Genomic DNA, 55103 nt, shown 5'->3' with positions numbered 1-55103 from the left:
ACCTACCCGTTCGTGACGTCCTCGAACCCGACCTCCGGCGGCGCCGCTGTCGGTTCGGGTATCGGTCCGAACAAGATCGACACGGTGCTCGGCATCCTCAAGTGCTACACCACCCGTGTCGGCTCCGGCCCGTTCCCGACCGAGCTGTTCGACAACTTCGGTGAGTTCCTGGCCAAGCAGGGCGGCGAGGTGGGCGTCACCACCGGCCGCGCCCGGCGCTGCGGCTGGTTCGACGCGGTGATCAGCCGCTACGCCACCCGCGTCAACGGCGTCACCGACTACTTCCTCACCAAGCTCGACGTGCTGTCGGGTCTGGACACGGTGCCGATCTGCGTCGCCTACGAGATCGACGGCAAGCGGGTCGAGCAGATGCCGACCACGCAGACCGAGTTCCACCACGCCAAGCCGATCTTCGAGGAGATGCCGGGCTGGTGGGAGGACATCTCGCACGCGCGCACCTTCGAGGAGCTGCCGGCCAACGCGCAGGCGTATGTGCTTCGGCTGGAAGAGCTTTCGGGCGCGCGGATCTCCTGCATCGGCGTCGGTCCCGGCCGCGATCAGACGATCGTGCGCCACGACGTGATCGCCTGATCCTGCGTCGCGAACAGCCCCTCCCCGTTATCGGGTGAGGGGCTGTTTTCGTCGGGCATCACCGCTGATCAGCGCGACACGCGCGAGTGATGTCGACTCGCTATCGATTTGACAGCATCCGCTCGGCAAACGCTATCGTCGCTGCGCGGTACGCGGGGACGTGCCGTTTTCCTTCGGTGTTGTGAGTGGGTGTTCGGCGTGATCCGTCGGTCCGATGATGTGAACTACTCGACGGCGCGGCGGATCGCCCGCCCGGTCGTCGGGGTGCTGCCGATGGCGCTGGCCGTGGCCTGCGCCGGGATCGCGGTCGCGGTGCCGCAGCCGGGCGTCACCGAGCCGCCCGTGCAGCCCGGCGTCACCAGCCCCGCGCCCGGCGACGACCGCTCGGAGCTGACCAACCCAGGCGGCGGCGACAGCCTCGACCATCTGGCGCCCGGGCGCGAGTCGCGGCCGGTGCCCGAATACGCCACGCCCGCGCCGCCGATCGTCATCGAGGAACTGCATCTGCCCGAAGCGGTCGAGCCGGTGGCCCCGATCGCCCCGCCGCCGCGCACCCTGCGCATCGGCGACTTCACCAGCCCCGTGCCCGACGAGGTGCCCGACGACCTGCTCGGTGGCGTCAACACCACCGCCGCCGATGTCGAGGCCGCCATCGCCACCCAGGGCCGCTCGGTCGGTATCAACCCGAGCCGTTCGGACAAGATCGCCGCGGCCACCGTCGGCGGCGCGCTGGCAGGCGCGACGGTCGTCGGCGTGCCCGGCGCGGTGGTCGGCGCGGTCGGCGGCGGCCTGATCGGCGCCGGTATCGGTGCCGGTGTCGGCTGGGTCGTCGGCGGCAGCACCCCGGTCCTGGTCGGTCCCGGCGCCGCGATCGGTGCCGCCGCGGGTGCGGCCGTCGGCGCGACTATCGTCGGCGTCCCGGCCGCGACCGTCGGTGCGGTGGGCGGTGGTGTCATCGGCAGTGTCGTCGGCGCGACCACCTTCCCCGGCACCGACCCCGGCGCCCCGGCCAGTCCCGCCGACCCACTGGAACAGCTGGTCGACGACCAGCTGAAAAACCTCCCCTGCGACGCGATCCCGCACCTCCCGCCGCTGCCGGTGGTCCCGCTCCCCGAGCTCCCGCTCCCACAGGTCGTCTTGCCGCAGGTCACCCTGCCCCAGCTCCCCGACTGCCCCTGCAAAGACTGACCCCCGCCCGATACGGCATCCCAGCGAGCTGACCCGCTGCCCATGCGCGCCTGCCGGTCGACGCCGGCCTCGGCGTGGCAGTCGGCGGCGTGCCTGGCGCGGTGGGCGGTGCGGTCGGCGGAGGCCTGACAATCACCGGTGGGAGCCGGGCGGGGGAGTACCGTCGGATCTGGTCCGGACGGAGGTGGCTGATGTCGGTGCGTGGTGCGGTGGCGCTGACGCTGCTGGCTGTCGGCGTGGCGGGATGCGCGCCGTCGGCCGACGCGCCACCCACGCCGTCGCCCAGTGACTCACCGGTGAGCAAGGTATTACCGCCAGCACAGACATTGACGCCGTCCCAGCAGCGCAACGAGCGCATCCGCGGCATGCTCTACACGGCGGGCTGCACCAGCAATGCCTGCGTGCAGACCTACTTCGCCTGCATGGACGGCTACCTCGACGGCGAGCCATGCCAGTTCTTCCGCGACCATCCACCACCACCCTGAGGCGCCATCGCCTGAGGGTCGGCGTCAGCGGCGGTATTACCTTGCGCGGGTGAGGAATTCGCCGACGGCGGGGGCGAGGATGGGGATCTTCGGGTCGTGGCTTACGCCGGGCAGTTCGGCGAACTCCGCGTCGGGCAGCACCTCGACCGCGGCTTTGGCGCCCTTGGTGAGCAGGGGGGCGGTGTGCTCGCCGGCCAGGACCAGCACCGGCACCTTCACGCCGGCCCAATCCTCGGCTTGGAGCTGCTGGCCGCGCATGTACGGCCGCATGACCGCCCAGTCGTGCGCGGTCGAATTCGAGGTGGCCGCCAGCTTCTTCCAGTACGGCGTCACCCGCATGACCCCGACCATCAGCCATGGCATGCCCATCACCTTGGTCATGTAGTAGCGCACTGTCTTGTTGCGCTTGCCCGCGGCGATCATCGGATGCAGTTTGTCGGCCAGATCCTTCGGCGGTACGTGGTCTTTCGGGTCGACGACGAACGGCGGCTCGAACGCCACCACACTGCTGACCCCGGGCACGGCCTGCGCGGCCAGCAGTGCCAGCGCCGCGCCGGAGGACCAGCCGAACAGCGCCGCCTGCCCGCCCGCGGCCTCGACGAGCGCCGCGATATCGGCGATCTCGTTGGCCACGTCGTACACCCCGGGCGAGTCGGCGCTGTCGCCGCGCCCGCGCCGGTCGTAGTTCAGCACGGTCAGGTCGTAGTCGTCGGCCAGTGCCTGCGCGAGCGCGACCATCGACGGGAACTCACGGTGACTGAACGCCCCGCCGATCAGGATCACCGTCCCGGCCGTGCCTGCGCCGACCCGGTCGTAGGCGATCGTCGTGCCATCGGCCGACGTCACTGTCTGCATGCTGGTTCCTCTCGATTCCGATGTGCGACCAGAGGGTACGCGATTCGGCTGTGCCCAGACGCGGAGCGGACTGGCGTAATCGTGCAAATCGTCGGCCGCGAATCGTTTTTCCGACTGGCGGACGGCCGATTGCACGATTACGCCGGTTCAGAACAGCGTCGGCTCCCCGAACCCCGGCGTCCGCTCGATGTCGAGCAGGCGCGCCTTCGTGCCGATCCCGCCCGGCGCGGAGAACCCGTGCAGGGTGTGGTCGGCGGCGAGGACGCGATGGCACGGGATGATCAGCGGAATCGGGTTTCGGCCCAGCGCCTGACCGACCGCCTGGGCCGAGCCTGGGGCGCCGAGGCGAGTGGCGACTTCGCCGTAGCTGAGGGTGGAGCCCGGGTCGATATCCCTGGTCACCGCGTACACCGCGCGATGGAATTCCGGTAGCCCGCGCAGGTCGACATCGATCCAGCGCAGCGGATCCACCGCACCCTCGAGGTGCGCCCTGACCCCCGCGATCGCCTCGGTGATCACGGCTCCCGGATGACTCTCCGCTACCGGCGCGCCGCCGAACGGCCGGGTGATCCGCGCCAGCGTCTCCTCCTCGCTGGCCTCGGGCAACTGGAACCGGACGACGCTCTCGCCGCGCCAGGCGATCGCGCACAGCCCGATCGCGGTGTCGAACAGGGCCGCGACGACTGTGTCCGTCCTGGTCGATTCGGTACCGGAACTCATAGACACAGTGTGCGCCGCCCGGGTGACACGTTCCGCCGGACCCCGCGATCAGGCAGCCAGTGGCTTGCGAACAGTGCCAGTTTTCGGCAACTGGACTGGTTCGTCGGGTTCGGGGGTGTGCGCCCGGATGGCGTCCAGATCACGCAGCGCCCGCTGCTCGTCGTACGTGCTGAATGCCCGGTCATGGGGCAGATATTGGAACGGCCAGAACGGCAGTTCGCCGCGCTTGGGGGAGAAGTGGTAGGCGGCGAATGCGACGGACAGGGCGACGGCGAGGGCGAGGAAAGTGGTCATGTTTCCAACAATCCGCCAACTGGCCTTGCCTGGAAATATCCACTTACGGAATACTGGACTTCATGGCGACAAGAGTGATCGGCGCGGCGGGCCTGGCCCGCGATCTCGGCCGGTGGCGTGACCCGGAGGCCGACGACGCCCCCGAGCGCCGCCCGCACCGCCCGGCCTACCTGGCTCTGGCCGAGGCGATCCGGCTGCTGATCCACGACGGCCGCGCGCCGCTCGGGGTCGCCCTGCCGAGTGAGCGCGATCTGGCCGGCACGCTCGGCGTCAGCCGCACCACCATCACCTCCACCTACTCGCTGCTGCGCGAGCACGGCTATCTGATCAGCCGCCAGGGTTCCCGCAGCACCGTCGCCCTGCCGCCCGCCATTCAGCACGACGGCGCCAAGCCCGCGCGCGGGATCATGGCGCTGATGGCGCAACCGGAACTGCCGACCATCGACATGACCTACGCCGCCATGTCTGCGCCACCGGAACTCCACGACGCCTATACCGCTGCCCTGCAAGGGATTCCGGCCTACCTCGGCACCCACGGCATGGACCCGGTCGGAGTGCTGGCCCTGCGCGAGGCGCTGGCCCGCCGCTACACCGCGCGTGGCCTGCCCACCGAACCCGATCAGATCCTCGTCACCCTCGGCGCCCAGCACGGCCTGCGCCTGCTGCTCAATGTGCTCACCTCGCCCGCGGCCCGCGTGCTGATCGAGCATCCGACCTACCCGAACGCGATCGAGGCGATCCGTGATGTCGGCGCCCGCCCGATCCCGGTGCCGTTGCGGCCCGAATTACCGCACGCCGGTTGGGATCTCGACGGTATCCGCAGCACCGCCCGGCAGACCGCGGCGACGCTGGCCTACCTGGTCCCCGACTTCAACAACCCCACCGGCCTGCTGCTCGACGAGGCCGGTCGCGCCGAACTGGCCGCCATCGCCCGCGACACCAGGATGACCATCGTCATCGACGAGTCGATGGGCGAACTGAACCTCTCCGGCGCGCCGATGCCGCCGCCGGTGGCCGCGTTCGCCAAGGGTTCGGAGATCATCACCATCGGCTCGGCGTCGAAGTCGTTCTGGGGTGGTCTGCGGGTCGGCTGGATCCGCACCAACCAGGCACTGATCACCAAGCTTCTCGGTATCCGCGCCACCGTCGACCTGGGCACGCCGGTGATGGATCAGCTGGCCACCGTCGACCTGCTGGAGAACGCCGACCCCATCCTCGATCGCCGCCGCGAACAGCTGCGCGCGCAACGCGCCGCCCTGCTCGACGCGGTCGCCGAAGACCTGCCCGGCTGGCACATCATGCCCGGTGCGGGCGGGATGTCGCTGTGGGCGCAGCTGCCGAGCCCGGTCTCCACGGCGCTGGCCGCCACCGCGCCCAATCATGGCGTATTGCTCGCCGCCGGACCACGTTTCGGCGTGCAGGGCGCCTTCGAGCGATTCCTGCGCCTGCCGTTCACCCACCCCGAACCGGACCTGCGGCTGGCGGTGAAATCGATCGCATCGGCCTACGCGGCGCTCACTCCGCGCGCTGCGGATCCGCTGCAACCGTTGACCTGCTACTGAGCGGTCAGCCGAACCCGCACGAGACGGGCGTGTTCGGCCGCACGGTCTCGTAGCCCGCGCCGAACATGAACAGCGTCGAGATCACCACGGCGACAGTGGTCAGCGGCACCGCGACGGCGCCGCGGCTGGACGGATGGCGGAACAGCAACATCAGCAGACACACCAGCGCGATGGTCGTGCCGAGCAGCAGACCGGTGGCCAGGCCGTTGAGCACGCTGACCGCGACCGGGACCGGCGCGTCACTGCGGCACCGGGATTCGACGAGCTGGGCCTGGCGATCGTCGAGCGCACCGGCCATGGCGAACGCGAGCAGCGCCGAGCCGAAGGCGGTGACCGCGATGAATGCGGCGAGCACCTTCGGTGGCCGATGGCCGGTGCGGACCCGAATCCTGTCGTCGATAGCGGTCAGACTACCGACGACAGGACGGGAAATCAGTCAGCCCAGACCGTTTCGATCGGTGTCGCCACGGTGGGCGGCGGGGTCGGGACGGCGCCGGGGGTGCGCGAGAAGCGCGGTGCGGGCGCGTGCTGGACCACGCCGTCGATCTCCACCAGGCCGGTGCGGGCCGCGATGTGCGGGTTCTCGGTGGCCTCGGTGAAGGTCAGCACCGGGGTGGTGCAGGCATCGGTGCCGTCGAAGATCTCGGCCCACTCGTCGCGGGTCTTGGTCTTGAACTTGTCGGTGAACAGCTTGCGCAGCTGCTCCTGCCCGTTCGGATCGATCTGCATCGGCAGACCCTCCGGGTCGATCTCCAGCCCGGCCAGCAGCTCGGCGTAGAACTGCGGCTCGATCGCGCCGACCGCCATGTACTTGCCGTCGGAGGTCTCGTAGGTGTCGTAGAAGGCCATGCCGGTGTCGAGCAGGTTGGTGCCGCGCTCGTCGGACCACAGGCCGACCCCGCGCATGCCCCAGATCATGTGCGACAGGGCGAGCGCCCCATCGACCATCGCGGCGTCGATCACCTGGCCCTTGCCGGAACTCTGCCGCTCGACCAGCGCGGCGAGCACGCCGAACACCAGGAACATCGAGCCGCCACCGAAGTCGCCGACCATGTTCAGCGGCGGCACCGGGCGCTCGCCCTTGCGGCCGATGGCGTTGAGCACGCCGGTCAGCGAGATGTAGTTGATGTCGTGGCCTGCGCGGTCGGCGAGCGGGCCGTGCTGGCCCCAGCCGGTCATCCGGCCGTAGACCAGGCGCGGGTTGCGGGCCAGCGCGTCGTCGGGGCCCAGGCCCATGCGCTCGGTGACGCCGGGACGGAAGCCCTCCAGCAGCACGTCGGCCTTCTCGACCAGGTCGAGGATCTTGGCCACGTCGGCCGGGTCCTTCAGGTTCGCCTCGACGATGGTGCGCCCGCGCCACTGTGGACGTTCCACGAAGCCGGGCAGCTGGTTGGGGCGCTGCACGCGCACGACATCGGCGCCCAGGTCGGCCAGCAGTAGCGCGGCGTGCGGGCCGGGCCCGATGCCGGCCAACTCGATGACCTTGATGCCCGCGAGGGGCCCCTGCTTGGCGGTGGACTCGCTGCTCACGCGTTGACCTCAGTTCGTCGACGAACGGTATTGACGCTTCGACAATAGCGCTGGGATGGCGGCTCGGGTAGGCCATGGGTGAGAATTTCCTCAGGCGCCACTCGGCGCGGAAAACGGGAGGACCCGGTTGTGAGCGTGTGGGGTGAGGTCGTCGTCGGCCTCGTCATTCTCGTCGGCATCGTCGGCGTGATAGTACCGATTCTGCCGGGGGTGATCCTCATCTTCGCGGCAATCGCGGTGTGGGCGTTGCTGACCGGCGGCTCGGCGGCCTGGACGGTCTTCGCGATCGCCACGGTCGCGCTGGTGCTGTCCGGCGTCGTGAAATACACCTGGCCGGGCAGGCGGATGCGCGAGGCGGGGGTGTCCAACCGCGCGCTGCTGGCCGGCGCGGTGCTCGGCGTCGTCGGCTTCTTCGTCATCCCGGTCGTCGGCCTGTTCATCGGCTTCGTCCTCGGGGTGTACCTGGCCGAGCTGTACCGGCTCAAGACCAACCAACTGGCCTGGCCCGCGACCCTGCACGCGCTCAAAGGTGTCGGCCTGTCCATGCTGGTCGAACTGTTCGGCGCCTTGGTCGCCGCCGGTGTCTGGCTGACCGGCTCGATCCTGGCCTGAGCTACTTCTCGATGACCGGCAGCGGGCGGGTGCGCTCGTCCGCGCCGGGGAGTTGGCTGCGGGGGATCGGGACGGTCGGGTTTTCGCTGCGGGGGATCGGCATGGTGGGCATCGGGTCGGTGGCTGGGCGGTCGACGGCGGGCAGGCGGTAGAACTCGCGGGCGTTGTCCTCGAGCACCGCGTGCATATCGGCGCCGACGACGCGGCTGATCAGGTCGACGTCACGGTCCTCGAACGGGCGGCCCGCGCGGGTGCCGGGCAGATCGGTACCGAACATCAGCGCGCCCGGATTCACCGCGTGGATGCGGCGCAAGGTCTCGGCCACGTCCATGTCGACCCGGCCGAACCCGGTCGCCTTCACCCTGGCACCGCGATCCACCAGATCCAGCAGATACGGCAGGCCCTCCTCGGACATGCCGAGATGGTCGATCGAGAGCGCGGGCAGCTTGGAGATCACCGGCTGGAGCGAGGCCAGCATCTGCCCGTCGATATAGAGCTCCACATGCCAGCCGGCCAGCTCGTGCGCGCGCAGCGCCTGCCGGGTCATCTCGGTGATGTCGGCGGCGGCGCGCTTGAGATTGAAGCGGATAGCGCGCACGCCGGCCTGATCCAGCTCGAGGATCTCGTCGTCGCCGGCGTCCAGATCCAGCCGGGTCACCCCCACCCAGTCCGGCCCGAGCGCGGCCAGCGCCGCCTTGAGGTAAGACTGGTCGACGCCCTGGAAGGACGCGCTGACCACCGCACCACCGCGAACCTCGAAGCGCTGCATACGCTTTCGATAGTCCGCGATGGTGTAGGGGTCGGGTAGGTAGCCTTCGTTCTCGATCAGCGGGAAACGCGGATCGATGATGTGGACGTGCGCATCGAACACCTGTACAGAATGCCCTATTTCTGGAGCGCTGGCTGCCTAGACCTTGTTGGGCTCCGAGGCGCGCAGCATGTCCTCGCGCTCGACGACCTTCACGCGCTCGCGGCCCTCGGGCTCGCCCAGGGCGCGCTCGTGGGCGTCGAGGCGGTACCAGCCGGCCCAGGTGGTGAACGGGATGCCCTTGCTCTCCAGGAACTCGGTCACCGCGTCGAGCTCGGGCTTGGCCGCCGGGGTGAAGTCCTTGGCGTCGTCGAGCAGGCAGGCGATGGTCTCGTTGGCGTCGCCCTTGGTGTGGCCGATGAGGCCGACCGGGCCGCGCTTGATCCAGCCGGTGACGTAGGTGGCCGGCATGAACCGCGCCGAGCCCTCGGCGGCCTCGTCGACGATCACGCGACCGGCCTCGTTGGGCACGGTGCCGGCCTGATCGTCGAACGGCAACTGGGTGACGTTCTGCGACAGGTAGCCGACAGCGCGGTAGATCGCCTGCACGTCCCACTGCTTGAACTCGCCGGTGCCCTTGACATTGCCGGTGCCGTCGAGCTGGGTGCGCTCGGTCTTGAGACCGACGACCTGGCCGTCCTCGCCGATGATCTCGGCCGGGGACTCGAAGAAGTGCAGGAACAGCTTGTGCGGGCGGTCGCCCTGGTCGCGGATCGCCCACTGTTCGAGGGTGTTGGCGACCATGTCGACCTGCTTGGAGTTGCGGCGCGCGGCCTCGGAACCCTCGTCGTAGTCGATGTCCTCGGGATCGACGATGACCTCGATGGTCGGCGAGTGGTCGAGTTCGCGCAGCTCGAGCGGGGTGAACTTGGCCTGCGCGGGCCCGCGGCGACCGAAGACGTGCACCTCGACGGCCTTGTTGGCCTTGAGGCCCTTGTAGACGTTCGGCGGGATCTCGGTCGGCAGCAGCTCGTCACCGGTCTTGGCCAGCACGCGCGCCACATCGAGGGCGACATTGCCGACGCCGAGCACGGCGACCTTCTCGGCCTCCAGCGGCCACGAACGCGGCACGTCCGGGTGGCCGTCGTACCAGGACACGAAGTCGGCGGCACCGTAGGAGCCGTCGAGGTCGATGCCGGGGATCGGCAGCGCGCGGTCGGCGTTGGCGCCGGTGGAGAAGATCACCGCGTCGTAGAACTGACGCAGGTCGTCGAGGGTGATGTCGGTGCCGTAGTCGATATTGCCGAGCAGGCGGACCTGCTCTTTGTCGAGCACCTTGTGCAGGGCGGTGATGATGCCCTTGATGCGTGGGTGGTCGGGGGCGACGCCGTAGCGGATCAGGCCGAACGGCGCGGGCATGCGCTCGTAGAGGTCGATCGACACCTCGGCATCGGACTTCATCAACGCGTCGGCGGCGTAGATACCGGCCGGGCCGGCACCCACGATCGCGATGCGAAGTGGGCGAGTCGCTGCACTCTGTTCGGTCATTTCTACGTGCACCCTTTGGTCGAGAACTATTGACGGCGTCAAATTTAGCTTAGGCTAAGTTGGCGATCCGGCTGCTGGCAGCTGCCTGTACACCCCGGCAGCAGGCCGCATTCTCCGCGATTCTATCTGCGGTGCCGTGGCCACCCGGCGCGCGGTGTCGTTGCCCGCATCGGGTCTGTCAGGATTACAACATGGACGAGGAGCAAACAGGCGCGGAAGACCAGCCCGTGGTGGTGGATCAGACCGACAAGCGATCCATCGTCCCGTTCGTCGCGGCCGCGGTGATCGCGATCCTCGTGCTCACCGGCATCGTGCTGGGCGGGCTGCTTTCACCCGCTGAGAAAAATGTCACAGAGGCCGACCGGTTCGCGGCCGCCGTCACCAACTATATCGACGCGCGCTCACGCAGTGAGCTGCGTCCGCCGCCGGGTGTCGCCTGCCCCGGCTTCGACGAGCAGAAGTCCGGCCTCACCGAGCGGCTCGGCGGCCCGAAATCGGAAGTGACGATCGACAAGAAGGGTTTCGACAAGGCCACGGTGAACGGCGACCGGGCCAAGATCGACGCCACCGTGCGGATCGGCGACACATCGTCCACCAGCACCTGGAACCTGACCAGGGTGGATGGCGACTGGCTGGTCTGCGCGCCGTAGCACTGTTTGACACGGTGACCACTGCCGGGGCAATCTCAGATCGCAAGGTCATGAGTACCAGCGCCAAGCCCCGGCTCGCTGGTCGGCAACCCTCCTCCGCGGCGGGGTGCTCCGGGTGACGACCTGGCCGTGTGCCCGGACAACCGGCACGGCAAGAGCGGATTCACGCAGGAGGTTCGACATGACTTACGCCGGCGACATCACCCCTGAGAAGGCGTGGGAGATCCTGACCGAGCACCCCGACGCGGTGCTGGTCGACGTGCGCACCGAAGGTGAGTGGGCGCAGATCGGCATCCCCGACACCAGCTCCATCGAGCGCCCGGCCCACTTCATCGAATGGGTCGACGGCACCGGAACCCGCAATCCGACCTTCGGCGCGGAACTCGAGCAGGCCCTGGCCGGGCGGCCCGACGACGCGCCCGTGGTGTTCCTGTGTCGCTCCGGGCAGCGTTCCATCGGCGCGGCGACCGTGGCGACCGCGGCGGGCATCACCCCGTCCTACAACGTGCTGGATGGTTTCGAGGGCGGCCCCGACGCGTTCGGGCAGCGCGGCAGTGTCGGCTGGCGCGCGGTCGGCCTGCCGTGGCGTCAGGCATAAGGAGAAACGCATGATCACCGGTGGTTCGTTCGACAAGCCACTGCCCGAGGGCGTCGGCCCCGCCACCCTCGGTGTGCGCGGCGGCGTGCGCCGTTCCGGGTTCGAGGAGACCTCCGAGGCGCTGTATCTGACCTCGGGTTTCGTCTACGAGAGCGCCGAGGCCGCCGAGGCCGCGTTCACCGGCGAGGTCGAGCATTTCGTCTACTCCCGCTACGGCAACCCGACGGTGGCCATGTTCGAGGAGCGCATCCGCCTGCTCGACGGCGCCGAAGCGGCCTTCGCGACCGCGTCCGGCATGTCGGCGGTGTTCACCGCGCTGGGCGCGCTGCTGAAGGCAGGCGACCGGCTCGTCGCCGCGCGCAGCCTGTTCGGTTCCTGTTTCGTGGTGTGCAACGAGATCCTGCCGCGCTGGGGCATCGAGACCGTCTTCGTCGACGGTGACGACCTCGAGCAGTGGGAGCAGGCCCTCTCGGTGCCCACCCAAGCCGTGTTCTTCGAGACCCCGGCCAACCCGATGCAGACCCTCGTCGACGTCCGCAAAGTCGGCGAGCTCGCGCACGCCGCGGGCGCGAAGGTGGTGCTGGACAACGTCTTCGCCACCCCGCTGCTACAGCGCGGTTTCGAACTCGGCGCCGACGTGATCGTCTACTCCGGCACCAAGCACATCGACGGCCAGGGCCGCGTACTCGGCGGCGCCATCCTCGGCGCCAAGGACTACATCGACGGCCCGGTCAAGAACCTGATGCGCCACACCGGCCCCGCACTGAGCCCGTTCAACGCCTGGACCCTGCTCAAGGGCCTGGAGACCATGCCGCTGCGCGTGCGCCAGTCCACCGAATCGGCGCTGCGGGTAGCCCAGTTCCTGGAAACGAACAAGTCCGTGAACTGGGTGAAATACCCCTTCCTCGAATCACATCCGCAGCACGCCCTGGCCACCTCCCAGATGTCCGGCGGCGGCACCGTCGTCACCTTCGAACTCGCCGGCGACGACGGCAAGAAGCGCGCCTTCGAGGTCCTCAACCGCCTGCGCATCATCGACATCTCCAACAACCTCGGCGACGCCAAAACCCTGATCACTCACCCCGCCACCACCACCCACCGAGCCATGGGCCCGGAAGGCCGAGCCTCCATCGGCCTCTCCGACGGCGTGGTCCGCATCTCGATCGGCCTCGAAGACCTCGAAGACCTCCTCGCCGACCTCGACCACGCCCTCAGCTGATCACCGCTCCCGCGACGGCCCGGCCGTCAGCGGGAGGCGGAGCGGTGTGTTCACTCCCAAGGATTGACGATCGGGACTCCCGTGGCAGTGAAGTCCTTCACGTTCCGGGTAGCCACCGTCATTCCGTGCTCGCCTGCGGTCGCCGCGATGAGGGTGTCACGTTCGGGGCGGGGATCAGGCACGTGCATGTGTGCGGCCCGGCGTGCGACGGCCAAGTCGATGTCGAGAATTCGTCCGGCGAAGGTATCGAGCACGGTGTCCTCCAACCATGCCCGGAGACGCTTTCCCTGCTCGTCGTCGCGCCGTTCGACTCGTCCGATGCCGATATCGAGCTCCATGATCGTGACCACGCTCAGATAGAGCTCGGACGGACGGCGGGCCGAAGTCCACGCACGCACCGCGGGGTCCGCCGCCTTCGCCGACTTGCGCAACTCGCTCAGCACGTTCGTATCGAGGAGGTAGTTCACAGCGGGGGAACCCGCAGTTCCACCCCGAGCGGCGACGGATCGAAATCGACGTCGTCGTAATCGTCCATGCTCAGTCGAGCGACGATGTCTTGACTGTCCGCGCGTAGCCGCCGGTACTCCTCGATCGAGAGCAGTACGAAGGCTTCCTCGCCGCGGTCGGTGATCACCACCGGTCCCTGCAAGGCGGCGCGTTTGGCGGCGCTGACATCCCGGTTGAGCTCACGCGCACTCATGGTCGACATCGCAGCTCCTCTCCTGAGAGTAGGTACGTACCTACTGTACGCCTACCTGTGCTCGACAATCGACGGGTTCAGACGCCGGTGGCACCGTCGATGCGTTCGCGGAGGAGGTCGGCGTGGCCGCAGTGGCGGGCGTATTCGGCGATCATGTGTGTGTAGATCCAGCGCAGGCTGACCTGGCTGTCCAGGAACGGGCTGGTATCGGTGAGTTCGCGGGTGGCGCAGTTGCGGCGGGCGTGGGCGGTCTCCTCGTGCCACACGGTGTGCGCGTGCGCGTACGACGAGTGTTCGGATACCTCGAACCCGCCGTCGTGGCCGGTGGTGTCGGCGTCCGGGTCGTGGATCGCCGGGACCGGCTCGCCGACGAGCACTCGGCGGAACCAATTCCTTTCGACCTCAGCCATGTGCTGCACCAGCCCGAGCAGTGTCAACGGCGACGGCGGCACCGTCGCCGCCCGCAGCTGATCATCGTCCAGCCCTTGGCATTTGGCCGCCAGCGTCGCACGGTAGAAATCCAGCCAGGACTCCAGCGTCGTGCGCTCGTCGGCATCCAGCGGCGGCATCGGCCGTTCATCCATCGTCACAACCACCGATGGTGTCACCCCGGTCCGACAGGAATCCGCGGTCGGTTCGTTCGGACCCGGTCACGCGGGCTGTGCGGCCTCCAGTGTCGCGATCACCTCGTCCAGCTTGTTGATGACGAACAGTTCGGTGCCCGTGTCGGTGTCGATACGTAGGCGAGTGCGCAGGCCGCCGCTGAACAGCCCGCCGTCAGGCTCGTGCCGCCCCAGCGCACGCAGCTGTGCGAGTGGGGTTTCCCAGCGCTTGCCACCGGTGACCGCGTCGAGGTGATTCGGGACGAACAGCAGCCGGGTTTCGGTCAGGTGGAGCCGCCCACCCACCGCCCGATTCCCTTGCGTCCGATTGGCGAAGCTCCGCCACACCACGTTCTCCGACGCCCCCAGCCCAGGGCTACCGATCCACAATCCCATCAGCCATTCCTCGATTCGATCCCGACATCCGTCACCCTGAATCGCTTTCCGACCGGGCACCGTTAATAGTGCATCGGTCCGGCCGTCGATGTGCTGGTAGTCCGGCAGGTGCCTGGTCAGTTCGTCCCGACCGGGTCGTAGATGGCGAAAGCTGCGCCACCGTCGCCTGATCTCCCACGAAAAGAGCCCCGGGCCAACGGGTCCCGGGGCTCTTTTCGTGTGGTGGATCAGACCTTGTCGACCTCTCCGTTGGACAATGCCTTCTGCAGGGAGTTGAACACCGTCAAGCCCTGGCCGACCATTCCGTTGACCAGTTCGCCGACGCCGTCGGGGCCGTTGAGGACGGTGAGGTTGGCGTTGGCGAGGCCGGTGGAGGCTTGTTTGACGATTTCGGGGAGTTGTTCGATGAGGAGCTGGTCGAGGGCGATGCGGTTGTTGGAGGCGGCGGCTTCGGCTTGGATGCGGGTGCGGTCGGCTTCGGCCTCGGCGAGGATGCGGACGCGTTCGGCTTCGGCGAGCGCGGGTTTCACGACCTCGGCCTGGAGTTCCTGCTGACGCAGTTCGGCGTTCTTGCGGGCCTGCTCGGCCTGGGCGGTGAGGACTTCCTGGCGGGCGATCGCGTCGGCGAGCGGACCGGCCTGGGCCGCTTCGGCTTTCGCCTTGTCGATGTCGCGCTGGTACTGCGCCTTGAGGATCGAGGTCTCGCGTTCGTATTCGGCCTGGCGGCGCAGCGATTCCTGTTCGGCCTCGGCCGAGCGCTGGGCGGCCTGGGCCTGGGCGATCTGGGCGTCGCGCTGCACGGCCGCGTTGTGCGGGGCGGCGAGGGCGTTGATGTAGCCGAGGTCGCCGTCGTCGATGGACTGGATCTGGAAGGAATCGACCCACAGGCCGATATTGCTCATCTCCACCTTGGAGGCCAGCAGTACTTCGTCGGCCAGCTTCTGCCGCTCGCGGATGATCTCCTCGACGGTCATCGAGCCGACGATCGAGCGCAGGTGGCCGGAGAAGATGCGCCCGGTCAGCACCGACATCTCCTGCTCCTGCTCGGAGAGGAAACGCTGGGCGGCGTTGACGATGGACGGGGTGTCGTTGGCGACCTTGAACGCGATCACCGCGCGCACGTCGAGCTGGATGGCCTGCTTGGTGACACAGCGTTCGCGGATCTCGGATTCGAACATCGCCAGGGAGAGGTAGCGGACCTTGCGGAACAGCGGAATCACCCAGGTGCCACGCCCGATGACCACCTTGAACGGTGCGTTGTCCTTGGTCTTGGCGCCGCTGACCAGCATGGCCTCGTCGGGGTCGGGAACGTGATAGCCCAGCATGTGAGCCCCCTTCTCTCAGATCTCTTGCGGAGGTTGCGGTGTGAGTGGAATCCAGCGGACGACCTCGACGATGCGGCCCGGCTGGACCGACACGATCAGGACCGTGGCACCCGCCTCGATCGCCTCGTCAGCGCGTGCGAGGTAGAGCTCGGTGCCCCCGCGAATCGCGACGAGTACCTCGCCGAGTGCTCCCGCCGCACGGATCGGTGACGTGATGGTGCCCGTCATGCCGTGCACGGGGTCGGTCATACCGGCTGAACCTCCTTGTCTCGCACCGAATGCCGTCAGGGTACGACAGCTCGGCCAATTTGCGGTTACAGAATTCTTATTGACAGCATTCTGTCAAATATGACAACATGCTGTCATGTCCAGGAAAACAGTTCACGCGGCCGTGTACGACTCTCTCGCGGACTGGGAGGCCGGCGCCGCTCTGGCGAATATCGCCGACACCTCCTGGCATCGGGAGCCGGGCGTCTTCGAGGTGCGCACCGTCGGGCTCACCGCCGAGCCGATCACCACGATGGGCCGCTTCCGGGTGACCCCAGAGCTCGCGCTCGCCGACCTCGACCCCGCCGACAGTGCCATGCTGATCCTGCCCGGCGCCGACCTGTGGTCCGGGGAGGCGCTGATGCCGTTCGCCGAGACCGCGAAACGATTCGTGGAGGCGGGTGTTCCGGTCGCTGGAATCTGTGGCGCCACAACCGGTCTGGCCAGAGTGGGACTGCTCGATGATCGTGCGCACACGAGCAATGCTTCGGAAGCACTTGCCCTGCCCGGCTATTCGGGCGCGGCGCATTATGTAGATGCCCCCGCCGTCACCGACCGCGATGTGATCACCGCGAATGCCATGTCCCCCTTCGAATTCGCCCGCGAGATCTTCGCCCGCCTCGACCTGTTCGACCCGCCGGTTCTCGACGCCTGGTTCCAGCTGTTCGCGCACAAAGATGCCAGCGCCTACGCCGCGCTGACGGCCACCGAATGACCCCCGAACAGGAACTGCTCGACGGCGCCGCGCTCACCGTCTACCGGCTGAACGGCCAATTCCTCACCGTCGGTGACGGATTGGCCGCGCCCGCCGGGATCTCGGTGGCCTGGTGGCAGGTGATGGCGGCGGTGCAGGACCGGCCGCTGCCGGTCGCCGGGATCGCGCGCGCCATGGGCATCACCCGGCAGAGTGTGCAGCGAGTGGCGGATCTGCTGGTGGACAAGGGAATCTGCGAGTACCGGCCCAATCCCGCGCACAAGCGCGCCAAGCTCGTCGCCATCACCGAAACGGGCCTGGCCGCGATCGAGCGGATCGGCCCGCAGCACGCGGCCATGGCCGAGCGGCTCGCGGCGGTGCTCGGCCCGGCGGAGTTCGCCGCCACCGTCGCCACGCTCACCCGGCTCTCGGCGGCCCTTGACGTCATCATCGCGGGAGCGCCGGACTAGGTGCGGCCGGGTCGACCACGCCTGATGCGAATTTGCTATCGTCCAATTCGCGCAGCAGAACAGTCGTATTCGCCCGGGAAATCGCCGCCAACGGATCGGATCGAACATGTCGAGAGCAGTCGCAGCAGCAGGTGTGGTCCTCAGCGTTCTCGGTGCCGTGACGGCCGGGCAGGTCGGCGTGGCGGATGCCGCGGCCCCTGCGGTGCTCGGTGGCGGTTCCGGCATCCTCGTCAACGACGCGACCTGCACCCTCACCACGATCGGGCACGATTCGGCCGGCCGGCTGGTCGGGCTCACCGCCGCGCACTGCGGGCCGGAGGGGGCGAGCATCGTCGCCGAGCAGAATGCCGACGCGGGCACCGTCGGTACGATCGGCTACCGCAGCGAAGCCATGGACTATTCCGTGATCACCTTCGATCCGGACCTGGTGGTGCCGGTGAACCGGGTGGGCAACACGACCATCACCGGCGTCGGCGGCCCGGCGCAGTTCCCGGATATCGCCTGCAAGGAAGGCCGTACCACCGCGCAGACCTGCGGGTTGGCCTACGGTGACCCGTTGCAGTCCGAGATCGCCACCCTCACCCAGATCTGTGTGGTCGCCGGTGATTCCGGCGGTCCGGTGGTGGTCGGTTCGACGCTGGTCGGCATGGTCAACGGCTATGTCTACGTGCCCTGCCTCGGGCCGGAGGTCGGCATGAACATCACCACGATCCTCGCCGACATCGACGCGCGCGGTGACCTCGGCGCTGGCTTCCGGCCGATCTGACCCCGGACACCACGATGCCCTCGCCACCGTCGGCGAGGGCATCGCGGCTGAGCTCAGCTCTGCAGGGCGACCTCGATCTCGAGGGTGAGGGTGATCTTGTCGCCGATCACCGCGCCGCCGTCGGGCAGCGGCATGTCGATGTCGAGGCCGAACTCGCGGCGCGAGACCACGGTCTTGGCCTCGAAGCCGGCGACCGGGCCGTTGCCCATGCCCGGGTTGACGCCGAGGAACTCGACCTCGAGCGAGACCGGCTTGGTGTTGCCGCGCACGGTGAACTCGCCGTCGACGACGAAGTCGGAGCCCTCGCCGCGGAAGGCGGTGGACTTGAAGGTCATCACCGGGAAGTCCTCGACGTGGAAGAAGTCGGCGGTGCGCAGGTGACCGTCGCGCTGGGCGTTGTCGGTGGTCAGCGAGTCGACGCGGATCTCGGCCTGCGCGGAAGCGGTGCCGTCGGCGTTGATGACGAGCGAGCCGTCGAAATCGGTGAAACGGCCGCGGACCTTGCTCACCATCAGGTGGCGGACCGAGAAGCCCACGGTGGAGTGGCTCGGGTCGATGGCCCAGGTGCCCGCGGTCAGTCCGGTGGCGATGGCGTTGGTCATGAGTTGCTCCTTCGAGTGGGTTCTAGCGGGAGAAGTTGCCTGCGAGCAGGTCTTCGAACGGGGTGGTTTCGGCAAAGGGGTCGATGGTGCGGGTCCGGGATCGGTCGGCCAGGAGTTCGGTGAATTCCTCGGCGGCCCGGTCGATCCGGCGGTTCAGGCCGTCGCCCGCGCCCTCGCCCCAGTCGCTGGACGCGGCGTAGACGGCGGTCGGGACGACGACCGAGCGCAGGTAGGCGAACAGCGGCCGCAACGCGAATTCGAGTGCGAGCGAATGCCGTTCGGTGCCGCCGGTGGCGCCGATCAGCACCGGCATCCCGACCAGCGATTCCGGCTCGATGACGTCGAAGAACGTCTTGAACAGGCCGCTGTAGGAGGCGCTGAAGATCGGTGTCACCGCGATCAGGCCGTCGGCGCTGACGACCCGGTCGATGGTGGCGCGCAGGGCGGGCGAGGCGAAGCCGGTGACCAGGTTGTCGGCCAGGTCCCTGGCGTGCTCGCGCAGGTCGACGAAGTCGAGTTCGATCTCGAGGCCGCGCGCCGTCGCGGCGGCCAGGCGTTCGGCGAGCAACCGGGTCGAGGAGGGCTGGGACAGCCCGCCCGAGACGACCGCGATCCGGCGGGTCATGCGGCCACCTCCGTCGACTTGGCGGCGAGCAGCGAGACGTGCGTGGGGGCGTCCGGGATGTGGGCCGGGCGGCCCGCGGCGAACTCCTTGCGCAGCACCGGGATCACTTCCTCGCCGAGCAGGTCCAGCTGCTCGAGCACGGTCTTCAGCGGCAGACCGGCGTGGTCGACCAGGAACAGCTGGCGCTGGTAGTCGCCGAAGTGCTCGCGGAAGGTGAGCGTCTTCTCGATGACCTGTTCGGGGCTGCCGACGGTCAGCGGGGTCTGCTCGGTGAACTCCTCGAGCGAGGGGCCGTGGCCGTAGACGGGCGCGTTGTCGAAGTAGGGGCGGAACTCGCGGACCGCGTCCTGGGAGTTCTTGCGCAGGAACACCTGGCCGCCGAGGCCGACGATCGCCTGGTCGGCGCTGCCGTGGCCGTAGTGCTCGTAGCGGCGGCGGTAGAGCTCGATGAGCCGCTGGAAGTGGTCCTTGGGCCAGAAGATGTGGTTGGCGAAGAATCCGTCACCGTAATAGGCGGCCTGTTCGGCGATCTCCGGGCTGCGGATGGAACCGTGCCAGACGAACGGGGCGACGTCGTCGAGCGGGCGCGGGGTGGCGGTGAACGACTGCAACGGGGTGCGGAAGCGGCCCTGCCAGTCGACTACCTCTTCGCGCCACAGCTGGTGCAGCAGGGCGTAGTTCTCGATGGCGAGGGGGATGCCGTCGCGGATGTCCTTGCCGAACCACGGGTAGACCGGGCCGGTATTGCCGCGGCCGAGCATCAGGTCGACGCGGCCGTCGGCCAGGTGCTGCAGGGTCGCGAAGTCCTCGGCGATCTTGACCGGGTCGTTGGTGGTGATCAGCGTGGTCGAGGTCGACAGCTGGATGCGGTCGGTGCGGCCGGCGATGTAGCCGAGCATGGTGGTGGGCGAGGACGGGACGAAGGGCGGGTTGTGGTGCTCGCCCATCGCGAACACGTCGAGGCCCACCTCCTCGGCCTTCTGCGCGATGGTGACCATCGCCTTGATCCGCTCGCCCTCGGTGGGGGTACGGCCGGTGGTCGGATCGGTGGTCACGTCGCCGACGGTGAAGATTCCGAACTGCACTGGCCCTCCTCGACTCGCTTTGGTTGCCATGGCAACTATAACTAGTTGACGAGGAAACTTATTCCGATGAGAGCTAGATCACATCACTCGGCGAACGGCCTGCGGGTGCGGCCGACCAGGTCGGCCACCGAATCCACCACCATGGTCGGCCGGAAGGGGTAGGCCTCGAGCGAGGACTTGGTGGAGATTCCCGAGGTCACCAGCACGGTGCGCAGGCCGGCCTCGAGACCGGCGATCACATCGGTGTCCATCCGGTCGCCGATCATCACCGTGCTCTGCGAATGCGCGCCGATCCGGCGCAGCGCCGAACGCATCATCAGCGGATTGGGTTTGCCGACGTAATACGGCTCCTTGCCGGTGGCCCGGGTGATCAACGCGGCGACCGAACCCGTCGCGGGCAGTACGCCGTCGCGCGACGGACCGGTGGCGTCGGGATTGGTGGCGATGAACTTGGCGCCCCGATCGACCAGGCGGATGGCGGTGGTGATCGCCTCGAAGGAATAGGTGCGGGTCTCGCCGAGCACCACATAGTCCGGGTCGACGTCGGTGAGGACGTAACCGATCTCGTGCAGCGCGGTGGTCAGTCCGGACTCGCCGACCACATAGGCGGTGCCGTTGGGGCGCTGGTCGTCGAGGAAGGTCGCGGTGGCCAGCGCCGAGGTCCAGATCGCCTCCTCGGGGATGTCGAGGCCGGTCTGGCGCAACCGCGCCTGCAGATCGCGCGGGGTACGGATCGAGTTGTTGGTGAGTACCAGGAACGGGATCTCGTTCGCGCGCAGCTCGGCGAGGAACTCGTCGGCGCCGGGGATCAGCTGATCCTCGTGCACCAGCACACCGTCCATGTCGGTCAGATAGGACAGGATCTGCTCATCGTTGGTGGTCACCAGCTAATCATCCGTTAAATCGCGGGCGCGTGCGAGCCGCCGCTACCCGGGCGTCGGCTCCCGGCGTTCGTTAATGTCGAGGACGCAGGGGCGCGACGAAGCGAACGACAGGAGTGGCTGAGATGGTTGATCTCAAGCTCGGGTACAAGGCATCGGCCGAACAGTTCGGGCCGCGGGAACTGGTCGAGCTCGCCGTGGCCGCGGAGGCGCACGGACTCGACAGCGCGACCGTGAGCGATCACTTCCAGCCGTGGCGGCACAACGGTGGGCACGCGCCGTTCTCGCTGGCCTGGCTGGCCGCCGCGGGCGAGCGCACCGAACGCATCATGCTCGGCACCTCGGTGCTCACCCCCACTTTCCGCTACAACCCGGCGGTGATCGCGCAGGCCTTCGCCACCTTCGGCTGCCTGTACCCGGGCCGGGTCATGCTCGGTGTCGGCACCGGCGAGGCGCTCAACGAGATCGCCACCGGATACAAGGGTGAATGGCCTGATTTCAAGGAGCGATTCGCCCGGCTGCGCGAATCGGTGCAGCTCATGCGCGCGCTGTGGACCGGTGAGCGGACCGATTTCGACGGCGAGTACTACCACACGGTCGGTGCCTCCATCTACGACGTGCCCAAGGGCGGCATCCCCGTCTACATCGCCGCGGGCGGCCCGGTGGTCGCGCGCTACGCGGGCCGCGCGGGTGACGGTTTCATCTGCACCTCGGGCAAGGGCATGGACCTCTACACCGAGAAACTCATGCCCGCCGTCGCCGAGGGCGCGGCCAAGGCCGAGCGCGACTTGGCCGCCATCGACAAGATGATCGAGATCAAGATCTCCTACGACACCGATCCCGAACTGGCGCTACAGAACACGCGCTTCTGGGCGCCGCTGTCGCTGACCGCCGAGCAGAAGCACGACATCACTGACCCGATCGAAATGGAAGCCGCCGCCGACGCGCTGCCGATCGAACAGGTCGCCAAGCGCTGGATCGTGGCCAGCGACCCGGACGAGGCCGTCGCCCAGATCAAGCCCTACCTCGACGCCGGCCTGAACCACCTGGTCTTCCACGCCCCCGGCCACGACCAGCTCCGCTTCCTCGACCTGTTCCAGCGCGACCTGGCACCGCGCCTGCGCGCACTGGGCTGAGCCGAGGTGGGCGTGGTCGTAGACATTCGTAGACAATGGCGCCTACCATGGCGTCATGAAGTCGATCAGCGTCGGTGAGCTGCGCCAGAACCCTGCCGAGATGATCGCCGACGTGGAGTCCGGCGAGGTCTACGAACTCACCCGGCACAACAATCGGGTGGGCTATATCGTCCCGGCGGTCAGCTCCGCCCAGATCATCCGGCGAGCTGTCGCGGGCGGTGCGCGCACGCGCGGCATCGCCCGCCACCAGCTCCGCACCGCCGCGTCGATCGACGAGCTCCTCGACTCCGAGAAAGGCGAGTGGTGAGGGCCTACTATCTCGACAGCTCGGTCGCGGTCCGGATCATCCTGGGTCACTCCATCGATGCTGCCGAGTGGTTCGACGCGACCACGGCCGACCGGGACAGCCGGATCATCTCCTCGCGGTTGCTGCGCACCGAGCTCACCCGGGTGCTGCGCCGCGAGGGGCTGCCGGTCCTGGATCGTGGCCAGATCATCGACTACATCGACACCATCCCGGTCGATCACGCGGTACTGAACGAGGCCGAAGCGATCATCTCGCACATCAAGACCCTCGACGCCATTCATCTGGCGTCGGCCCTGCGCAGTGGCCTGGACGACCTCACCGTGGTCACCCATGACAAGACGATGGCCACCGTCGCGGGCGACCTCGGATTCGAGGTCTACGACCCGGTTCGCTGAACCGGCCCAACGCGGTCGAACACACACCGCCCGGCCGGATCGCCATCGATTAACTAAGCTCGCCAGCATGGTCGAACACGCGCCGTCCACTGTGTACATAGCCTCCCCGGAGGGTGACACCGGAAAATCCACCGTGGCGCTGGGCGCACTGCAGATGCTGTGCGCGACCACCGCCCGGGTCGGGGTGTTCCGCCCGATCACCCGCTCCTCGGCCGAGCCCGACTACATCCTGGAACTGCTGCTCGAGCACAGCACCGCCGATATCGGCTACGAACAGGCCGTCGGCGTCACCTACGAGGACGTGCACCGCGACCCCGACGCCGCGATCAGCGATATCGTCATGCGCTTCCACGATGTCGCCAAGGCGTGCGACGCGGTGGTGATCATCGGCAGCGACTACACCGATGTCGCCAGCCCCAGCGAACTGCGCTACAACGCCAGGATCGCGGTGAATCTGGGCGCGCCGGTACTGCTGGTGGTGCGCGGCGCCGAACGGACCCCGGCCGAGGTCAAGCACCTGGTCGAATTGTGTGCCGGCGAACTGCACGCCGAGCACGCGCAGCTGGTCGCGGTGGTCGCCAACCGGTGCGTGCCCGATGAGCTCGACGAGATCGCCACTGCCCTGGCCGATTTCGATGTTCCGTCCTGGACGCTGCCCGAGGTGCCGCTGCTGATGGCGCCGACCATGGGTGAGCTGTGCGGGGCGATCGACGGCGAAATCTACAGTGGCGACCCGGAATTGCTGCAACGCGAGGCACTGCGCATCATGGTCGGTGGCATGACCGCCGAGCACATTCTCGAGCGCCTGTCCGACGGCGTCGTGGTGATCGCGCCGGGTGATCGCTCCGATGTCCTGCTCAGTGTCGTGAACGCCCATGAGGCGGCGGGCTTTCCGTCGCTGGCCGGGGTGATCATGAACGGCGGCATCCGCCCGCACCCGGCCATCGCCCGGCTGATGGAGGGCCTGCACCCCAAGCTGCCGATCCTCACCACCGAACTCGGCACCTACGACACCGCCAGCGCGGTGCACCGCACCCGGGGCCGGATGTGGGCGGGCAGCCCGCTCAAGGTCGACACCGCGCTGGCCCTGATGGAACAGCGCGTCGACGCGGCCGCCCTGCTCGAGCGCATCCAGGTGCCCGCCTCGAATGTGGTGACCCCGCAGATGTTCGAGTACCGGCTGATCGAACGCGCCCGCGCCGACCGCAAGCGCATCGTGCTGCCCGAAGGCGACGACGACCGCATCCTGCGCGCGGCGGGCCGGGTGCTCCAGCGCAAGATCGCCGACCTCACCATCCTCGGCGACGAGACCGCCGTGCGGGCCCGCGCCGCCGAACTCGGCGTCGACATCGAGGCCGCGCAGGTGCTCGACCCGCGCACCTCCGGCTACCTCGACGAGTTCGCCGCCGAATACACCGAGTTACGCAAGCACAAGGGCATGACGCTGGAGCGAGCCCGCGAAACCATGGCCGACATCTCGTATTTCGGCACCATGATGGTCTACAAGGGGATCGCCGACGGCATGGTCTCCGGTGCCGCGCACACCACCGCGCACACCATCCGGCCCTCCTTCGAGATCATCAAGACGGTGCCTGGCGTCTCGACCGTGTCGAGCGTGTTCCTGATGTGCCTGGCCGATCGGGTGCTCGCCTACGGTGACTGCGCGGTGGTGCCGGACCCGAGTGCCGAGCAGCTGGCCGATATCGCGGTGTCCTCGGCCGAGACCGCGGCGCGCTTCGGGATCGAACCGCGGGTGGCGATGCTGTCGTACTCGACCGGCGCTTCGGGCACCGGCGCCGATGTCGACAAGGTGCGCACGGCCACCGAGTATGTGCGTGAGCGCGCGCCCGAGCTGCCGGTGGAGGGTCCGATCCAATACGACGCCGCGATCGAGCCCGCCGTCGCCAGCACCAAGCTGCCCAATTCCACGGTGGCGGGCAAGGCGACGGTATTCGTCTTCCCCGACCTCAATACCGGCAACAACACCTATAAAGCGGTGCAGCGCAGCGCGGGTGCGGTGGCGATCGGCCCCGTGTTGCAGGGTCTGCGCAAGCCGGTCAACGATCTCTCGCGCGGCGCGCTGGTCGCCGACATCGTCAACACGGTGGCCATCACCGCCATCCAGGCGCAGGGGGACCTGTGAGCGACCTCGTACTGGTTCTGAACTGCGGATCATCCTCGATCAAATATCAGCTGCTGCACGCGGATTCGGCCCAGGTGCGGGCCTCGGGGCTGGTCGAGAAGATCGGTGAGGCGCACGGTGGACGCGTCGTGCACGAGTGCGGCGAACAGAAACTCGTGCACGAGGGACCGATCCCGGACCACCGGGCCGGCCTGCGCCAGGCCTTCGAGATGTTCCGCGCGACCGGCATCGACCTGACCACCGCCGGCATCGGCGCGGTCGGCCATCGTGTCGTGCACGGCGGTGAGGTGTTCTGGCAACCCACCCTGATCACCGGCGAAGTCCTGCGCACCATCCGCGAACTCTCGGTCCTCGCGCCCCTGCACAACCCCGCCAATGCCATCGGCATCGAGTCGACCAGCGAACTGCTGCCCGGCATTCCGGAGGTCGCGGTCTTCGACACCGCGTTCTTCCACACCCTCCCCGAAGCGGCCCGGACCTACGCGATCGACGCGAAAATCGCTGCCGCGCACGGTGTCCGGCGCTACGGTTTCCACGGAACCTCACATGAGTACGTCTCGGAGAAGGCCGCCGAGTATCTCGGCCGCCCCACCTCGGAGCTGAACCAGATCATCTTCCACCTGGGCAACGGCGCCTCGGCCTCAGCGGTGCGCGGCGGCCTCGCCATCGACACCACCATGGGCATGACACCGCTGGAAGGGCTGGTCATGGGCACCCGCCCCGGCGACCTGGACCCCGGCATCATGCCTCACTTGATGAATGTCGCCGGGCTCGATCTGCCCGCCGTCGAACAACTCCTCAACCGTGACTCCGGGATCAAGGGCCTCTCCGGCGTCAACGACTTCCGCGAGTTGCAGCAGCTCATCGAAGGCGGCGACGCCCAAGCGAAGCTGGCCTTCGATGTCTACATCCACCAGCTCCGCCGCTACCTCGGCGCCTACCTGGTCGAACTCGGCACCGTCGACACCATCGTCTTCACCGCGGGGGTGGGCGAGAACAGCCCGGCCGTGCGCGCCGCCGCGCTGGCCGGCCTGACCGGCCTGGGCATCGATGTGGACAACGCGCGCAACGAGACTCGCGCGCCCGGGGTCCGGCGCATCTCCCCGGATTCCGCCCCGGTCGCGGTGCTGGTGGTGCCGACCAACGAGGAACTCGCCATCGCTCGCGCCGCCGACGAACTGGTCAACAGCTAGTCGAGCGGTCACTCACGGCGGTAAAATCGACGGGCGCATCGGGTCAGCGCGGCATCGAAACTCGGTGGGAGGGGCGATGATCGGCCGAGTGCTGGCGATTCTGGTAGGCGGCGGTCTGCTGGTGTTCGCGGTGACGCAGACCGTCGATCCGTTTCATCAGACGCGGGAATACCGGCATCAGGTGGCGTGCGAGAAGACGGTGGGGAGCTGCTTCGACGAAGAGACCGTCACCATCGTCGAGAAGGAAACGTCCTCATCGACGTCCACCCACATCAACAGTGACGGCACCACCAGCACGACCACGACGAATCACCTCACCATCCGCTGGCTGCGCGATGGGGAGAAGCAGTCGCACGACGTGAACGGCGAGCTGTTCGGGAAGGCCACCGAGGGCGGGCAGGCGACGCTGCGGCTCTGGCAGGGGCAGGTCGTCGGCATCGTCATCGACGGGGCATCCGACGCGTACAACCCGAGTCAGGCCGGGCGGCTGGGATGGTGGCTGTGGCTGGCGTTCGTGGGGCTCGGGTTGGTGCTGGCGGGGCTGTTCGAGCCGGTCGGCGGGTTCATGGGGGCTTTCCGGCTGGGCGCGTGGTCCTTCGCCGGAGCGCTCCCGCTCGGCGTGTTCGTGCCGAGCCTGCTCGCCAACGGGGTCCAACCGGATGTCGGATTCTTCGTGCTGGCGGGGGTCACCGTGCTGTTCACCGGGGCCGGGGTCGCGATGCTGGTCAACTCGCTGCGCGACTGAGTGATTCAGAACCAGGACTTCGGGCGCAGCGAATTGGCGAGGTCGACCAGGGCGTAGCGGTGGGCGCGGTTCGGGGCGTTGCGGGCCAGGGCGCGCAGGCCTGTCTCGGTGCCGTCGCGCAGGTCGCGTTCGTCGAAGGGGCGGCCGAAGAGCTTGGCGTCCTTGCGTTTCGGGGTGTTGCCCGCTCGCAGCCAGGCCAGGGCGGTGCCCTGTACCAGGGTGCGCATGAGGGTGGCGCGGTGCTCGCCCGCGGGGACGGACTGGGCGCGGGAGGCGGCCAGACGCAGCACCTGTTCGTCGAGGTCGGCGACCGGGGCGCTGGTGAGCAGCAGCAGGATGGCGGTGGTCTGGGCGGTGGTGAAGTGGCGCGACGCGGCGGGGACCTCGTCGAGGGCGTGCACCGCCTCGCCGACCTGGTCGGCCACGGCCAGCTGCCTGGCCAGGCCGAAGGCGGCGCTCACCACGGCGCGATCGGTGCGCCAGACGGTCGCGTAATAGCGTTCGGCGAAGGCCCGCCACTGCTCGGGCGCATCGGAATCCCAGTGTTGCAGAATCAGTTCCGCGGTGGCAGCCAGCGCCAGCTTGGGGGCGATCTCACCGGGCAGCACCCGCAGGACCGTCTCGAATGCGGCGAAGGCGGACTCGTAGTCGAGTTCGAGTAGCCCGGCCAAGCCTTTGAACCAGGCGGTGCGCCAATCGGATTCGCTGGGAGCGCGATCGAGCAGGTGCAGGACCGCCGCTGACTCGCCCAGTTCCAGGCGGGCGCGGGCCTCGGCGTAGAGGAGTTCGCCCGCCAGGGTTTCCGGTGCGTTGTCGGGGTCGGCCTCGGCGCGTTCACGGGCATCGTGCAGGGCCTCGAGTACGCGTTCGGGTTCGGGGTTGGCGGTGGCGGCCAGCAGCGGCGCGGACGGGTCGGACGGGTCGATCAGCGGAATCGGCAGGGCGGCGACCACATCGCTGGAGTCCAGCAGCGGGGAGCGTCCGGTGCCGTCGAGGTAGGCGTCGGTCTGGCTGATCAGTTCCTCGGTGCCGAAGCTGGTGCGCTGGGGACTGAAGACGGTGGACAGCTGGGGATGTTCGCCGCCGGTGTCGTAGGCGAGGATCTCGCGCAGTACCCCGGCCAGCTGGGCCGACATCGCGCGCGCCGACGGAAAACGCTGTGCCGGATCGAGTTCGGTGGCGGTGAGCAGGAAACGGTGGAAGAACTCGTAGCGGGCGAGCAGCGGCTCGTCGGCCGGATCGGGGATGCCGTCGAGGTAGCGGCCGTGCTCGCTGGGTAGATCGAGGGTGAGCGCGGCCAGCGTCCGGCCGACGGTGTAGATGTCGGAGGCGGGGGTGGGGCCGGTCTTGGCGATCTCGGGTGCCTGGAATCCCTTGGTGCCGTAGAGGTTTCCGTAGGCCTCGATGGTGGCGACCGCGCCGAGGTCGATGAGTTTGACCTGGTCCTCGGTGACCATCACATTGTCGGGCTTGAGGTCGTTGTAGGTCAGACCGATCGAATGCAGGTGCTCGAGGGCGGGCAGGATCTCCAGCACATACGCGATGGCCTCGGCCAGCGGCATCCGGATCTGGCCGGGCCGGGCATCGAGGATGTCACGCAGCGAATGCCCGCCGACGTACTCCATCACGATGTAGCCGATGCTCGACCCGTCCCCGGCCGTGTGCTCGACGAAGTTGTGGATCTTGACGATGCTCGGGTGCGCCACCTCGGCCAGGAACTGCCGCTCGGCCACCGCGACCGCCTGCGCCTCGGCGTCACCGGCGTGCAGCAGGCCCTTGAGCACCACCCAGCGGTCGCTCACATTGCGGTCGATCGCCAGATAGATCCAGCCGAGCCCGCCGTGCGCGATACAGCCCTGGATCTCGTACTGCCCGGCGACCATATCGCCCTCGTGCAGCGACGGCCGGAAATCGTATGCCGCGCCGCAGGTTTCGCATACGCCACTGGAATTCGCGGCCTTGGCCGGGGTGGAGCGGCCCACCGGGTTCGCGCAGCGCCAGCAGAACCGCCTGCCCTCCGAGACCACCGGATCGGCGAGCACGGCATCGCGGGGATCGGCGGGGGAGACGGTCGGGATCGGCACCAGGCCAGCACCGAGACGGCGGGTCGGGCGCGAACGCGCGGTGCGCACACTGCGTCCGGAGCGCGACGTGGCGACCGGCTCGGAAACCCAGGCTTGCGTGGCCGGACCGACCGGAGTGGCCTGGGTACCGGGCGGTTCCGGCCGGGCCGCCATCTCGGTGACCGCGTGCGCGGTGAGTTTCGGCAGCGGCTGGGTCTCGTCGTCGGCGGGTGAGTCGGCGGGCGGTTCGGCGGACTCCGGCGGCAGCGTCCAGCCGCCGGGCAGCGTGCCGGGGCGGGGACGCTCGGTCAGCTGTGTCGGCTCGCGGCGCGTCAGCTCGGTGGGGGTGTGCGCGGCCGGGTCGTCCTGCGTACTCATCGGCGATCAGTCCTGGTACGTGGGTGCGGGTGGGGTCGGCGGGTCACCGAGGGAGGCGAGCCAGCGGCGATGGATGCGCGTCCAGGTGCCGTCGTTGCGGATGCGTTCGAGGGTGGCGTTGACGAAACGCACCAGGTCGTCATCGCCCTTGGGGATGCCGATCCCGTACGGCTCGGCGCTGATACTGCCGCCGACCACCTCGGTGTAGGGATCCTGGGCGGCCAGGCCGGCCAGGATCGAATCGTCGGTGCTCACCGCGTCGACCTGGCGTTGCTGCAACACCACCAGGCAGTCGGCCCAGGTCGGCACGGTCAGGATGGTGGCGGCGGGCTGATCGCGGCGGATGTGGTCGAGCGAGGTGGTGCCGCGGGCCACGCAGACCCGTTTGCCCGCCAGGTCGGCCAGGCCGTTGATGCCGGAGTTCTTCACCGCCAGCACCCGCTGGTCGGCGCGCAGGTAGACCGTGGAGAAGGCCACGCGCTGACGCCGTTCGCAGGTGATGGTCATGGTCTTGGCGATCAGGTCGACGGTGTGGTCCTGGAGCGCGCGTTCGCGCTCTTCCGAAGCGAGACTGCGGTATTCGATCAGATCCGGGTCGCCGAGCAGATCGCGGGCGATCTCGCGGGCGATGTCGACGTCGAAGCCGACGATGCGGCCGGTCAACGGGTCGCGGAAGCTGAACAGGTTACTGCCCGAGTCGAGTCCGACGACCAGGCGACCGCGGGCGCGGATGGCCTCGATGGTCGGTCCGCTCGCGGTGCTCGGACGCAGACTGGCCGTCGGGTCGCCGCACTGTTCGCCACTGCGCGGCGGCACGGGAGTGTCGGTGCCGACGGGGATCGCCTTGGCGGGCAACGGCGGTTCGGAATAGACGCCGCGTTCGTCGGGCGCCGGGGTGCTGTCGGAGCAGCCGGTGAACAGCGCCATCGAGGCCAGCAGCAGCGCCGCGCCGACGCGCGCCCGCCTCACCGGTACTCCCGCAGCCGCGGCCACAGGCCGAGACCGACACCGGCGGCCGCGGCGATACCGAGCACGAGCGCGCCGGGACCGAGGAACGACAGCACATCGGTGGCCTGGGAGACCTTGGAGCGCAGGGTGTCGCGGGCCGCGGCGGAGGCTTCGGTCAGCGCGCGGTCGATGGCGTCGACCTGGGCGGTGGAATCGGCCGCACTGGGGCCGGTGGCGACAGCGGCCGCGCCGACGAAATCGCCGCGGGCCAGGGTGTCGTTCATCCTGGCGTGCGCCGACTGCCAGCGGGTCAGCGCGGCGCGCGCGGCGGCGACCTCGGCACGGGCGGGTGCGTCGTCGGGGTAGCCGTCGAGCAGTTCGGTGAGCCGGGCGGCGTTGACATCGAAGGTGCGGTCGTAGTCGCCGGTGGCGTCGCGGCGCACCAGCTTGACCATCTCCGCGGATCTGGCCTGCTGCACCAGGATTCGGCTCTCGGCCAGCCGCGCGGCCGGCACCGCGCCCTGATCACGGCAGTTGATCATCGCGATCGCCGACAGTGAACCGGCCACCACTGTCCACAGCAGCGTCAACGCCAGCGCGGCCGTGCTGATCAGCAGACCCATATTGAAGAAACGACGTGAGCGGCGGGCGAGTTCGACCTGCACCCAGACCAGCGCGGCCAGCGCCACCACGAGCAGCACGATGGCAGGCCATGGCGGCTGCACGTGCCGGTGCTGGGCGGCGGTGACCGCGTCGATGCGGTGGGTCTCCAGTTCCTCGGCCATCGGCAGCAAGGTGGTCTGCATCTGGTGCGAGGCCTCGCTGAGGTAGGCCGCGCCGACCGGGTAGCCGTTGCGGTTGTTGGCCCGGGCGGTCTCGATCAGGCCGGTGTAGACCGGCAGACCGGTGGCGATGCCGGTGCGCAGGCGGCGGTCGGTGCCGTGCGGGTCGGCGGCTTCCTCGACGGAGAGGTGCCCGGACTGGGCGACCAGCTCGGCCGCGGCCTCGCCGATGGCCTGGGTGTAGCGGTCGCGCACCGCCTGCGGTTCCAGGCCGCCTGCGATGAACGCGGTGCTCGCGGCGGCGTCGGCGATCGAGAGCGAGGAGTACAGGTGATTGGCCGAATGGGCGTCGGGTTCGGTGTCGTCGAGCAGGACGCCGAGCGCTTGCTGGCGGTCGCGCACGATCGTCGAAGTCATCGCTCCCGCGGCCACGCACAGCACCATCAGCACCAGTCCGGCGGCGACCAGACGACCCGGCGAGGACTGCGCGAAGCTGCGCATCCGGGCCGGATCGAACTGCGCGCGCAACGCTCTGACGTCGGGCGCGGGCGGGCGCTCGGTGCCGATGGCCGGGCGGCGCGACGGTGCGCGCTTGCCGGTCACCGGTGTCGACGCGGTGCCCGTCGCGGTCTCCGCACCCGCTCCGGCCTGCGATGACGAGGCCGAACGCACCGCGGCGACCTCCGTCGAGGCAGTACGGTTCCCCGGTCCGACCACAGTTCACCTCCCCGACTAGTCCGCGCGCCATTGCTGTAACGGAGTTTATGGTGGTGCGACGGGCGGCGCAGCCTCCCGGGCACCCCGGAGGCGGTTGCTGGTCGGCTGCTACGGAAGAGAGTAGTTCTGATGCGCGGTGACGGAGACGGCTGGGCGACGAGTCCGGGTGGGGTTCGGCATTGGGGGCGGTTCGGTGCGGCGGGACTGCTGCTGCGTGCGCCCCTGCCCGCCGGTGGGTCGGCGGTGCTGTTGCAGCATCGGGCGCCGTGGAGTCATCAGGGTGGGACCTGGGCGTTGCCCGGTGGGGCCCGTGATTCGCACGAGACGGCCGAGCACGCCGCGGTCCGCGAAGCCGAGGAGGAGGCGGGCATCACCGCCGATCTGCTCCGTGTCCGCGCGCAACGTCTCACCATGACCGCTCCGAGCGGCTGGACCTACATCACCGTCGTCGCCGACGCCGAATCCCCGCTGGCCACCATCGCCAACAAGGAGAGCTCCGAACTCGCCTGGGTCCCCGAGGCCGAGGTCACCGACCTGCCCCTGCATCCCGGTTTCGCCACCGCCTGGCGCACCCTGCGCGCGATCCCGCTGCGCGTCGAGCCCGCCGACGACGAACTCGCCGCCGCCCTGCCCCGCACCGTCGACCTGCGCGACCAGGGCTTCTTCTGGCTGCACACCAGCATCGACACCCCGGGCGCCACGATCGCCATCGACACTCCGACCCTCTCCGGCCCCACCCTCACCCGCGCAGACCTCCTGTCCTGACCCACCCGACAGTCGTCCACGAAGTTGGACGATTGATCACCAGGCCACCAGGTAGACGAACGTCGAGAAGGAAAATCCCTGAGGGCCTGGTGATCAATCGTCCAGATCCTGAAGGTGGTCAGGTTGCGGCGAGGAGGGCTTGTTTGAGGGCGCGGGCGGCGGCTTCGGGGTCGGGGGCTTCGGTGATCGCGCGGACGACGACCACGCGGCGGGCGCCGGACGCGAGGACCTCGGGGACGCGGTCGAGGTCGACGCCGCCGATGGCGAACCAGGGCAGGGTCGGGTGCGAGTCGGCGGTGGAGCGGACCAGGTCGATACCGGCGGCCTGGCGGCCGGGCTTGGTCGGGGTGGTCCAGACGGGGCCGGTGCAGAAGTAGTCGAGGTGGCCGTCGATCGCGGCGAGGCTCGCCTGATTGCGGTTGTGGGTGGAGCGGCCGATCACCACGTCGGGGCCGAGGATGCGCCGCGCGTAGGCGGGCGGGAGATCGCCCTGGCCCAGATGCAGCACGTCGGCGCCGGCCGCCAGCGCGATATCGGCGCGGTCGTTGACCGCGAGCAGCGCGCCGTGGCGGCGGGTGGCGGCCTTGATCTCGGCCAGCGCGCCCAGCTCGGCCTTGGCCTCGAGCGGACCGAACTCGGCCTCACCGGGCGAGCCCTTGTCCCGCAGCTGCACGATGTCGACGCCACCGGCCAGGGCCGCGTCGACGAACCTGGCCAGATCACCCTTTTCCCGGCGCGCGTCGGTGCACAGATACAGCAGTGCGCTCGACAGGCGCTCCCTGGGCGGGACGGAACGATTCGGATGGGAGGGCTGCACGGTCTCGACGGTAGTCGCGCTACCGTGGGGATGCGAACGCCGTGGCGGGCGACAGGCGGAAAAAGACAGGTGGAACGTGATGCGGACTCTGGCGGTCGTTGGCGGCGGCGCCGTCGGACTCGCCGTCGCGTGGCGGGCCGCCGAGGCGGGCTGGACCGTCACCGTCTTCGATCCGGCGCCCGGTTCCGGCGCCTCCTTCGTGGCGGGCGGGATGCTTGCGCCGCTGTCGGAGGGCTGGCCGGGTGAGGACCGGGTGCTGGCTTTCGGCGCGGCCGCGCTGGCCGAGTGGCCGGCTTTCGCCGAGCGGCTGCGCGCGGTCACCGGGGAGTCGGTGTTCGTCGCCGAGCAGACGCTGACCGTCGCCCTGGACGCCGCCGACGCCGCCGACCTGCGCACCGTCTCGGACTGGCTCGCCGGCTTCGGTCACGACCTGCGGGTGCTCGACCGCGCCGGGGTCCGCGCCATCGAACCCGCACTGGCCCGCACGGTCCGCGCCGGGCTGCTCGCCACCACCGAACCCGCCGTCGACAACCGCCGCGTCCTGCACGCGCTGCGCGCCGCCTGCGCCGCCGCCGGTGTGGAGATCCGCGCGGAAGCCGTTGCGGCACTGGCCGAGCTGCCGCACGACCGGATCGTGCTCGCCGCAGGCGCCCACTCCGCCGAGCTGTGGCCCGGCCTGCCGGTGCGTCCGGTGAAGGGAGAGATTCTGCGGCTGCGCCGCCGTGCGGGGGTGAGTCCGCCGCCGAGCCGGGTCATCCGGGCCAGGGTGCACGGCAGGCATGTCTACCTGGTGCCGCGCGCGGACGGAATCGTGCTGGGCGCAACACAATACGAGGCCGGCCACGACACCACGGTCACCGTCGGTGGCGTCCGCGACCTGATCGCCGACGCCGAGACCATCCTGCCCGGCATCGCCGAATACGAACTGGCGGAAGCGAACGCGGGCTCACGCCCCTGCACCCCCGACAACCTCCCGCTGCTCGGCCCGCTCGACGAGCGCGTCGTGGCGGCCACCGGCCACGGCCGCAACGGCATGCTGACGCTGGCGCTGACCGCCGCCGTGCTCCCCGCCCTGCTCGACGGGCAGACACCCCCGGTCGCCGAAGCCGTATCCCCCCATCGTTTCCCGGCATCTTCGATGCTGTCGTCCCCAGGAGGAGTTCGATGACCTCGACCATTCCGATCGGCGTCACCGTCAACGGTGTCGATCACGAGTTCGCCGAGCCACTCAGCATCCGCGAACTGCTGACCAGGCTCGAATTGCCCTGTCAGGGTGTGGCTTTGGCCGTCGACGGCGCGGTGTATCCGAAATCGCGCTGGGACGAACCGGTCGGGCGCGGCTGGACCATCGAGGTGCTGACGGCGGTTCAGGGTGGCTGAGCACGGCCTGCGCATCGCCGACAAGGAGTTCGGCTCGCGCCTGATCATGGGCACCGGCGGCGCCGAGAACCTCGCCGTCCTCGAGGAGGCCCTGATCGCCTCGGGCACCGAGCTGACCACCGTCGCGATGCGCCGCGTCGACGCCGCGGGCGGCACCGGCGTGCTGGACCTGCTCAAACGCCTCGACATCACCCCGCTGCCCAATACCGCGGGCTGCCGCACCGCCGCCGAGGCCGTGCTCACCGCGCAGCTGGCGCGCGAGGCGCTGGAGACCAACTGGGTCAAGCTCGAGGTCGTCGCCGACGACCGCACCCTGCTGCCGGACCCGATCGAACTGCTCGACGCCGCCGAACAGCTGGTCGACGACGGTTTCGTGGTCCTGCCCTACACCACCGACGACCCCGTCCTGGCCCGCAGGCTCGAGGAGGCGGGGTGCGCGGCGGTGATGCCGCTCGGCTCGCCGATCGGGACAGGTCTGGGCATCGGCAACCCGCACAATATCGAGATGATCGTCGCCGCCGCGGGCGTGCCGGTCATCCTCGACGCGGGCATCGGCACCGCCAGCGACGCCGCCCTGGCCATGGAGCTGGGCTGCTCGGCGGTGCTGCTGGCGACCGCGGTGACCAGGGCGCGTGAGCCCCGGCTGATGGCCGAGGCGATGGCCGCCGCCGTGCGGGCTGGTTATCTGGCCGGGCAGGCCGGGCGCATCCCCAAGCGGTTCTGGGCTCAGGCGTCTTCCCCATCCCGGTAGTCCTTCGGCTCAGGGTCGGGTCATCCTCGAGGATGACCCGACTCGCGACCTCACGGCGACGCGCTCGCCACCTTCGTCCGGCAAGCTGGGGCTCATGATCGAGCTGAAGGGCCTGACGAAGCAATTCGGCCAGACCGTCGCGGTGCAGGACCTCTCGTTCACCGTCCAACCTGGACTGGTGACCGGGTTCCTCGGACCCAACGGTGCCGGTAAATCGACGACCATGCGGATGATCCTCGGGCTGGACCAGCCCACCTCGGGCACCGCGCTGATCAACGGCAAGCACTACCAGGAGCTCGAGCGTCCGCTGACCCAGGTCGGCGCGCTGCTCGACGCCAAGTGGGTGCATCCGAACCGGTCGGCGCGCGCGCATCTGGAGTGGCTGGCCGCCTCGAACGACCTCCCGAAGTCCCGGGTGGAGGAGGTGCTGCGCCTGGTCGGCCTCTCCGAGGTGGCGAACAAGAACGCGGGCGGGTTCTCCCTGGGCATGTCCCAGCGGCTGGGCCTGGCCGGCGCGCTGCTCGGTGACCCGAAGGTGCTGCTGTTCGACGAGCCGGTCAACGGCCTCGACCCCGAGGGCATCCTGTGGATCCGCCGGTTCATGCAGCGGCTGGCCGCCGAGGGCCGTACGGTGCTCGTCTCGAGCCACCTGCTCTCGGAGATGGCCCAGACCGCCGAGCACCTGATCGTGATCGGTCGCGGTCAGCTCATCGCCGACACCACCACCAAGGACTTCATCGAGCGCGCCTCCGAGCAGTCGGTGCGCGTGCGCAGCCCCCAGCTCGACCAGCTGCGCAGCCTGCTCACCTCGCACGGCATGACCGTGCGCGAGGAGGGCGACAACGCCCTGATCGTGGCCGGGGTGAGCAGCGACGAGGTCGGCAAGGTGGCGGGCACCAACAACGTCACCCTCTACGAGCTCGCGCCGCAGCAGGCCTCGCTCGAGGAAGCTTTCATGCGGATGACCGGCGGTGCGGTGGAGTACCACGGTGCGTCCCTCGACCAGGTGATGGGAGGTGCGCTCTGATGGGCGTGCTCGCTGCGGAACGAATCAAACTCACCTCCACCCGTTCGCCCTGGTGGTGCTCGGCGGTGGTGGTCCTGCTCGGTATCGGCCTGGCCGTGCTGATCGCGGTGGTGACCAAGACCGCGGGCAACACCGACCCCAGCTCGCAGCCGGACATGCTCACCACGAGCGTGGCGGCCTCGGGTGTGGCCGGCTTCGGCGTGATGGTCCTGATGATCATGGCCGCGCTGACGGTGACCAGCGAATATCGCTTCGGCGTCATCCGCGCCAGCTTCCTCGCGGTGCCCAACCGGACCAAGGTCGTGGTGTCCAAGGCCGCCCTGGTCGGCGGTTACGCGGCGGTGCTCACCGGCGTGCTCTCGCTGATCGCCTTCGCGGTGGCCAAACTGATCGCCGGTGACACGGCGACCAACCTGGTGCTCGACGGCAACTGGCGCGGCATCTACAGCGTCCCGATCTACGCGCTGCTGTGCGTGTTCCTCGCGATCGGGGTCGGTGTGCTGGTGCGGCAGTCGGCGGCGGCGATCTCGCTGATCGTGCTGTGGTCGCTGCTGCTGGAGAACCTGCTCGGCGCGTTCGGTGGCTTCGGCCGCGCGGTCAAGCCGTTCCTGCCCTTCCAGAATGCCAACCGCTTCCTGAGCGTCGAGGAGTACGAGGCGAACTGGCACTGGGGTATCTGGGGCAGCCTGATCTACTTCGCGGTGTTCACGGCGATCGTGTTCGGTGCGGCCCTGGTGGTCGTCAACCGGCGCGACGCCTGACAGACAACCCGGGCGGCCCTCGCAACAGCCCGGGTTCCCTTCGACCGGCCGCTGCCCGGCCGGTCGAAGGCACGACCGCCGGTCCGCTGGAGGCAAACAGCGGACCGGCGGTTGTCGTCGGGTGATATACCCTGGCGGCGTGAGTGATACGCCTTCTGGCGGGGTGGATCCGCGGCCGCACGACGCGGACCCGGAGGTGGTCATCCCGCTGGAGCCGACCGAGACCGATCAGCCCGACTCCGCCGCGCGCGCGACGGACGCGCGGACCGGCCGCAGGCGCCCCCAGATCTCCTCGAAATTGCAGGCCGCCAACCGCCGCGCCGATGTGATCGGCGCCGTGCGCAAGGCCCGGCAGCAGCTGCCCGGTGACCCGGCGTTCGGCGATCCGCTCTCGGTCTCGGGCCCCGGCGGCGCCAGGGCGGTGGCCCGGGTCGCGGACAAGATCGTCGGTGGCACCCCGACCGCGGCCAGGGAGATCGGCTTCGGCGCGCTCCAGGTCTGGCAGGCGGCGCTGGAACGGATCGGGCGAGGGCGCGGCACCGAACAGGTGACCATCGTCTTCACCGATCTGGTCTCGTTCTCCAGCTGGTCGCTCGCCGCGGGCGACGAACGCACGCTCGAGCTGCTGCGCAAGGTCGCCAAGGCGATCGAGCCGCCGATCGCGGAGCGGGGCGGTCAGGTGGTCAAGCGCATGGGTGACGGCCTGATGGCGGTGTTCTCCTCGCCCGATCGCGCGGTGCGCGCGGCGCTGGCGGCCCGGCGCAATCTCGCCGGCGTCGAGGTCGACGGCTACAAACCCCGCATGCGCGTCGGCCTGCACACCGGTTCGCCGCGCGAGATCGGCGGCGACTGGCTCGGCGTCGATGTCAATATCGCCGCGCGCATGATGGAGGCGGGCGGCAACGGCAACATGATGCTGTCCAGCACCACGCTCGAGGCGCTGCGCCCGGAAACGCTCGGTGAGCTGGGCGCCACCGTCAAGCCCTACAAACGCAATTTCTGGGCCGCGCCGCTCAACGGCGTCCCCGAGGACGTGCGGATCTTCAAGCTCACCGCCCCCTGACCACGGCTACTGCAGCCAGAGCACCGCGCCGACGGCGGCCATCGCGGCGGCGACGAGCAGGGCGATCGAGAGCTGGCGGTTGGTCTTCCAGGTGGTGTAGACCCCGCCCAGCAGGAAGCCGGTGAGGGCGAACAACAGGATCACGCCGGTTTGAGAGGACATGGGTCCATCTTGCCTGGTCGATTGCCCGCGATTAACAAGCACGCATGCTTGCTTTTTTTGTGAACCGGTGTGATCCTGGACCGCATGAGTCTTCTCTCGGCCGACCCGGACCTGATCCGGATCGGCAACTGCTCCGGCTTCTACGGTGACCGGCTCAGCGCCATGCGCGAGATGCTCGAAGGCGGGCAGCTCGACGTGCTGACCGGCGACTACCTCGCCGAACTCACCATGCTCATCCTCGGCCGCGACCGGATGAAGGACCCGAGCCTCGGCTACGCCAAGACCTTCGTCAAGCAGATCGAGGACTGCCTCGGCCTCGCGCTCGAACGCAATGTCCAGATCGTCACCAATGCCGGCGGCCTCAACCCGGCCGGGCTGGCCGAGCGGCTGCGCAAGGTCGCCGCCGACCTCGGCCTCGACGCCAAGATCGCCTATGTCGAGGGTGACGACCTGGTCGGGCGTGCCGCCGAGCTCGACCTCGGGCAGCCGCTGACCGCCAACGCCTACCTCGGCGCGTGGGGCATCGTGGAGTGCCTGAACTCCGGCGCCGATATCGTCGTCACCGGCCGTGTCACCGACGCCTCGGTGATCGTCGGCCCGGCCGCGGCCCACTTCGGCTGGGATCGAACCGATTACGACGCGCTGGCGGGCGCGGTGGTCGCCGGGCACGTGATCGAGTGCTCCACCCAGGCCACCGGCGGCAACTTCGCCTTCTTCACCGAACTGCCCGATCTGGGCCGCCCCGGCTTCCCGATCGCCGAGATCCGCCGCGACGGTTCGTGCGTGATCACCAAGCACGACGGCACCGGTGGCGCGGTCACGGTCGACACCGTCGAAGCCCAGCTCATGTACGAGATCCAGGGCGCGCGCTACGCCGGTCCCGACGTGACCACCCGCCTCGACACCATCGCGCTGACCCAGGAAGGCCCGGATCGGGTGCTGATCAGCGGTGTCACCGGTGAGGCGCCGCCGCCGCAGCTCAAGGTCTCGCTGAACACCCTCGGCGGCTTCCGCAACGAGATGGAGTTCGTCCTCACCGGCCTCGACATCGAGGCCAAGGCCGCGCTGGCGCAGCGCCAGCTCGAGTCCTGGCTGCCGGTCAAGCCCGCCGAGCTCACCTGGACCCTGGCGCGGCTGGACCGCCCCGACGCCGACACCGAGGAACAGGCCAGCGCGCTGCTGCGCTGTGTGGTGCGCGATCCCGATCCGAACAAGGTCGGCCGTGGATTCTCCAGTGTCGCCGTGGAATTGGCGCTGGCCAGCTATCCCGGCGCGAGCTTCACCGCGCTGCCCGGCAACGGCTCGCCCTACGGCGTGTTCACCCCCGGTTTCGTCGACGCGCACGAGGTGCCGCATATCGCCGTGCTCGCCGACGGCACCCGCGTCGATATCGCTCCCGCGACCGAAACCGCTGTGCTGGAACCGGTTCCGGAGCCCGAGCTGCCGCAGCCCCCGCCCACCGGCGAGACCCGCCGGGTCCCACTCGGCACCATCGCCCTCGCGCGCAGCGGCGACAAGGGCGGGGACGCCAATATCGGCGTCTGGGTGCGCACCGACCAGCAATGGCGGTGGCTGGTGCACACCCTCACCGTCGACAAGCTGCGGGAACTGCTGCCCGAGACGGCCGAGCTGACCGTCACCCGCACCGTGCTGCCCAACCTGCGCGCGGTCAACTTCATCATTTCCGGTCTGCTCGGCAAGGGCGTCGCCTACCAGGCGCGGTTCGACCCGCAGGCCAAGGGGCTCGGCGAATGGCTGCGCTCCCGCCACCTAGAGATGCCGACGGAGCTGCTCGCATGACATCTGTTTGGGACACCCCGGAACGTAAGGAGCTGCGCGCCACCGTGCGCGGCTTCGTCGAGCGGGAAATCCTGCCCGACCTCGACACCTGGGAGCGCGATGGCCTGATTCCCCGCGAATTGCACAAGAAGGCAGGCGAACTCGGCCTGCTCGGCATCGAGTACCCCGAATTCGCCGGTGGCGAAGGAGGTTCCCCGATCGACGGGGTGGTGCTCAGTGAGGAGCTGCACCTCGCCGGTGCCTCGGGCGGACTGTGGGCCTCGCTGTTCACCTGCGGAATCTCGTTGCCGCACATCATCGCCTCGGGTAACCAGGAGCAGATCGACAAGTGGGTCAAGCCGACCCTGGCCGGTGACCTGATCGGCTCGCTCGCCATCACCGAGCCCGGCGGTGGCTCCGATGTCGGCCACCTCACCACCTCGGCGGTGCGTGACGGCGACGACTTCATCATCAACGGCGCCAAGACCTTCATCACCTCCGCCTGCCGCGCCGACTTCATCGTCACCGCCGTGCGCACCGGTGGACCCGGCGCCGCCGGGGTCTCGCTGATCATCGTGCCCACCGACACACCGGGTTTCGAGGTCACCCGCAAGCTGGAGAAGATGGGCTGGCTGGCCTCCGACACCGGCGAGCTGTCGTTCACCGATGTGCGGGTGCCCGCGACGAATCTGGTCGGCGCGGAGAACTCCGGGTTCGCCCAGATCGCCAGCGCGTTCGTCAGCGAGCGGGTCGGCCTGGCGGTGCAGGCGTACTCGATGGCCCAGCGCGCCCTCGACCTCACCCTCGAATGGTGCCGCAACCGTGAGACTTTCGGCCGCCCGCTGATCAGCCGCCAGTCGGTCCAGATGACCCTCACCGAAATGGCGCGGCGCATCGACCTCGCTCGCGTCTACACGCGCTCGCTCGTCGAGCGCGTGGAGAACGGCGAACAGGGCCTGATCGCGGAAGTCTGCTTCGCCAAGAACACCGCCGTCGAAACCGTGGAATGGGTCGCCAACCAGGCGGTCCAGCTGCACGGCGGCATGGGCTACATGCGCGAGTCCGAGGTGGAGCGCATCTACCGCGACATCCGCATCATCGGCATCGGCGGTGGCACCAACGAGATCCTGACCATGCTGGCGTCGAAAGTATTGGGGTACCAAGCATGACGACCTTCCGTTCCACCCTCGACCCCGCGTCCGAGGAGTACACCGCGGCCGCCGAGGCCATGTCGGCCAAGCTCACCGAGATCGAGGGCGAGTTCGCCAAGGCCATCGCCGGTGGCGGGCCCGACAAGGTGGCCCGGCATCACAAGCGGGGCAAGCTGACCGCGCGCGAGCGCATCGAGCTGCTGCTCGACGAGGACTCACCGTTCCTCGAGCTGTGCCCGCTGGCGGCCTGGGGCAGCGACTTCCACGTCGGCGCGTCGACCATCGCCGGAATCGGCGTCGTCGAAGGTGTCGAGTGCATGATCGTCGCGCCCGACCCGACCGTGCGCGGTGGTACCTCCAATCCGTGGACGCTGCGGAAGACATTGCGCATCAACGACATCGTGCGCGAGAACCGGCTGCCGGTGATCTCGCTGGTGGAGTCCGGCGGCGCCGATCTGCCGACGCAGAAGGAAGTCTTCATCCCGGGCGGCGCGATGTTCCGCGACCTCACCCAGGCCTCTGCGGCCGGAATCCCCACCATCTCCCTGGTTTTCGGCAACTCGACCGCCGGTGGCGCCTACATCCCCGGCATGTCCGACTATGTGGTGATGGTCAAGGAAGGCGCGAAGGTCTTCCTGGCAGGCCCGCCGCTGGTGAAGATGGCGACCGGTGAGGACTCCGACGACGAGACCCTCGGAGGCGCCGAAATGCACGCGCGCACTTCGGGTCTGGCCGATTACATGGCCGCCGACGAGCAGGATGCCATCCGGATCGGGCGCGGCATCGTGCGCAGGCTGAACTGGAAGAAGCAGGGCCCCGAGCCGCGCGCCGAGGTGATCTCGCCGCTCTACGATCCCGAGGAACTGCTCGGGATCGTCCCCTCGGACCTCAAGATCCCGTTCGACCCGCGCGAGGTCATCGCCCGCGTGGTCGACGGTTCCGACTTCGACGAGTTCAAGCCGCTCTACGGCTCCAGCCTGGTCACCGGCTGGGCCGAGATCAACGGCTTCCCGATCGGCATCCTGGCCAATGCGCGCGGTGTGCTGTTCTCCGAGGAATCGCAGAAGGCCACCCAGTTCATCCAGCTGGCGAACAAGAAGAACACGCCACTGCTGTTCCTGCACAACACCACCGGCTACATGGTCGGCAAGGAATACGAGCACGGCGGCATCATCAAGCACGGCGCGATGATGATCAACGCGGTCGCCAACTCCAAGGTGCCGCACATCTCGCTGCTGGTCGGCGCCTCCTACGGCGCGGGCCACTACGGCATGTGCGGTCGCGCGTTCAACCCGCGCTTCCTGTTCGCCTGGCCCAGCGCCAAATCCGCGGTGATGGGCGGTGCGCAGCTGGGCGGCGTGCTCACCATCGTGCAGCGCGGCGCGGCCGAGTCCAAGGGCCTGCCCTTCGACGAGGAGGCCGCCGCCGGTCTCGCCGCCATGGTCGAGGCGCAGATCGAGGCCGAGGCGATGCCGATGTTCCTGTCGGGCAGGCTTTTCGACGACGGCATCATCGACCCCCGTGACACCCGCACCGTGCTGGGGATGGCCCTGTCGGCCATCCACACGGCACCGATCCAGGGCGCCGAGGGCTTCGGCGTCTTCCGAATGTGAGGCGCACAGTGTCTATGTCCCCCACCCCACCCCGGATCACGAACGTTCTCGTCGCCAACCGTGGTGAGATCGCGCGCCGCGTGTTCGCCACCTGCCGTCGGATGGGTATCGGCACCACCGCCGTCTACTCCGACGCCGACGCCGCGGCCCCGCACGTCGGCGAGGCCGACGCCGCCATCCGGCTGCCCGGCAACACTCCCGCCGAGACCTACCTGCGCGGCGAGCTGATCATCGAGGCCGCGCTGTCGGCCGGCGCCGACGCCATCCACCCCGGCTACGGATTCCTTTCGGAGAACGCCGAATTCGCGCGGTCGGTGCTCGACGCGGGTCTGGTGTGGATCGGTCCGCCGGTCGCGGCGATCGAGCAGATGGGCTCGAAGGTCGAGTCGAAGAAGATGATGGACGCCGCCGGTGTCCCCGTCCTCGCCGAGCTCGACCCGGCCGAGGTCACCGAGGCACACCTGCCGGTGCTCATCAAGGCCTCCGCCGGTGGTGGCGGTCGCGGCATGCGCGTGGTGCGCGAGCTGGGCGACCTCCAGGACCAGATCGCGGCGGCTCGCCGAGAGGCCGAATCGGCCTTCGGTGACCCGACCGTGTTCTGCGAGCGCTACCTCGAGACCGGCCGCCACATCGAAGTCCAGGTCATGTCCGACACTTTCGGCAAGACCTGGGCCGTGGGCGAGCGTGAATGCTCGATCCAGCGCCGTCACCAGAAGGTCGTCGAGGAGGCGCCCTCGCCGCTGGTCGAGAAGATCGACGCGTTGCGAGCTCAGGGGTGGGACACGCAAGCGCAGCGTGACCACGCAGGCCCCGCGAGCAGCGCCGATGGGCAGAGCATGCGGGATCGGTTGTTCGAGGCGGCCAGGCTGGCTGCTGAGGCGATCGGGTACGAGGGTGCGGGCACCGTCGAGTTCCTGGCTGATGAGAAGGGTGACTTCTTCTTCCTGGAGATGAATACCCGCCTCCAGGTGGAACATCCGGTCACCGAGCAGACCACCGGCCTGGACCTGGTCCGCCTGCAGTTGCAGGTGGCCTCGGGTCTGCCGCTGCCCGCCACCCAGCCCGCTCAGCGCGGTCATTCGATCGAGGTCCGTCTCTACGCCGAAGACCCGGCGCACGATTGGCAGCCGCAGAGCGGTCCGGTGCACAAGCTCGAAATTCCGTTCACCGCAGGCGAATTCACCGTTCTCGACCAGCCCGGCGTGCGCCTGGACACCGGCATCGTCGACGATTCGGTGGTCGGCGTGCACTACGACCCGATGCTGGCCAAGGTGATCTCCTACGCCGAAACCCGGGCCGAGGCAGCGCATCTGCTCGCCACCGCGTTGCAGCGGGCCAAGATCCACGGCCTGGTCACCAACCGCGATCTGCTCGTGCGGGTCCTGCGGCACCCGGCGTTCCTGGCCGGTGACACCGACACCGCCTTCTTCGCCACCCACGACCTGGCCGCACTGTCCGCGCCGCTGGCCTCGGAGTCCGACGAAGCACTTTCGATCGTCGCTGCGGCACTGGCGGATTCGGCCGCCAACCACGCCGCGAGCCGCTACACCCGGCTGGCCCCCAGCGGCTGGCGCAACCTGGCCTCGCTGCCGCAGACCAAGTCCTACGAGAGCCGCACCTCCGGTACCCACGAGGTGCGCTACCGCTTCACCCGCACCGGTGTACAGGTGGAAGGCCACGAGGGTCTGGAACTGATCTCCGCGACACCGGAGCGGGTGGTGCTGGCGGTGCCGGGCGAACGCGGTCCGGTACGCAGGCAGTTCGAGATCGCCCGCTACGGCGACCTCGTGACGGTGGACTCCCCGCTCGGCCCGGTGGCCGCGCGCAGGCTGCCGCGCTTCACCGACCCGGCCGAACAGGTCGCGGCCGGGTCGCTGCTCGCCCCGATGCCGGGCAGCGTCATCCGGCTCGGCGCGGCCGAAGGAGACCAGGTCAGGCAGGGTCAGCCGATCCTGTGGCTGGAGGCGATGAAGATGGAACACACCATCGCCGCGCCGGCCACCGGCATTCTCAGCGCACTCAATGTGACCGTCGGCCAGCAGGTCGAGGTCGGAACCGTTCTCGCCGTCGTCGAGGAAGAAGAGCAGGAGCAGGCATGAGTTTCATTGAAACTGAAGAGCAGAAGGCGCTGCGGGCGGCGGTCGCGTCGCTGGCGGCCAAATACAACTACCGCGACTACGTGCTGCCGCGCTCGCGCAAGAACGAGCCGCTCACCGAACTGTGGGACGAGGCGGGCAAGCTCGGATTCCTCGGCGTCAACCTGCCCGAGCAGTTCGGCGGCGGTGGCGCCGGCATGTACGAGCTGGCGCTGGTGCAGGAGGAACTCGCGGCCCAGGGTGCCGGGCTGCTGCTGATGGTCGTCTCCCCGGCGATCTGCGGCACCATCATCACCAAATACGGCACCGACGCGCAGAAACAGACCTGGCTGACCAAGCTGGCCGACGGCTCGTCGAAGATGGTCTTCGCCATCACCGAGCCCGACGCGGGCTCCAACTCGCACCAGATCACCACCACCGCCCGCCGCGACGGCAGCGACTGGATCCTCAACGGCCGCAAGATCTTCATCTCCGGGGTCGACCAGGCCGAGGCCATTCTGGTGGTCTCACGCACCGAGGACCACAAGACCGGGAAGCTCAAGCCTGCGCTGTTCATCGTCCCGGTCGACGCGCCCGGCCTGGTGAAGAACGTCCAGGAAATGGACATCATCGAACCGGACAATCAGTTCACGCTGTTCTTCGATGATGTGCGGCTGCCCGCCGATGCGCTCGTCGGCTCCGAGGACGCGGCTATCGCGCAGTTGTTCGCGGGTTTGAATCCGGAGCGGATCATGGGTGCGGCCATGGCGGTCGGGCTCGGTCGCTACGCCATCGACCGGGCCGTGGAATACGCCAAGGAGCGTACGGTTTGGAAGACTCCGATCGGTGCGCACCAAGGTATTTCGCATCCGTTGGCTCAGGTCAAGATCGAGCTGGAGCTGGCGAAGTTGATGATGCAGAAGGCCGCGACGCTTTACGACACCGGTGATGAGTTCGGTGCTGCTGAGGCGGCCAATATGGCTAAGTACGCTGCTGCGGAGGCGAGTATCAAGGCGTTGGATCAGTCGATTCAGACGCATGGTGGGTCGGGGTTGACTCGGGAGGTTGGGCTTGCGGCTATGTTGCAGGCTTCGCGGATTGCTCGGATTGCGCCGGTCAGTCGGGAGATGGTGTTGAACTTTGTTTCGCAGCATTCGCTTGGGTTGCCGCGCTCGTACTAGTCCCGGACGGTGGTTGCCCCGGTGGTGGGGCGACCACCGCACCCTCTCGAGTGATCAGGAGTCCCGATGAGTGATGTGACGGAAGCACCGTTCGTTCGGTATGAGGTGGTCGATGGGTTCGCGACGTTGACCTTCGATTCGCCGCATAATCGGAATGCGCTGTCGTCCAAGTTGGTTGGTGAGCTGCTGGCTGGATTGGACGCGGCGAACGCTGATCCCGCCGTGCGCGGGATCGTGCTGGCCCACACGGGGGACACCTTCTGTGCGGGCGCCGATCTCAAAGAGGCGAGTAGTGCTGATCCGGCGACGGCGGCTGATCAGCGCACGCGGGTGATGATCGATGTGTTGCGCGGCATTCTCGCCTCGCCCAAGCCGGTGCTCGCGCAGATCGATGGCAATGTGCGGGCGGGGGGTATGGGCATCATCGCTGCCTGCGATCTGGTGGTGGCCGGTCCTGGCAGCAGTTTCGCGCTCACCGAGGTGCGGATCGGGATGGCGCCGTTCATGATCTCGCTCACGCTCGTGCCCCGGCTCGACCAGCGTGCGGCGAGCCGCTACTTCCTGACGGGGGAGCGGTTCGACGCCGCGACGGCGCGGGAGATCGGGCTGGTCACGGTGGCCGCCGCGGATGCCGCCGCCGAGGTGAAACGCCTGTGTGGCGAGCTGCGGAAGGGTTCGCCGCAGGGGCTGGCGGAGTCCAAGAAGCTGGTCAACGCGGCGCTGCTGGCGACCTTCGACGTCGAGGCCGAGGCGCTGGCGCAGCGGTCGGCCGGCTTCTTCGGCACCCCTGAAGTGATCGAGGGCATGACGGCCTTCTTCCAGAAGCGCCCGCCCAGCTGGGCACAATAGTCCGATGGCGACACCCCACGAACCCAAGCAGGACCGCAGCCGGGCCACCCGGCAGCGGCTGCTCGAGGCGACCATCGACTGCCTGGCCGAGACCGGCTGGGCCGCCGCCACCGTCTCGGTGGTCGCCGAGCGGGCCGGGGTGTCGCGCGGTGCGGCCCAGCACCACTTCCCGACCAGGGAAGAGCTGATCACCGCCGCGCTCGAGTACATGTTCGACACCAGAATGGACCAGTCGACCGCGGAGGCGGCCACGATCAACGAGGTCGCCGAGGGCGCAGGCCGCACCCGCGCCGTCGTCTCCGGCCTGGTCGAGTCCTACACCTCACCGCTGTTCAAAGCCGCGCTCCAGGTGTGGACGCACGCCGCCGCCGACCCCGCCCTGCGGGAACGCATCGTGCCCATGGAGGCCCGCTTCGGCCGCATCGCCCACCGCCGCGCCGTCGAAGCGCTCGGCGTCGACGACTCCGACCCGGTCAACCACCACCTGGTCCAGGCCACCCTCGACCTGGCCCGCGGCCTCGGCCTCGCCGACGTCCTCACCGACGACTCCGCCCGCCGCAAACTGATCGTCGACCAGTGGGCGGCGACCCTGCACACCGCCCTCAACACCCCAGAACAGCCCTTGTGACCTGTACCTTTCCGGGTATATAGTCTCTGCATGGGGGAATATATATCGAGGGACTGCGACATGACCAAGCGACTGATCGAGATCGACGACGAGCTACTTGCCTCCGCGCAGGACGCGCTCGGTACGTCGGGTGTCTCCGATACTGTTCGCGCAGCGCTGCATTCCGCGGCGGTGGCCGCTGCCCGCGCACGTCACGTCGAATGGCTGATCAACGGTGGGATGGCCGAGTTGGCCGACAAGGATCGGCGCGATGAAGTATGGCGATAACCGCTCGATTCCTCGTCGATACGAGCGCATATGCGCGAATGAACCGCCCCGATGTCGCCCGAGACCTGGTACCGCTGATCGAGTCCGGCGTTGTTGCCACGTGCGCCGTGCTGGATTCCGAGGTTCTCTACAGCACTCGTAGCCCATTCGAATACGAACAGGTGCGCGCGGACCGCCGCGCATTGTTCGAATATCTCCCGACCAATGACGAGCACTGGCACAGCGCGTTCGCCATTCAGCGCGAACTCGCCCGTTCCGGTCGTCACCGTGCGGTCGGCATCCACGATCTGCTCGCCTCGGTCCTGGCGGTCGAGCACCGGTTGGTACTGCTTCATTACGACGCCGATTTCGAAACCGTCGCGTCGGTGGTCGACCTCAACCACCGCTGGGTCGCCCCACGCGGCACCCTCGACGCGTCCTGATGCCGGCCTGATGTGATGTCACACTGCGCACCGCCGCTCCGTCATCTCTGTGAACGCGTAAGCAGCGACGGAGGAGCAGACCATGGGTGAGCAGCAGAAGATCGCGGTGGCGGGTGCGACCGGCCGGCTGGGCAAGCACGTCGTTGACGTGCTGAACGAGCGCGGCCACGAGGTCGTGGCGTTCTCTCGCGCGAACGGAGTCGACATCGAGACCGGCGCCGGCCTCGACGAAGCGCTCACAGGGGTGGACATCGTGATCGACGCCTCGAGCACACCCTCGGCGGACCAGCGGGTGGCCACGGAATTCTTCACTGCCGCCGCCCGCAATCTCCACGCGGCCGGTGCGCGGGCTGGTGTACAGCGGCTGGTGGTTGTCTCCATCATCGGGATCGACGGCTCAATGGCCGGCTACAACGCCGCCAAGCTCGCCCACGAACAGGAATTGCTGAAAGGATCTGTGCCGGTGCAGATTCTGCGTGCCGCACAGTTTCACGAGCTGGTCGAGGTGATGATGGGATGGGGGACCCAGGGCTCGGTCGCCCACCTGCCCGCGATGCGCACCCAACTGGTCGCGGCGCGCACGGTCGCCGAGGCGCTGGTCGACTTGGCGACGAATCCGGTTCCCGCCGAGGAGATTCCATTCCCCGAGATCGCCGGCCCGCGCCCGGAGACGATGGCGGGGGCGGCCACCGCGCTGGTCGCGGCGCGCGGTACCGACCTGGAGGTCGTCGAGGTCTCCGACCCCGCCAACCCCGACCGCGAGCAGTTCGAGAACGGCACCCTGCTGCCTTCCCGCCACGCCGTCCTCGCCGGCCCGAGTTTCGCCGAGTGGCTGGTGCACGCGCGCTGACCACGTCGTCCTCGCAGGCCCGAGTTTCGCCGAGTGACTGGCGCAGGCGCGCTGACCACGTCGTTCTCGCGGGGCCGAGTTTCGCCGAGTGGTTGGCGTAGGCGCGCTGACCAGGCCGTTCTCGCGGGGCTGAGTTTCGCCGAGTGGTTGGCGTAGGCGGGCTGGCCAGGCTGTTCTCGCGGGGCTGAGTTTCGCCGAGTGGTTGGCGTAGGCGGGCTGGCCAGGCTGTTCTCGCGGGGCTGAGTTTCGCCGAGTGGTTGGGGCAAGCGGGCTGGCCAGGTCGAACGGCCCGGCGGATACTGTTCCGCCGGGCCGTTTTTCGGGTGGATCGACTACGTCTTCGGCTGGGTCAGGTCGTACATGGTGACCCCGTCGACGGTGGTCGCGGTGAAGTTCTCCGTGACCCAGGTGCTGATCGCCGAACTGGTCGACGCGCTGTTGCCGCCGGGACCGCCACCGCGCCCACCGGAGATGAAGTAGTGGATCTGCCCCTCGGCCACATAGCGCTGGAACTGCTCGAGCGTGGGCGAGGGATCGCTACCGTTGAACCCGCCGATCGGCATGACCGGGAGCTCGGTGGCGAGCTGATAACCTGCCGCGCTGTTGGACCCGACCGTCGCGGCGACCCAGGTGAAATCGCCACCATCCGCCTCGAGCATCGTGACAATCTGATCACTCGGCCGTGAGCCACTGAGCAGCCCACCAGCACCACCCATCCCCGGCCCACCTTCAGCACCACCCATGTTCGCACCGCCCCCGGGCGTAGCTGCGGCGCCGCCGGCCGTGCTGCCGTCCGCCGACATGCCGCCGGGTGTGCTGCCGTTCGGGGTTGCGCCGCTACCGGGTGTGCCGCCGTCGCCCGGCCCGCCGCCGGGCGTACTGCCGTCCGCTGGCATGCCGCCGGGCGTGCTCCCGTTCGGGGCTGTGCCGCTACCGGGTGTGCCACCGTCGCCCGACACGCCGCCGGCCGTGGTGCCGGTCGGGGGTGTGCCGCCATCGCCCGGCATGCCGCCGGGGGTGGTGCCGTCGCCCGGCATGCCGCCAGGTGCGGTGGTGCTGTTCGGAGGTGTGCCGCCGAGGGTGGTGCCGTCGCCCGGCATGCCGCCAGGTGCGGTGGTGCCGTTCGGAGATGCGCCGCCGCCGGGCATCGCACCCCGCTGACTGTCGCGCCCGTCGGGGCGTCCACCGGGACCGCCCATTCCGTGCATCCCACCGGCACTCGGCCCCGCGCTCGGGATCGCACCGGAATGCGAACTCGCGAGCGTGTCGATCGAATAGGCGACCGGACCAGCGAGCCCGACGAAGGCGACGGCCAGCGCCGCGGCGACGGATTGCTTGCGCGCCAAGGGGAACGCCAGCGCGATCGTCACCAGAATGCCGAGCGCCAGGATCGTCCATCGCAGCCACGGCTGGAAGGAAGCGCTGCGCGACAACAACATCCACGCTGTGGCAGTGGTGAGCCCGACGCCGAGCGCACAGGCCAGCCGCACCCACAGCCGATCACGCGCACCCCACAGCTGCATCGCGCCGATGCCGACCAGTGCGGCGACCGCCGGTGCGAGCGCAACGGTGTAGTACTGGTGGAAGATGCCTGCCATGTAGCTGAAGACCAGGCCGGTGACGAGAAGCCAACCGCCCCAGAGGATCAGCGCCGCCCGGCGCTCGTCGGTGCGCGCCGCACGGCCCCGAAGGACGAGCCCGACCACCAGGCCGACCAGCGCGGCCGGGATGAGCCAGGCGATCTGACCGCCCTGCGCGGCGTCGAACATCCTGGTGATCCCGGTGCTGCCCCACATACCGTTGCCGCCGGCGGGCAGCTCGCCGCCGGGCCCGACACTGCCGGTCTCGTTGCCGTTCAACCGGCCGAGCCCGTTGTAACCGAGGGTGAGCTCGATGATCGAATTGTTCTGCGAGCCACCGATCCACGGACGGCTGTCGGCTGGCCACAGTTCCACGATCAGCAGCCACCAGCCCGCCGCGGCCACCATGGCCGCACCGGCGGCGAACAGCTGCGCGATGCGCTTGCCGAGTTTCGGCGGCCCGGCGATCAGATAGGTCAGTGCCAGCGCGGGCACCACGAGCAGCACCTGCAATTGCTTGGCGAGGAAGCCGAATCCGATCAGTCCACCGGTGAGTACCAGCCACCGCCACCGGCCGTCGGCGACCGCGCGGGTCATCGCCCAGGCCGCCGCGGTCATCAGCAGGACCAGTAGCGCGTCGGGGTTGTTGAACCGGAACATCAGCACCGCGACGGGAGTCACCGCGAGCACCGTGCCCGCGATCAGTCCGGCCGCCGGGCCGAACGAGCGCCGCACCGTCGCCCACAGCATCGCCACGGTCGCGACGCCGAGCAGCACCTGCGGTACCAGGATGCTCCAGCTGCTCAGCCCGAACAGCCGCACCGACAGTTCCATCACCCACAGCGAGGCGGGCGGTTTGTCCACGGTGATCGAGTTGGCCGCGTCGGAGGAGCCGAAGAAGAACGCTGTCCACGATTGCGAACCCGCTTGTATCGCAGCGGAATAGAAGTCGTTGGCCCAGCCGTTGGCGCTCAGGTTGATCAGGTAGGCGATAGCGGTGCCGAGGAGCAGCGCCGCGAGCGCGGGCCGTTCCCAGCGTGGTCGCGAGGCGACGGGCGACGCGGGCTCCGCGGCGGTCGGCGGTGCGAGAGTGGCGGTCATCGGGGCACCACCAGTGAGTTCGGTGCGCACAGTGCGGTGGCGGTCATCGACTCACCTCCATGCCCTGTGCCGGGTTGACGGCACGACGGCGACGGACGGCGTCGAGTTCGTCGTGGAAGTCGGCCGGGTGCTCTCGCGCGTCCCCCGCGTGCCGGAACACCCAGCGCAGGCCGACGAAACGGATGAGGGTAGCCACCAGATTCGCCGTCACCAGCACCCCGAGTTCCACCGTGACGGCGGCGTCGGGCGCCCAGCGGTGCAGCGCGAACAGCGAGCCGCTGGTGATCGCCAGCCCGAACCCGAAGATCGCCAGCCCCTGGAACTGATGCGACACCGCATCGGCCCGTCCGCGCACACCGAAGGTGAAGGCCCGGTTGGCCGCGGTATTGCCGATCGCGGTCACCAGCAGCGCGAACAGATTCGCGCCCTGGGCGCCGAGCAGCGGCTGCAACAGCAGGTACAGCACGATATAGGCCAGCGTCGAGCTCACCCCGACGATGGCGAAGCGCACCAGCTGCCCGATCATGCCCAGCGGCACTCCGGCCACCAGCGGCTCGCGGCCGACGGCTGCGCGCAGCTCGTCCAGCGGCAGCGCGCCGGTGGTCAGCGCCTTGGTCAGCCGCCAGATGCCGCGCAGATCCTTGCGCGCGGTGTCGACGATGTCGACCCGGCTGTCGGGGTCGTCGATCCAGTCGACGGGCACCTCGTGGATGCGCAGCCCGGCCCGCTCGGCCAGCACGAGCAGTTCGGTGTCGAAGAACCATTCGCCGTCGCGCACCAGCGGCAGCAGCTCCCGCGCGACATCGCTGCGAATGGCCTTGAACCCGCACTGCGCGTCCGAGAAGCCCGCGCGCAGTGTGGTTTTCAGGATCAGGTTGTAGCAGCGGGAGATGAACTCGCGCTTGGGTCCGCGCACCACGCGCGCGGCGGAATCCAGGCGGGTGCCGATCGCCAGATCGGAGTGCCCCGACACCAGCGGCGCGACCAGCGGCAGCAGTGCGTTGAGATCGGTCGACAGGTCGACGTCCATATACGCGACCACCGTCGCGTCCGACCCGCTCCACGCGGCCCGCAGCGCCCGCCCGCGCCCCTTCGCGTCCAGGTGCAGCACCTCCACCTCGTCGAGCTCGTCGGCCAGCAGCTCGGCCACGTCGAGGGTGGCGTCGGTGCTGGCATTGTCGGCGATCGTGATGCGGGCGGTGAACGGGAAACCGTCGCGCAGGTAGGCGTGCAATCTGCGCACGCACAGCCCCAGATCGGTCTCCTCGTTGTAGACGGGTATCACCACATCGAGCACCGGCGCCCGGCTGCTCTGCATGGCCTTCTGCTCGGCCTCGGTCTGTGTCATACGACCACAGTCGGCGGCGGCGCTGCCACCGAGCTGGGACCGGCCTGGGAGGTTGCTGGTAACTCTGGACAGGGCCGCTAGCGGCCGCGCCGCACTCGCAGCACACTGTCGGCGCGCTCGCCGGCCACGCCGTCGGGGCTGGTCGAGGGGCTGTAGACCAGTTCGGCGGTTTCCACCTGCCACTCGGGGCCGAGGGCGAGCTGGTCGAGGACCTGCTCGATGGTGGGGAAGGAGGCGTGCCCGTGCGGGGGGTCGGTGACCCAGCTGGGCCAGCCGTGGTGCCCGCCGATCACCAGCACGCCACCGGGCGCGACGGCTGACGCGGCCCGGCGCAGAATGCTCGAGCGCTCGTCGGGACGCTCCACCGGCGAGTGCAGGAACTGGGCGGAGACCAGGTCGAAGGTGCCCGCGGGGAAGCTGTCCTGGAGGTCGTGGCGCGCCCAGGTGATGGTCAGCCCGGCCTGCGCGGCGCGTTGCTCGCCGCGGGCCATGGCGGTGGTGGAGATGTCGACGCCGGTGACCTGCCAGCCGCGTTCGGCCAGCCACAGCGCGTCGGCGCCCTCGCCGCAGCCCAGGTCCAGCGCGGTGCCGGGGGTCAGCTCGCTCACCTCACGGACCAGCAGCGGATTCGGGTTTCCGGTCCAGATCTGCTCGCGATCGCGGTAGAAATCCTCCCAGAACTGTTCGGCGGTCGGCGTGGTCTCGGTCATCGATGCTCCTGGTCTGCTCGGGAAGTAGTGCGACCATGGTGTGTCGACACCCAGAAAAGAGGCAACAAAACTTGCTGTTCCGGCAAAGGGAGCCCCGCGGGTGGCGCATCGGCGTGCCGCCAATAGGCTGGTTGTTGTGACGCGCGGTTACTCGAAAGCAGGCGATGTGCCGGGCCGTCGCGTCGACGCCCGCACCGAGCGCTGGCGCGAACACCGGGTCCAGGTCAGGATCGAATTCGTCGACGCCGCCTTCCGCGCGCTGGACCGGGTCGGCCCCGATGTGAGCATGGGCGACATCGCCAAGGAGGCCGGCGCGGCCAAGCCCAAGCTCTACCGCCATTTCGAGGACAAGACCGACCTCTACAACGCGATCGTCGACCGGGTCCGCGACATGCTCTGGGAACGCGTGCTCACCAGCGTCAACCTCACCGACGACGCCGTCGCCGAACTCGTGCGCACCGGCGCCGCCGCCTATGTCGCGGTGGTGTCCGAGCATCCGAATGTCTTCCGGTTCATGCTGCACAGCCATTTCAGTCAGCAGGCCAAGGAAACCGAGCGGGCCCTGGTCGCCGCCCGCCAATCCGCGCGGCGGGCAGCGGAATTCCTCGCGGAGCTGGTGCCGACGGAGCCGATCGACGTGGCCGGGATCGAACTGGTGAACTATTCGATTTTCGGTGCGGTGGCCTCGGCCACGGACTGGTGGCTCGGCGCGAATCAGCGTGAGGTGTCGGCGATGCCGGTGGAGCGCTTCGTCGACTATCTGGCCGAAAGCATTTCGGCACTGGCCCAGGCGCATGCCCGCTTCAACGGGGTCAGAATCGACCCCGCGCAACCCTTGCGTGACGCCTTCACTGTGTTGGTCTGAGCGCTGGCGCGCTCGAGTTCGCGGCCCCGCCGGTCCCGGGGGGGGGGGGCCCCCGCGGGGGGCAGGAGGGGCGACCGCCCCGGCCCCCCAGCACGCGGCGGCCGCCCCCCCCCCCCCCCCCCCCGGCCCCCCCCCCCC

At 68.9% G+C, this 55103-nt stretch carries 59 protein-coding genes, 1 pseudogene and 1 riboswitch (1 of these 61 cut by a window edge); of the genes and pseudogenes, 35 read left to right on the top strand and 25 right to left on the bottom strand.

What is annotated here, in order from left to right; all coding sequences use genetic code 11:
• The 3 genes from ACFXK0_RS19625 to ACFXK0_RS19615 all read left to right on the top strand — a co-directional run.
• On the top strand, window positions 1-591 hold the 3' end of the coding sequence (locus ACFXK0_RS19625) for an adenylosuccinate synthase (RefSeq protein WP_379411925.1). Its footprint begins 699 nt before the window's first position; 591 of the gene's 1290 nt are visible here — the last part of the coding sequence; its start codon lies beyond the left edge, outside the window; the stop codon is at window positions 589-591.
• 198 nt (window positions 592-789) lie between these two features.
• Window positions 790-1779 carry a hypothetical protein gene (locus ACFXK0_RS19620; protein WP_379411924.1) on the top strand — a complete coding sequence of 330 codons (990 nt, stop codon included), beginning with the start codon at window positions 790-792 and terminating at the stop codon, window positions 1777-1779.
• A 191-nt stretch (window positions 1780-1970) separates the two neighbouring features.
• On the top strand, window positions 1971-2264 hold the full coding sequence (locus ACFXK0_RS19615) for a hypothetical protein (protein ID WP_379411923.1): 294 nt from the start codon (window positions 1971-1973) through the stop codon (window positions 2262-2264).
• A gap of 36 nt (window positions 2265-2300) precedes the next feature.
• Here the strand turns inward: ACFXK0_RS19615 and ACFXK0_RS19610 are convergent, their stop codons facing one another.
• The 3 genes from ACFXK0_RS19610 to ACFXK0_RS19600 all read right to left on the bottom strand — a co-directional run bounded on the left by ACFXK0_RS19610 (window position 2301) and on the right by ACFXK0_RS19600 (window position 4133).
• The gene (locus ACFXK0_RS19610; protein ID WP_379411922.1) at window positions 2301-3119 is read right to left on the bottom strand and encodes an alpha/beta fold hydrolase; all 819 of its coding nucleotides are present in this window, start codon (window positions 3117-3119) and stop codon (window positions 2301-2303) included.
• Window positions 3120-3266: 147 nt separating this feature from the next.
• Window positions 3267-3839 (bottom strand): methylated-DNA--[protein]-cysteine S-methyltransferase, encoded by a 573-nt coding sequence (locus ACFXK0_RS19605; protein WP_379411921.1) that lies wholly within the window; start codon window positions 3837-3839, stop codon window positions 3267-3269.
• A gap of 48 nt (window positions 3840-3887) precedes the next feature.
• The gene (locus tag ACFXK0_RS19600) at window positions 3888-4133 is read right to left on the bottom strand and encodes a hypothetical protein (RefSeq protein ID WP_379411919.1); all 246 of its coding nucleotides are present in this window, start codon (window positions 4131-4133) and stop codon (window positions 3888-3890) included.
• Window positions 4134-4195: 62 nt separating this feature from the next.
• On the opposite strand from ACFXK0_RS19600, the gene ACFXK0_RS19595 reads away from it, so the two are divergent.
• Window positions 4196-5695, top strand: a complete 1500-nt coding sequence (locus ACFXK0_RS19595; protein ID WP_379411918.1) for a PLP-dependent aminotransferase family protein — start codon at window positions 4196-4198, stop codon at window positions 5693-5695.
• A gap of 4 nt (window positions 5696-5699) precedes the next feature.
• Here ACFXK0_RS19595 and ACFXK0_RS19590 read toward each other — a convergent pair whose 3' ends face one another.
• Window positions 5700-6050: a hypothetical protein gene (locus ACFXK0_RS19590; protein ID WP_379411917.1), complete on the bottom strand. Its 351-nt coding sequence runs from the start codon at window positions 6048-6050 to the stop codon at window positions 5700-5702.
• 77 nt (window positions 6051-6127) lie between these two features.
• Window positions 6128-7225, bottom strand: coding sequence for a CaiB/BaiF CoA transferase family protein (locus ACFXK0_RS19585; RefSeq protein ID WP_379411916.1), 1098 nt, complete (start codon window positions 7223-7225; stop codon window positions 6128-6130).
• Between the two features lie 129 nt (window positions 7226-7354).
• On the opposite strand from ACFXK0_RS19585, the gene ACFXK0_RS19580 reads away from it, so the two are divergent.
• The gene (locus ACFXK0_RS19580; RefSeq protein WP_379411915.1) at window positions 7355-7837 is read left to right on the top strand and encodes a DUF456 domain-containing protein; all 483 of its coding nucleotides are present in this window, start codon (window positions 7355-7357) and stop codon (window positions 7835-7837) included.
• A 1-nt stretch (window position 7838) separates the two neighbouring features.
• On the opposite strand, the gene ACFXK0_RS19575 is transcribed toward ACFXK0_RS19580, so the two are convergent.
• Both ACFXK0_RS19575 and ACFXK0_RS19570 read right to left on the bottom strand, forming a co-directional pair.
• A complete protein-coding gene (locus tag ACFXK0_RS19575) occupies window positions 7839-8708 on the bottom strand; it encodes an amidohydrolase family protein (protein WP_379411914.1) in 870 nt (289 codons plus the stop codon).
• A gap of 36 nt (window positions 8709-8744) precedes the next feature.
• Complete coding sequence (locus tag ACFXK0_RS19570) at window positions 8745-10133, bottom strand: FAD-dependent oxidoreductase (RefSeq protein ID WP_379411913.1); 1389 nt, start codon at window positions 10131-10133, stop codon at window positions 8745-8747.
• A 59-nt stretch (window positions 10134-10192) separates the two neighbouring features.
• Between ACFXK0_RS19570 and ACFXK0_RS19565 the strand changes: the two genes are divergently transcribed.
• The 3 genes from ACFXK0_RS19565 (at window position 10193) to ACFXK0_RS19555 (ending at window position 12600) form a co-directional block, all read left to right on the top strand.
• Entirely contained in the window at window positions 10193-10783 is a 591-nt protein-coding gene (locus tag ACFXK0_RS19565) for a hypothetical protein (RefSeq protein WP_379411912.1), read from the top strand.
• A gap of 46 nt (window positions 10784-10829) precedes the next feature.
• Window positions 10830-10947, top strand: a riboswitch (SAM riboswitch).
• A 17-nt stretch (window positions 10948-10964) separates the two neighbouring features.
• Window positions 10965-11381, top strand: a complete 417-nt coding sequence (locus tag ACFXK0_RS19560) for a rhodanese-like domain-containing protein (RefSeq protein ID WP_379411911.1) — start codon at window positions 10965-10967, stop codon at window positions 11379-11381.
• Window positions 11382-11391: 10 nt separating this feature from the next.
• Window positions 11392-12600 (top strand): O-succinylhomoserine sulfhydrylase, encoded by a 1209-nt coding sequence (locus ACFXK0_RS19555; protein WP_379411910.1) that lies wholly within the window; start codon window positions 11392-11394, stop codon window positions 12598-12600.
• Between the two features lie 50 nt (window positions 12601-12650).
• On the opposite strand, the gene ACFXK0_RS19550 is transcribed toward ACFXK0_RS19555, so the two are convergent.
• The 6 genes from ACFXK0_RS19550 to ACFXK0_RS19525 form a co-directional block, all read right to left on the bottom strand.
• Complete coding sequence (locus ACFXK0_RS19550; RefSeq protein ID WP_379411909.1) at window positions 12651-13067, bottom strand: type II toxin-antitoxin system VapC family toxin; 417 nt, start codon at window positions 13065-13067, stop codon at window positions 12651-12653.
• A complete protein-coding gene (locus ACFXK0_RS19545; RefSeq protein WP_379411907.1) occupies window positions 13064-13309 on the bottom strand; it encodes a type II toxin-antitoxin system prevent-host-death family antitoxin in 246 nt (81 codons plus the stop codon). The genes ACFXK0_RS19550 and ACFXK0_RS19545 overlap by 4 nt, the downstream gene beginning before the upstream one ends.
• A 68-nt stretch (window positions 13310-13377) precedes the next feature.
• Window positions 13378-13884, bottom strand: coding sequence for a DinB family protein (locus tag ACFXK0_RS19540; RefSeq protein WP_379411906.1), 507 nt, complete (start codon window positions 13882-13884; stop codon window positions 13378-13380).
• Window positions 13885-13950: 66 nt separating this feature from the next.
• Entirely contained in the window at window positions 13951-14208 is a 258-nt protein-coding gene (locus tag ACFXK0_RS19535) for a hypothetical protein (RefSeq protein ID WP_379411905.1), read from the bottom strand.
• 317 nt (window positions 14209-14525) lie between these two features.
• Window positions 14526-15623, bottom strand: a complete 1098-nt coding sequence (locus ACFXK0_RS19530; RefSeq protein ID WP_379411904.1) for an SPFH domain-containing protein — start codon at window positions 15621-15623, stop codon at window positions 14526-14528.
• A 15-nt stretch (window positions 15624-15638) separates the two neighbouring features.
• Window positions 15639-15872, bottom strand: coding sequence for a hypothetical protein (locus tag ACFXK0_RS19525; RefSeq protein ID WP_379411903.1), 234 nt, complete (start codon window positions 15870-15872; stop codon window positions 15639-15641).
• Window positions 15873-15987: 115 nt separating this feature from the next.
• Between ACFXK0_RS19525 and ACFXK0_RS19520 the strand changes: the two genes are divergently transcribed.
• The 3 genes from ACFXK0_RS19520 (at window position 15988) to ACFXK0_RS19510 (ending at window position 17820) form a co-directional block, all read left to right on the top strand.
• Window positions 15988-16605, top strand: coding sequence for a DJ-1/PfpI family protein (locus tag ACFXK0_RS19520; RefSeq protein ID WP_379411902.1), 618 nt, complete (start codon window positions 15988-15990; stop codon window positions 16603-16605).
• A complete protein-coding gene (locus ACFXK0_RS19515) occupies window positions 16602-17054 on the top strand; it encodes a MarR family winged helix-turn-helix transcriptional regulator (RefSeq protein ID WP_379411901.1) in 453 nt (150 codons plus the stop codon). The genes ACFXK0_RS19520 and ACFXK0_RS19515 overlap by 4 nt, the downstream gene beginning before the upstream one ends.
• 106 nt (window positions 17055-17160) lie before the next feature.
• Window positions 17161-17820, top strand: coding sequence for a serine protease (locus ACFXK0_RS19510; protein ID WP_379411900.1), 660 nt, complete (start codon window positions 17161-17163; stop codon window positions 17818-17820).
• Window positions 17821-17873: 53 nt separating this feature from the next.
• Here ACFXK0_RS19510 and ACFXK0_RS19505 read toward each other — a convergent pair whose 3' ends face one another.
• The 4 genes from ACFXK0_RS19505 to ACFXK0_RS19490 all read right to left on the bottom strand — a co-directional run bounded on the left by ACFXK0_RS19505 (window position 17874) and on the right by ACFXK0_RS19490 (window position 20974).
• Window positions 17874-18422, bottom strand: a complete 549-nt coding sequence (locus ACFXK0_RS19505; protein WP_379411899.1) for a YceI family protein — start codon at window positions 18420-18422, stop codon at window positions 17874-17876.
• Window positions 18423-18444: 22 nt separating this feature from the next.
• Window positions 18445-19047, bottom strand: a complete 603-nt coding sequence (locus tag ACFXK0_RS19500; RefSeq protein ID WP_379411897.1) for an FMN reductase — start codon at window positions 19045-19047, stop codon at window positions 18445-18447.
• Window positions 19044-20132, bottom strand: a complete 1089-nt coding sequence (locus ACFXK0_RS19495; protein ID WP_379411896.1) for an LLM class flavin-dependent oxidoreductase — start codon at window positions 20130-20132, stop codon at window positions 19044-19046. The genes ACFXK0_RS19500 and ACFXK0_RS19495 overlap by 4 nt, the downstream gene beginning before the upstream one ends.
• 83 nt (window positions 20133-20215) lie before the next feature.
• Window positions 20216-20974: an HAD-IIA family hydrolase gene (locus ACFXK0_RS19490; RefSeq protein WP_379412017.1), complete on the bottom strand. Its 759-nt coding sequence runs from the start codon at window positions 20972-20974 to the stop codon at window positions 20216-20218.
• Between the two features lie 164 nt (window positions 20975-21138).
• Between ACFXK0_RS19490 and fgd the strand changes: the two genes are divergently transcribed.
• The 6 genes and pseudogenes from fgd (at window position 21139) to ACFXK0_RS19460 (ending at window position 26932) form a co-directional block, all read left to right on the top strand.
• Entirely contained in the window at window positions 21139-22149 is a 1011-nt protein-coding gene (gene fgd / locus ACFXK0_RS19485) for a glucose-6-phosphate dehydrogenase (coenzyme-F420) (protein ID WP_379411895.1), read from the top strand.
• Between the two features lie 55 nt (window positions 22150-22204).
• Window positions 22205-22354 (top strand): annotated as a pseudogene (locus tag ACFXK0_RS19480) (type II toxin-antitoxin system Phd/YefM family antitoxin); the annotation flags it as partial.
• A gap of 98 nt (window positions 22355-22452) precedes the next feature.
• A complete protein-coding gene (locus ACFXK0_RS19475) occupies window positions 22453-22851 on the top strand; it encodes a type II toxin-antitoxin system VapC family toxin (RefSeq protein WP_379411894.1) in 399 nt (132 codons plus the stop codon).
• Window positions 22852-22918: 67 nt separating this feature from the next.
• Window positions 22919-24994, top strand: a complete 2076-nt coding sequence (gene pta / locus ACFXK0_RS19470) for a phosphate acetyltransferase (protein WP_379411893.1) — start codon at window positions 22919-22921, stop codon at window positions 24992-24994.
• Window positions 24991-26187 (top strand): acetate kinase, encoded by a 1197-nt coding sequence (locus ACFXK0_RS19465; RefSeq protein ID WP_379411892.1) that lies wholly within the window; start codon window positions 24991-24993, stop codon window positions 26185-26187. The genes pta and ACFXK0_RS19465 overlap by 4 nt, the downstream gene beginning before the upstream one ends.
• 88 nt (window positions 26188-26275) lie before the next feature.
• On the top strand, window positions 26276-26932 hold the full coding sequence (locus ACFXK0_RS19460; protein ID WP_379411891.1) for a hypothetical protein: 657 nt from the start codon (window positions 26276-26278) through the stop codon (window positions 26930-26932).
• A gap of 5 nt (window positions 26933-26937) precedes the next feature.
• Here ACFXK0_RS19460 and ACFXK0_RS19455 read toward each other — a convergent pair whose 3' ends face one another.
• From ACFXK0_RS19455 to ACFXK0_RS19445, 3 genes are read right to left on the bottom strand one after another with little or no spacing between them, the layout of a single operon-like run.
• On the bottom strand, window positions 26938-29373 hold the full coding sequence (locus tag ACFXK0_RS19455) for a tetratricopeptide repeat protein (protein WP_379411890.1): 2436 nt from the start codon (window positions 29371-29373) through the stop codon (window positions 26938-26940).
• Between the two features lie 6 nt (window positions 29374-29379).
• Window positions 29380-30342: a glutamate ABC transporter substrate-binding protein gene (locus tag ACFXK0_RS19450; protein WP_379411888.1), complete on the bottom strand. Its 963-nt coding sequence runs from the start codon at window positions 30340-30342 to the stop codon at window positions 29380-29382.
• Window positions 30339-31775 (bottom strand): hypothetical protein, encoded by a 1437-nt coding sequence (locus ACFXK0_RS19445; RefSeq protein WP_379411887.1) that lies wholly within the window; start codon window positions 31773-31775, stop codon window positions 30339-30341. The genes ACFXK0_RS19450 and ACFXK0_RS19445 overlap by 4 nt, the downstream gene beginning before the upstream one ends.
• A 174-nt stretch (window positions 31776-31949) precedes the next feature.
• On the opposite strand from ACFXK0_RS19445, the gene ACFXK0_RS19440 reads away from it, so the two are divergent.
• Window positions 31950-32585, top strand: coding sequence for an NUDIX domain-containing protein (locus ACFXK0_RS19440; protein WP_379411886.1), 636 nt, complete (start codon window positions 31950-31952; stop codon window positions 32583-32585).
• Window positions 32586-32703: 118 nt separating this feature from the next.
• On the opposite strand, the gene thiE is transcribed toward ACFXK0_RS19440, so the two are convergent.
• A complete protein-coding gene (gene thiE, locus ACFXK0_RS19435) occupies window positions 32704-33402 on the bottom strand; it encodes a thiamine phosphate synthase (RefSeq protein ID WP_379411885.1) in 699 nt (232 codons plus the stop codon).
• Between the two features lie 79 nt (window positions 33403-33481).
• Here thiE and thiO point away from each other — a divergent pair, with 79 nt between their 5' ends.
• The 6 genes from thiO (at window position 33482) to ACFXK0_RS19405 (ending at window position 38384) form a co-directional block, all read left to right on the top strand.
• Window positions 33482-34570, top strand: coding sequence for a glycine oxidase ThiO (thiO, locus tag ACFXK0_RS19430; protein WP_379411883.1), 1089 nt, complete (start codon window positions 33482-33484; stop codon window positions 34568-34570).
• On the top strand, window positions 34567-34782 hold the full coding sequence (gene thiS, locus ACFXK0_RS19425) for a sulfur carrier protein ThiS (RefSeq protein WP_378824121.1): 216 nt from the start codon (window positions 34567-34569) through the stop codon (window positions 34780-34782). Before thiO ends, thiS begins: the two co-directional genes overlap by 4 nt.
• On the top strand, window positions 34775-35533 hold the full coding sequence (locus tag ACFXK0_RS19420; RefSeq protein ID WP_379411882.1) for a thiazole synthase: 759 nt from the start codon (window positions 34775-34777) through the stop codon (window positions 35531-35533). Before thiS ends, ACFXK0_RS19420 begins: the two co-directional genes overlap by 8 nt.
• A gap of 94 nt (window positions 35534-35627) precedes the next feature.
• Window positions 35628-36560 carry an ABC transporter ATP-binding protein gene (locus ACFXK0_RS19415; RefSeq protein ID WP_379411880.1) on the top strand — a complete coding sequence of 311 codons (933 nt, stop codon included), beginning with the start codon at window positions 35628-35630 and terminating at the stop codon, window positions 36558-36560.
• Window positions 36560-37321: an ABC transporter permease gene (locus tag ACFXK0_RS19410; RefSeq protein ID WP_379411878.1), complete on the top strand. Its 762-nt coding sequence runs from the start codon at window positions 36560-36562 to the stop codon at window positions 37319-37321. Before ACFXK0_RS19415 ends, ACFXK0_RS19410 begins: the two co-directional genes overlap by 1 nt.
• A 196-nt stretch (window positions 37322-37517) precedes the next feature.
• A complete protein-coding gene (locus ACFXK0_RS19405) occupies window positions 37518-38384 on the top strand; it encodes an adenylate/guanylate cyclase domain-containing protein (RefSeq protein WP_379412016.1) in 867 nt (288 codons plus the stop codon).
• A 6-nt stretch (window positions 38385-38390) separates the two neighbouring features.
• Here ACFXK0_RS19405 and ACFXK0_RS19400 read toward each other — a convergent pair whose 3' ends face one another.
• On the bottom strand, window positions 38391-38546 hold the full coding sequence (locus tag ACFXK0_RS19400) for a hypothetical protein (RefSeq protein ID WP_379411877.1): 156 nt from the start codon (window positions 38544-38546) through the stop codon (window positions 38391-38393).
• Between the two features lie 84 nt (window positions 38547-38630).
• Between ACFXK0_RS19400 and ACFXK0_RS19395 the strand changes: the two genes are divergently transcribed.
• The 10 genes from ACFXK0_RS19395 to ACFXK0_RS19350 all read left to right on the top strand — a co-directional run bounded on the left by ACFXK0_RS19395 (window position 38631) and on the right by ACFXK0_RS19350 (window position 49361).
• Complete coding sequence (locus ACFXK0_RS19395) at window positions 38631-40346, top strand: acyclic terpene utilization AtuA family protein (RefSeq protein ID WP_379411875.1); 1716 nt, start codon at window positions 38631-38633, stop codon at window positions 40344-40346.
• A complete protein-coding gene (locus ACFXK0_RS19390; RefSeq protein WP_379411874.1) occupies window positions 40343-41494 on the top strand; it encodes an acyl-CoA dehydrogenase family protein in 1152 nt (383 codons plus the stop codon). Before ACFXK0_RS19395 ends, ACFXK0_RS19390 begins: the two co-directional genes overlap by 4 nt.
• Complete coding sequence (locus ACFXK0_RS19385; protein WP_379411872.1) at window positions 41491-43089, top strand: acyl-CoA carboxylase subunit beta; 1599 nt, start codon at window positions 41491-41493, stop codon at window positions 43087-43089. Before ACFXK0_RS19390 ends, ACFXK0_RS19385 begins: the two co-directional genes overlap by 4 nt.
• Window positions 43090-43103: 14 nt before the next feature.
• The gene (locus ACFXK0_RS19380) at window positions 43104-45188 is read left to right on the top strand and encodes an acetyl/propionyl/methylcrotonyl-CoA carboxylase subunit alpha (protein ID WP_379411871.1); all 2085 of its coding nucleotides are present in this window, start codon (window positions 43104-43106) and stop codon (window positions 45186-45188) included.
• A complete protein-coding gene (locus ACFXK0_RS19375; protein ID WP_379411869.1) occupies window positions 45185-46345 on the top strand; it encodes an acyl-CoA dehydrogenase family protein in 1161 nt (386 codons plus the stop codon). Before ACFXK0_RS19380 ends, ACFXK0_RS19375 begins: the two co-directional genes overlap by 4 nt.
• Window positions 46346-46411: 66 nt before the next feature.
• Window positions 46412-47194, top strand: coding sequence for an enoyl-CoA hydratase family protein (locus tag ACFXK0_RS19370; RefSeq protein ID WP_379411868.1), 783 nt, complete (start codon window positions 46412-46414; stop codon window positions 47192-47194).
• A 4-nt stretch (window positions 47195-47198) separates the two neighbouring features.
• Window positions 47199-47822: a TetR/AcrR family transcriptional regulator gene (locus ACFXK0_RS19365; protein WP_379411867.1), complete on the top strand. Its 624-nt coding sequence runs from the start codon at window positions 47199-47201 to the stop codon at window positions 47820-47822.
• Window positions 47823-47882: 60 nt separating this feature from the next.
• On the top strand, window positions 47883-48089 hold the full coding sequence (locus ACFXK0_RS19360; RefSeq protein WP_379411866.1) for a DUF2191 domain-containing protein: 207 nt from the start codon (window positions 47883-47885) through the stop codon (window positions 48087-48089).
• Window positions 48080-48511, top strand: a complete 432-nt coding sequence (locus ACFXK0_RS19355) for a PIN domain-containing protein (RefSeq protein ID WP_379411864.1) — start codon at window positions 48080-48082, stop codon at window positions 48509-48511. The genes ACFXK0_RS19360 and ACFXK0_RS19355 overlap by 10 nt, the downstream gene beginning before the upstream one ends.
• A gap of 82 nt (window positions 48512-48593) precedes the next feature.
• Complete coding sequence (locus ACFXK0_RS19350) at window positions 48594-49361, top strand: SDR family oxidoreductase (RefSeq protein WP_379411863.1); 768 nt, start codon at window positions 48594-48596, stop codon at window positions 49359-49361.
• Window positions 49362-49693: 332 nt separating this feature from the next.
• On the opposite strand, the gene ACFXK0_RS19345 is transcribed toward ACFXK0_RS19350, so the two are convergent.
• The 3 genes from ACFXK0_RS19345 to ACFXK0_RS19335 form a co-directional block, all read right to left on the bottom strand.
• Window positions 49694-52042 carry a glycosyltransferase family 39 protein gene (locus ACFXK0_RS19345; RefSeq protein ID WP_379411862.1) on the bottom strand — a complete coding sequence of 783 codons (2349 nt, stop codon included), beginning with the start codon at window positions 52040-52042 and terminating at the stop codon, window positions 49694-49696.
• Between the two features lie 43 nt (window positions 52043-52085).
• Window positions 52086-53390 (bottom strand): glycosyltransferase, encoded by a 1305-nt coding sequence (locus ACFXK0_RS19340; RefSeq protein WP_379411861.1) that lies wholly within the window; start codon window positions 53388-53390, stop codon window positions 52086-52088.
• 77 nt (window positions 53391-53467) lie between these two features.
• Window positions 53468-54100, bottom strand: coding sequence for a class I SAM-dependent methyltransferase (locus ACFXK0_RS19335; RefSeq protein ID WP_379411860.1), 633 nt, complete (start codon window positions 54098-54100; stop codon window positions 53468-53470).
• Between the two features lie 136 nt (window positions 54101-54236).
• Here ACFXK0_RS19335 and ACFXK0_RS19330 point away from each other — a divergent pair, with 136 nt between their 5' ends.
• Window positions 54237-54965 (top strand): TetR/AcrR family transcriptional regulator, encoded by a 729-nt coding sequence (locus tag ACFXK0_RS19330; RefSeq protein ID WP_379411858.1) that lies wholly within the window; start codon window positions 54237-54239, stop codon window positions 54963-54965.
• Window positions 54966-55103 lie beyond the last annotated feature (138 nt).

The sequence above is a fragment of the Nocardia sp. NPDC059177 genome (assembly GCF_042755165.1).
Taxonomy (GTDB): Bacteria; Actinomycetota; Actinomycetes; order Mycobacteriales; family Mycobacteriaceae; genus Nocardia.
Note: the sequence above shows the minus strand (reverse complement) of the source record. Positions and strands in the feature narration are given on the sequence as shown.

Coding starts and splice junctions, on each gene's coding strand:
- thiO (WP_379411883.1), top strand. CDS start 33,482: ATGCGGACTCTGGCGGTCGTTGGCGGCGGCGCCGTCGGACTCGCCGTC.
- ACFXK0_RS19360 (WP_379411866.1), top strand. CDS start 47,883: ATGACCAAGCGACTGATCGAGATCGACGACGAGCTACTTGCCTCCGCG.
- ACFXK0_RS19345 (WP_379411862.1), bottom strand. CDS start 52,042: ATGACCGCCACTCTCGCACCGCCGACCGCCGCGGAGCCCGCGTCGCCC.
- ACFXK0_RS19335 (WP_379411860.1), bottom strand. CDS start 54,100: ATGACCGAGACCACGCCGACCGCCGAACAGTTCTGGGAGGATTTCTAC.
- ACFXK0_RS19500 (WP_379411897.1), bottom strand. CDS start 19,047: ATGACCCGCCGGATCGCGGTCGTCTCGGGCGGGCTGTCCCAGCCCTCC.
- ACFXK0_RS19515 (WP_379411901.1), top strand. CDS start 16,602: ATGACCCCCGAACAGGAACTGCTCGACGGCGCCGCGCTCACCGTCTAC.
- ACFXK0_RS19605 (WP_379411921.1), bottom strand. CDS start 3,839: ATGAGTTCCGGTACCGAATCGACCAGGACGGACACAGTCGTCGCGGCC.
- ACFXK0_RS19415 (WP_379411880.1), top strand. CDS start 35,628: ATGATCGAGCTGAAGGGCCTGACGAAGCAATTCGGCCAGACCGTCGCG.
- ACFXK0_RS19570 (WP_379411913.1), bottom strand. CDS start 10,133: ATGACCGAACAGAGTGCAGCGACTCGCCCACTTCGCATCGCGATCGTG.
- ACFXK0_RS19380 (WP_379411871.1), top strand. CDS start 43,104: ATGTCCCCCACCCCACCCCGGATCACGAACGTTCTCGTCGCCAACCGT.
- ACFXK0_RS19540 (WP_379411906.1), bottom strand. CDS start 13,884: ATGGATGAACGGCCGATGCCGCCGCTGGATGCCGACGAGCGCACGACG.
- fgd (WP_379411895.1), top strand. CDS start 21,139: ATGGTTGATCTCAAGCTCGGGTACAAGGCATCGGCCGAACAGTTCGGG.
- ACFXK0_RS19385 (WP_379411872.1), top strand. CDS start 41,491: ATGACGACCTTCCGTTCCACCCTCGACCCCGCGTCCGAGGAGTACACC.
- ACFXK0_RS19400 (WP_379411877.1), bottom strand. CDS start 38,546: ATGTCCTCTCAAACCGGCGTGATCCTGTTGTTCGCCCTCACCGGCTTC.
- ACFXK0_RS19370 (WP_379411868.1), top strand. CDS start 46,412: ATGAGTGATGTGACGGAAGCACCGTTCGTTCGGTATGAGGTGGTCGAT.
- ACFXK0_RS19530 (WP_379411904.1), bottom strand. CDS start 15,623: ATGCTGGGCTATCACGTTCCCGACCCCGACGAGGCCATGCTGGTCAGC.
- ACFXK0_RS19390 (WP_379411874.1), top strand. CDS start 40,343: ATGACATCTGTTTGGGACACCCCGGAACGTAAGGAGCTGCGCGCCACC.
- ACFXK0_RS19560 (WP_379411911.1), top strand. CDS start 10,965: ATGACTTACGCCGGCGACATCACCCCTGAGAAGGCGTGGGAGATCCTG.
- ACFXK0_RS19440 (WP_379411886.1), top strand. CDS start 31,950: ATGCGCGGTGACGGAGACGGCTGGGCGACGAGTCCGGGTGGGGTTCGG.
- ACFXK0_RS19510 (WP_379411900.1), top strand. CDS start 17,161: ATGTCGAGAGCAGTCGCAGCAGCAGGTGTGGTCCTCAGCGTTCTCGGT.
- ACFXK0_RS19545 (WP_379411907.1), bottom strand. CDS start 13,309: ATGTCGACCATGAGTGCGCGTGAGCTCAACCGGGATGTCAGCGCCGCC.
- ACFXK0_RS19455 (WP_379411890.1), bottom strand. CDS start 29,373: ATGAGTACGCAGGACGACCCGGCCGCGCACACCCCCACCGAGCTGACG.
- ACFXK0_RS19615 (WP_379411923.1), top strand. CDS start 1,971: ATGTCGGTGCGTGGTGCGGTGGCGCTGACGCTGCTGGCTGTCGGCGTG.
- ACFXK0_RS19410 (WP_379411878.1), top strand. CDS start 36,560: ATGGGCGTGCTCGCTGCGGAACGAATCAAACTCACCTCCACCCGTTCG.
- ACFXK0_RS19595 (WP_379411918.1), top strand. CDS start 4,196: ATGGCGACAAGAGTGATCGGCGCGGCGGGCCTGGCCCGCGATCTCGGC.
- pta (WP_379411893.1), top strand. CDS start 22,919: ATGGTCGAACACGCGCCGTCCACTGTGTACATAGCCTCCCCGGAGGGT.
- ACFXK0_RS19340 (WP_379411861.1), bottom strand. CDS start 53,390: ATGACACAGACCGAGGCCGAGCAGAAGGCCATGCAGAGCAGCCGGGCG.
- ACFXK0_RS19555 (WP_379411910.1), top strand. CDS start 11,392: ATGATCACCGGTGGTTCGTTCGACAAGCCACTGCCCGAGGGCGTCGGC.
- ACFXK0_RS19365 (WP_379411867.1), top strand. CDS start 47,199: ATGGCGACACCCCACGAACCCAAGCAGGACCGCAGCCGGGCCACCCGG.
- ACFXK0_RS19355 (WP_379411864.1), top strand. CDS start 48,080: ATGGCGATAACCGCTCGATTCCTCGTCGATACGAGCGCATATGCGCGA.
- thiS (WP_378824121.1), top strand. CDS start 34,567: ATGACCTCGACCATTCCGATCGGCGTCACCGTCAACGGTGTCGATCAC.
- ACFXK0_RS19525 (WP_379411903.1), bottom strand. CDS start 15,872: ATGACCGACCCCGTGCACGGCATGACGGGCACCATCACGTCACCGATC.
- ACFXK0_RS19350 (WP_379411863.1), top strand. CDS start 48,594: ATGGGTGAGCAGCAGAAGATCGCGGTGGCGGGTGCGACCGGCCGGCTG.
- ACFXK0_RS19600 (WP_379411919.1), bottom strand. CDS start 4,133: ATGACCACTTTCCTCGCCCTCGCCGTCGCCCTGTCCGTCGCATTCGCC.
- ACFXK0_RS19505 (WP_379411899.1), bottom strand. CDS start 18,422: ATGACCAACGCCATCGCCACCGGACTGACCGCGGGCACCTGGGCCATC.
- ACFXK0_RS19520 (WP_379411902.1), top strand. CDS start 15,988: ATGTCCAGGAAAACAGTTCACGCGGCCGTGTACGACTCTCTCGCGGAC.
- ACFXK0_RS19490 (WP_379412017.1), bottom strand. CDS start 20,974: ATGGACGGTGTGCTGGTGCACGAGGATCAGCTGATCCCCGGCGCCGAC.
- ACFXK0_RS19375 (WP_379411869.1), top strand. CDS start 45,185: ATGAGTTTCATTGAAACTGAAGAGCAGAAGGCGCTGCGGGCGGCGGTC.
- ACFXK0_RS19395 (WP_379411875.1), top strand. CDS start 38,631: ATGAGTCTTCTCTCGGCCGACCCGGACCTGATCCGGATCGGCAACTGC.
- ACFXK0_RS19610 (WP_379411922.1), bottom strand. CDS start 3,119: ATGCAGACAGTGACGTCGGCCGATGGCACGACGATCGCCTACGACCGG.